The organism is Pseudoalteromonas issachenkonii (genome assembly GCF_002310795.1).
GTDB lineage: Bacteria > Pseudomonadota > Gammaproteobacteria > Enterobacterales > Alteromonadaceae > Pseudoalteromonas > Pseudoalteromonas tetraodonis.
Map to the genome: position 1 here is coordinate 2998910 of NZ_CP011030.1, position 57671 is coordinate 3056580.

Annotated in this window: 51 protein-coding genes and 1 tRNA gene (2 of these 52 running past the window's edge); 14 read left to right on the forward strand and 38 right to left on the reverse strand. The window is 39.9% G+C overall.

The window, feature by feature from the left end; all coding sequences use genetic code 11:
• Window positions 1-812, reverse strand: the 5' portion of a protein-coding gene (locus PISS_RS13885) for an EAL domain-containing protein (protein WP_167380513.1). It extends 1717 nt beyond the left edge of the window; the window shows 812 of its 2529 coding nt (coding positions 1-812); it begins with the start codon at window positions 810-812; its stop codon lies off the left edge, out of view.
• A gap of 77 nt (window positions 813-889) precedes the next feature.
• Here PISS_RS13885 and PISS_RS13890 point away from each other — a divergent pair, with 77 nt between their 5' ends.
• The gene (locus PISS_RS13890) at window positions 890-1189 is read left to right on the forward strand and encodes a DUF4144 family protein (RefSeq protein WP_024601707.1); all 300 of its coding nucleotides are present in this window, start codon (window positions 890-892) and stop codon (window positions 1187-1189) included.
• Here PISS_RS13890 and PISS_RS13895 read toward each other — a convergent pair.
• The 7 genes from PISS_RS13895 to PISS_RS13925 form a co-directional block, all read right to left on the reverse strand.
• Entirely contained in the window at window positions 1169-2092 is a 924-nt protein-coding gene (locus tag PISS_RS13895; protein ID WP_024601706.1) for a histone deacetylase family protein, read from the reverse strand. The genes PISS_RS13890 and PISS_RS13895 overlap by 21 nt on opposite strands.
• Window positions 2093-2195: 103 nt before the next feature.
• On the reverse strand, window positions 2196-3737 hold the full coding sequence (locus tag PISS_RS13900) for a serine hydrolase (protein WP_058155293.1): 1542 nt from the start codon (window positions 3735-3737) through the stop codon (window positions 2196-2198).
• 27 nt (window positions 3738-3764) lie between these two features.
• Window positions 3765-4259 (reverse strand): gamma-glutamylcyclotransferase family protein, encoded by a 495-nt coding sequence (locus PISS_RS13905; protein WP_013465973.1) that lies wholly within the window; start codon window positions 4257-4259, stop codon window positions 3765-3767.
• A 12-nt stretch (window positions 4260-4271) separates the two neighbouring features.
• Window positions 4272-4898, reverse strand: coding sequence for a LysE family translocator (locus PISS_RS13910; RefSeq protein WP_028835584.1), 627 nt, complete (start codon window positions 4896-4898; stop codon window positions 4272-4274).
• Between the two features lie 2 nt (window positions 4899-4900).
• A complete protein-coding gene (locus tag PISS_RS13915) occupies window positions 4901-5683 on the reverse strand; it encodes a hypothetical protein (protein WP_013465975.1) in 783 nt (260 codons plus the stop codon).
• Between the two features lie 3 nt (window positions 5684-5686).
• Window positions 5687-6157, reverse strand: a complete 471-nt coding sequence (locus PISS_RS13920) for a CreA family protein (protein ID WP_013465976.1) — start codon at window positions 6155-6157, stop codon at window positions 5687-5689.
• A 185-nt stretch (window positions 6158-6342) separates the two neighbouring features.
• The gene (locus tag PISS_RS13925; protein WP_058155294.1) at window positions 6343-9363 is read right to left on the reverse strand and encodes a TonB-dependent receptor domain-containing protein; all 3021 of its coding nucleotides are present in this window, start codon (window positions 9361-9363) and stop codon (window positions 6343-6345) included.
• Window positions 9364-9678: 315 nt separating this feature from the next.
• On the opposite strand from PISS_RS13925, the gene PISS_RS13930 reads away from it, so the two are divergent.
• On the forward strand, window positions 9679-11799 hold the full coding sequence (locus PISS_RS13930; RefSeq protein WP_058155295.1) for a winged helix-turn-helix domain-containing protein: 2121 nt from the start codon (window positions 9679-9681) through the stop codon (window positions 11797-11799).
• Between the two features lie 161 nt (window positions 11800-11960).
• The gene (locus PISS_RS13935; protein ID WP_013465979.1) at window positions 11961-12290 is read left to right on the forward strand and encodes a 5-carboxymethyl-2-hydroxymuconate Delta-isomerase; all 330 of its coding nucleotides are present in this window, start codon (window positions 11961-11963) and stop codon (window positions 12288-12290) included.
• 86 nt (window positions 12291-12376) lie between these two features.
• Here PISS_RS13935 and PISS_RS13940 read toward each other — a convergent pair whose 3' ends face one another.
• The 8 genes from PISS_RS13940 to PISS_RS13970 all read right to left on the reverse strand — a co-directional run bounded on the left by PISS_RS13940 (window position 12377) and on the right by PISS_RS13970 (window position 19766).
• Window positions 12377-14254, reverse strand: a complete 1878-nt coding sequence (locus tag PISS_RS13940; protein WP_058155296.1) for a methyl-accepting chemotaxis protein — start codon at window positions 14252-14254, stop codon at window positions 12377-12379.
• A 409-nt stretch (window positions 14255-14663) separates the two neighbouring features.
• Window positions 14664-14831 carry a hypothetical protein gene (locus PISS_RS18930; protein ID WP_167380514.1) on the reverse strand — a complete coding sequence of 56 codons (168 nt, stop codon included), beginning with the start codon at window positions 14829-14831 and terminating at the stop codon, window positions 14664-14666.
• Between the two features lie 284 nt (window positions 14832-15115).
• Window positions 15116-15517 (reverse strand): hypothetical protein, encoded by a 402-nt coding sequence (locus PISS_RS13945; RefSeq protein WP_058155297.1) that lies wholly within the window; start codon window positions 15515-15517, stop codon window positions 15116-15118.
• The gene (locus PISS_RS13950; RefSeq protein WP_058155298.1) at window positions 15514-16038 is read right to left on the reverse strand and encodes a hypothetical protein; all 525 of its coding nucleotides are present in this window, start codon (window positions 16036-16038) and stop codon (window positions 15514-15516) included. Before PISS_RS13950 ends, PISS_RS13945 begins: the two co-directional genes overlap by 4 nt.
• A 405-nt stretch (window positions 16039-16443) precedes the next feature.
• Window positions 16444-18372, reverse strand: a complete 1929-nt coding sequence (locus tag PISS_RS13955; RefSeq protein ID WP_058155299.1) for an NACHT domain-containing protein — start codon at window positions 18370-18372, stop codon at window positions 16444-16446.
• A gap of 247 nt (window positions 18373-18619) precedes the next feature.
• A tRNA-Ile gene (locus PISS_RS13960) sits at window positions 18620-18696 on the reverse strand.
• Window positions 18697-18973: 277 nt separating this feature from the next.
• Window positions 18974-19132 (reverse strand): YqaE/Pmp3 family membrane protein, encoded by a 159-nt coding sequence (locus PISS_RS13965; RefSeq protein ID WP_008466367.1) that lies wholly within the window; start codon window positions 19130-19132, stop codon window positions 18974-18976.
• A 64-nt stretch (window positions 19133-19196) separates the two neighbouring features.
• Complete coding sequence (locus PISS_RS13970) at window positions 19197-19766, reverse strand: BON domain-containing protein (RefSeq protein ID WP_013465983.1); 570 nt, start codon at window positions 19764-19766, stop codon at window positions 19197-19199.
• 313 nt (window positions 19767-20079) lie between these two features.
• On the opposite strand from PISS_RS13970, the gene PISS_RS13975 reads away from it, so the two are divergent.
• Entirely contained in the window at window positions 20080-20745 is a 666-nt protein-coding gene (locus PISS_RS13975; RefSeq protein ID WP_013465984.1) for a LiaF domain-containing protein, read from the forward strand.
• 46 nt (window positions 20746-20791) lie between these two features.
• Here PISS_RS13975 and PISS_RS13980 read toward each other — a convergent pair whose 3' ends face one another.
• Window positions 20792-21208: a VOC family protein gene (locus PISS_RS13980; protein WP_058155300.1), complete on the reverse strand. Its 417-nt coding sequence runs from the start codon at window positions 21206-21208 to the stop codon at window positions 20792-20794.
• Between the two features lie 236 nt (window positions 21209-21444).
• On the opposite strand from PISS_RS13980, the gene suhB reads away from it, so the two are divergent.
• Window positions 21445-22248 (forward strand): inositol-1-monophosphatase, encoded by an 804-nt coding sequence (gene suhB, locus PISS_RS13985; protein ID WP_010391751.1) that lies wholly within the window; start codon window positions 21445-21447, stop codon window positions 22246-22248.
• A 50-nt stretch (window positions 22249-22298) separates the two neighbouring features.
• Here the strand turns inward: suhB and PISS_RS13990 are convergent, their stop codons facing one another.
• The 6 genes from PISS_RS13990 to queA all read right to left on the reverse strand — a co-directional run bounded on the left by PISS_RS13990 (window position 22299) and on the right by queA (window position 29715).
• Window positions 22299-24086 carry a GGDEF domain-containing protein gene (locus PISS_RS13990; protein ID WP_058155301.1) on the reverse strand — a complete coding sequence of 596 codons (1788 nt, stop codon included), beginning with the start codon at window positions 24084-24086 and terminating at the stop codon, window positions 22299-22301.
• A gap of 132 nt (window positions 24087-24218) precedes the next feature.
• Window positions 24219-25166: a protein translocase subunit SecF gene (secF, locus tag PISS_RS13995; protein WP_013465987.1), complete on the reverse strand. Its 948-nt coding sequence runs from the start codon at window positions 25164-25166 to the stop codon at window positions 24219-24221.
• 9 nt (window positions 25167-25175) lie between these two features.
• Window positions 25176-27035, reverse strand: a complete 1860-nt coding sequence (gene secD, locus PISS_RS14000; protein ID WP_058155302.1) for a protein translocase subunit SecD — start codon at window positions 27033-27035, stop codon at window positions 25176-25178.
• 19 nt (window positions 27036-27054) lie between these two features.
• Window positions 27055-27390 carry a preprotein translocase subunit YajC gene (gene yajC, locus PISS_RS14005; protein ID WP_010391747.1) on the reverse strand — a complete coding sequence of 112 codons (336 nt, stop codon included), beginning with the start codon at window positions 27388-27390 and terminating at the stop codon, window positions 27055-27057.
• Window positions 27391-27416: 26 nt separating this feature from the next.
• On the reverse strand, window positions 27417-28544 hold the full coding sequence (gene tgt / locus PISS_RS14010) for a tRNA guanosine(34) transglycosylase Tgt (protein ID WP_028835575.1): 1128 nt from the start codon (window positions 28542-28544) through the stop codon (window positions 27417-27419).
• Between the two features lie 139 nt (window positions 28545-28683).
• Window positions 28684-29715, reverse strand: a complete 1032-nt coding sequence (queA, locus tag PISS_RS14015) for a tRNA preQ1(34) S-adenosylmethionine ribosyltransferase-isomerase QueA (RefSeq protein WP_058155303.1) — start codon at window positions 29713-29715, stop codon at window positions 28684-28686.
• Between the two features lie 717 nt (window positions 29716-30432).
• Between queA and PISS_RS14030 the strand changes: the two genes are divergently transcribed.
• Together PISS_RS14030 and PISS_RS14035 are read left to right on the forward strand one after the other, a co-directional pair.
• Window positions 30433-32964, forward strand: a complete 2532-nt coding sequence (locus PISS_RS14030) for an EAL domain-containing protein (protein ID WP_008114824.1) — start codon at window positions 30433-30435, stop codon at window positions 32962-32964.
• A gap of 187 nt (window positions 32965-33151) precedes the next feature.
• Window positions 33152-33355, forward strand: coding sequence for a hypothetical protein (locus tag PISS_RS14035; RefSeq protein WP_058155304.1), 204 nt, complete (start codon window positions 33152-33154; stop codon window positions 33353-33355).
• A gap of 46 nt (window positions 33356-33401) precedes the next feature.
• Here the strand turns inward: PISS_RS14035 and PISS_RS14040 are convergent, their stop codons facing one another.
• The 7 genes from PISS_RS14040 to PISS_RS14070 form a co-directional block, all read right to left on the reverse strand.
• Window positions 33402-34319 carry a hydrogen peroxide-inducible genes activator gene (locus PISS_RS14040; RefSeq protein ID WP_013465992.1) on the reverse strand — a complete coding sequence of 306 codons (918 nt, stop codon included), beginning with the start codon at window positions 34317-34319 and terminating at the stop codon, window positions 33402-33404.
• 81 nt (window positions 34320-34400) lie between these two features.
• Complete coding sequence (locus PISS_RS14045) at window positions 34401-35669, reverse strand: inorganic phosphate transporter (RefSeq protein WP_008114819.1); 1269 nt, start codon at window positions 35667-35669, stop codon at window positions 34401-34403.
• A gap of 39 nt (window positions 35670-35708) precedes the next feature.
• Window positions 35709-36383: a TIGR00153 family protein gene (locus PISS_RS14050; RefSeq protein WP_008114817.1), complete on the reverse strand. Its 675-nt coding sequence runs from the start codon at window positions 36381-36383 to the stop codon at window positions 35709-35711.
• A 150-nt stretch (window positions 36384-36533) separates the two neighbouring features.
• Window positions 36534-37235, reverse strand: coding sequence for a phosphate signaling complex protein PhoU (phoU, locus tag PISS_RS14055; protein WP_008114815.1), 702 nt, complete (start codon window positions 37233-37235; stop codon window positions 36534-36536).
• Window positions 37236-37279: 44 nt separating this feature from the next.
• The gene (pstB, locus tag PISS_RS14060; RefSeq protein WP_008114812.1) at window positions 37280-38107 is read right to left on the reverse strand and encodes a phosphate ABC transporter ATP-binding protein PstB; all 828 of its coding nucleotides are present in this window, start codon (window positions 38105-38107) and stop codon (window positions 37280-37282) included.
• 19 nt (window positions 38108-38126) lie between these two features.
• On the reverse strand, window positions 38127-39776 hold the full coding sequence (gene pstA, locus PISS_RS14065) for a phosphate ABC transporter permease PstA (RefSeq protein ID WP_013465994.1): 1650 nt from the start codon (window positions 39774-39776) through the stop codon (window positions 38127-38129).
• Between the two features lie 15 nt (window positions 39777-39791).
• Complete coding sequence (locus PISS_RS14070; protein ID WP_058155305.1) at window positions 39792-42026, reverse strand: ABC transporter permease subunit; 2235 nt, start codon at window positions 42024-42026, stop codon at window positions 39792-39794.
• Window positions 42027-42382: 356 nt separating this feature from the next.
• On the opposite strand from PISS_RS14070, the gene PISS_RS14075 reads away from it, so the two are divergent.
• Window positions 42383-42889 carry a glycine cleavage system transcriptional repressor gene (locus PISS_RS14075; RefSeq protein ID WP_013465996.1) on the forward strand — a complete coding sequence of 169 codons (507 nt, stop codon included), beginning with the start codon at window positions 42383-42385 and terminating at the stop codon, window positions 42887-42889.
• Window positions 42890-42959: 70 nt separating this feature from the next.
• Here the strand turns inward: PISS_RS14075 and PISS_RS14080 are convergent, their stop codons facing one another.
• The 7 genes from PISS_RS14080 to PISS_RS14110 all read right to left on the reverse strand — a co-directional run bounded on the left by PISS_RS14080 (window position 42960) and on the right by PISS_RS14110 (window position 51977).
• A complete protein-coding gene (locus PISS_RS14080) occupies window positions 42960-43415 on the reverse strand; it encodes a hypothetical protein (RefSeq protein WP_058155306.1) in 456 nt (151 codons plus the stop codon).
• A gap of 144 nt (window positions 43416-43559) precedes the next feature.
• The gene (locus PISS_RS14085) at window positions 43560-46676 is read right to left on the reverse strand and encodes an efflux RND transporter permease subunit (RefSeq protein ID WP_096040841.1); all 3117 of its coding nucleotides are present in this window, start codon (window positions 46674-46676) and stop codon (window positions 43560-43562) included.
• Between the two features lie 8 nt (window positions 46677-46684).
• A complete protein-coding gene (locus PISS_RS14090; RefSeq protein ID WP_058155307.1) occupies window positions 46685-48184 on the reverse strand; it encodes an efflux RND transporter periplasmic adaptor subunit in 1500 nt (499 codons plus the stop codon).
• Complete coding sequence (locus PISS_RS14095) at window positions 48174-49499, reverse strand: TolC family protein (RefSeq protein WP_058155308.1); 1326 nt, start codon at window positions 49497-49499, stop codon at window positions 48174-48176. The genes PISS_RS14090 and PISS_RS14095 overlap by 11 nt, the downstream gene beginning before the upstream one ends.
• 103 nt (window positions 49500-49602) lie before the next feature.
• On the reverse strand, window positions 49603-49977 hold the full coding sequence (locus tag PISS_RS14100; RefSeq protein ID WP_013466001.1) for a hypothetical protein: 375 nt from the start codon (window positions 49975-49977) through the stop codon (window positions 49603-49605).
• A gap of 63 nt (window positions 49978-50040) precedes the next feature.
• Window positions 50041-50649, reverse strand: a complete 609-nt coding sequence (locus tag PISS_RS14105; protein WP_058155309.1) for a paraquat-inducible protein A — start codon at window positions 50647-50649, stop codon at window positions 50041-50043.
• Between the two features lie 53 nt (window positions 50650-50702).
• Entirely contained in the window at window positions 50703-51977 is a 1275-nt protein-coding gene (locus PISS_RS14110; RefSeq protein ID WP_058155310.1) for an EAL and HDOD domain-containing protein, read from the reverse strand.
• A 267-nt stretch (window positions 51978-52244) separates the two neighbouring features.
• Between PISS_RS14110 and PISS_RS14115 the strand changes: the two genes are divergently transcribed.
• Both PISS_RS14115 and PISS_RS14120 read left to right on the forward strand, forming a co-directional pair.
• A complete protein-coding gene (locus PISS_RS14115; RefSeq protein WP_024601949.1) occupies window positions 52245-52811 on the forward strand; it encodes a PhnA domain-containing protein in 567 nt (188 codons plus the stop codon).
• Between the two features lie 135 nt (window positions 52812-52946).
• A complete protein-coding gene (locus PISS_RS14120) occupies window positions 52947-53753 on the forward strand; it encodes an META domain-containing protein (RefSeq protein ID WP_058155311.1) in 807 nt (268 codons plus the stop codon).
• Window positions 53754-54134: 381 nt separating this feature from the next.
• On the opposite strand, the gene PISS_RS14125 is transcribed toward PISS_RS14120, so the two are convergent.
• A complete protein-coding gene (locus PISS_RS14125) occupies window positions 54135-54974 on the reverse strand; it encodes a 23S rRNA (adenine(2030)-N(6))-methyltransferase RlmJ (protein WP_013466006.1) in 840 nt (279 codons plus the stop codon).
• Between the two features lie 238 nt (window positions 54975-55212).
• Here PISS_RS14125 and PISS_RS14130 point away from each other — a divergent pair, with 238 nt between their 5' ends.
• The 4 genes in view from PISS_RS14130 to PISS_RS14145 are tightly spaced (at most 56 nt apart) and all read left to right on the forward strand, a layout consistent with a single transcriptional unit that may run on beyond the window.
• On the forward strand, window positions 55213-55443 hold the full coding sequence (locus tag PISS_RS14130; RefSeq protein ID WP_008466311.1) for a hypothetical protein: 231 nt from the start codon (window positions 55213-55215) through the stop codon (window positions 55441-55443).
• Window positions 55443-55748 (forward strand): cell division protein ZapA, encoded by a 306-nt coding sequence (locus PISS_RS14135; protein WP_058155312.1) that lies wholly within the window; start codon window positions 55443-55445, stop codon window positions 55746-55748. The genes PISS_RS14130 and PISS_RS14135 overlap by 1 nt, the downstream gene beginning before the upstream one ends.
• 56 nt (window positions 55749-55804) lie before the next feature.
• Window positions 55805-56824 carry an MBL fold metallo-hydrolase gene (locus PISS_RS14140; RefSeq protein WP_028835560.1) on the forward strand — a complete coding sequence of 340 codons (1020 nt, stop codon included), beginning with the start codon at window positions 55805-55807 and terminating at the stop codon, window positions 56822-56824.
• Window positions 56825-56880: 56 nt separating this feature from the next.
• Window positions 56881-57671, forward strand: partial view of a transglycosylase SLT domain-containing protein gene (locus PISS_RS14145; RefSeq protein WP_024601946.1) — the 5' portion only. The gene runs 658 nt beyond the window's last position; the window shows 791 of its 1449 coding nt (coding positions 1-791); the start codon lies at window positions 56881-56883; its stop codon lies beyond the right edge, outside the window.

The following is a 57671-nucleotide window of genomic DNA, read 5'->3' on the forward strand; positions in this document are numbered from 1 at the left end:
TCACGCTGCTGAAGTACTTTTTCAAGCTCACAACAATAAGCCGTTTCAATTTCATTAATTAAGTTTTCAAGCGATAATACACCGTTAATTTGATTATTTTCGCTAACCACCAAATGTCGAATGTTACTTTCAGACATCAACCTGTAAGCATCAAAAAGGCTGTCTTGGGGGCTTATCTGATAAAGGGGGCGACTGGCTAAATCCCAACAAACAAGATGATTGTGCTGCTCGGTGATGAGCTTTAGTAAATCGCGCTGGGTAATAATGCCATGGGCATTTTCATCCTCATTAAACACCAAAATCACTTTCTCTGCATATTCACGCATCATGCTCACCGCGTCATTGATTGCCAATGAACTCGGTACTATCCGTATGTTTTTATTATATTGATCATTAATAGGTCTAAATTGTAAGTAATGCTCTAGCCCTTGATTGTTTACAATATCTGTAATGCTGATCACGCCGCTGGGAACGTCATTTGTATCAGTGACTAACAAATGCCTTACACCCTGCTTATTAAACACCATGGCCGTCTCGGTTAATAATTGTTGGCTGGGCACACTTAGTACAGGGCTCGACATAACGCTTTCAATCGCTAACTGCCTAAGTGAGCGATTAGAAAAGTTAAGTGTTAAACAATCGGTTTCAGTCCATACGCCTATTATTTGTTGCTGTTGTTTTACAAAAATAGCGCTAACATTGTGCGCTCGCATTAGTTTCACCGCTTCAATTAAAGGGGTATCCTTAGCGCAGGCGATCACCTTATTGGTAAAAACATCGCATACTTTTTGATAGCGGCTAGTGTGAGGCATTGCTTCTACTTCCAAAATTAAACCAATTAATGATTATAAATTATTCAGTAAAAAAACAATTTGATTTAGGACAATAGATGAGCATCAGTTACCCACAAATTATTATTTATAATAATGAAATTGAGCTAATAGAGCACGCCAATGATTTACACGACTTTATTTACACTATGGAAGCAAGTGAACAGCAAAAAGTCATTATTTTAGATAAGGTTAGTGGCTATCAAAGCTTAAGCGGCCATTCGCTCACGGCGCTCAGTGCAAGCCAATTAGCAGAGCTAGTAAAAGAATATTTAGCAAAAGAAGGGCAATGCTGCTTAAGTAAAATAGAACAGCTCACACCAAGCCAAGCGTTTGCGTTACTCGCCGAAATCAACTAACGCTTTAACGTGTGCAATCGCGCTGCGCCCGAGGGCCGACAGTGAGTACCCTCCCTCTAAATAAGAAATAATACCTAAACAATGATGCTGTTGGCTAAATTGCGCTAACTGCTCAGTAAGCCATATATAATCACTTTCAACAAACTTAAGACTGGCCATGTCATCTTCTAAATGTGCGTCAAATCCCGCGCTTATAAAAAGTAGCTCAGGCTTAAATTCTGTTAATTTTGGTAGCCATTGTTGCTCATAAAGTGCTTTTAAATCAGCACCATCACTAGCTATCGGTAAAGGTGAATTTACCAGTGTGGCATTATTTTTAATGGCGGTATTAGGATAAAATGGATATTGAAATAACGAGCACAGCAACACATTTTCATCATCCATAAAAATATCTTGAGTACCATTGCCATGGTGTACGTCAAAATCAACAATGGCAATGCGTTTTACCCCTTTGCTTTGTGCATATTTAACTGCAATCGCAAGGTTATTAAACACACAAAAACCAGAAGAGCTATCTCGATTAGCGTGATGCCCTGGCGGGCGTACTGAACAAAACGCAGCGTCTAACTTACCTTCTAAAATCTCATCAACAGCGAGTAAGCCTGCTCCGACTGCACGCTCAATGGCCTTTAAAGAGTCGGGGCATAACCACGTATCTCCATCTAGATCGCTGAGCCCCTCAGTGGGGATCATGTCTTCTACATGCTTAATATGCTGCTCACTGTGCGCCAATAAATAATGTTCGCGCAGTGCTTTAGGGGCTTGTTTTTGCTCTATAGCCACATCCAGTCCACTAGCAAGTAAACGGTCATTAATCGCATCTAAACGCTCAGGGCATTCTGGATGATCTTCAATCATTTTATGTTTACGACAGTGAGGATGAGAAATAATCGCAGTGCGCATAGCTAACTCCAAAAATAAGTTGCTCATCAAGTATAACAAAGCCACCTTGTGGTGGCTTTGCGACTTTGGTTGATACTAAACGACTCTTTAACCAAAGTTATGGTTATTTAGCTTTTAAGTCGAGGTTTCTAAAATCAAAGCTAAAGTCGGTTACCTGCGTTGAAACTGCATTCATTTTCGCCGATTCCACGCGGTTATCGGCGCTCATAGAAAAGCGAATAAAGGCATCTGCCTCTAATAACTTTTCATCCCACTTCACAATAAAAGTATTACCTGTGTAATGCTCCAGTTCACCTTTAAGGCGTTTTGTATGGGTAAAATCAATGCGTAATTTACCATCCAGTTCTTCAACTATTACATCGCCATACCAATCATCATGTAATGTACCGGTGTAGTTTATATTAGGCAATTGCGGTTGAATATCTGTTGGCGCTTTTGGAGCGGCGTTAGCATAGGCTTTTTCTTTCCCTGCAAAATGCTTTTTAGCTAACTCTTCAACCCAATCTTTATCTTCAAGCTCTAGTACATCTTCAAGTACTTCATGAGTCACTGCCGATAATGCAGAAAATGCTTGTTGGTTGCTTAATATCACAATCCCCACGTTTTTTTCTGGTAGTAAAGTCACCTGCGATACCATACCTAAAATGCCGCCACCATGTGCCAGCTTTTTAACGCCGTGGTAATCTTCTATACTCCAACCTAAACCGTAGCCTCTAAATTGTTGATGATACGCTTCATAGGCACTTTTAGATGCCAGTGACATAATATGTGGATGCCACATTTGTGCTTGTTGTTTTTCACTAAATAGCTGCTCGCCATTAGGCATTTTGCCACCCGCAAGTTGAGTACGGAGCCATTGGCTCATATCATTTACGCTTGATGCAATGGCGCCTGCCCCTCTAAAGTCTTCAAGGTAATTAACAAAAAAAGGATGCAATTTGCCATCCATTGGGATGTGTCCAATCGCCCAGTTTTTGTTATTTTTTGCGATACGCGAAAAGCCAGCGCGCGAGTTGGTCATATTTAGTGGCTGTAGAATATTTTTTTCAATGTAGTCGTTCCAGCTCATCCCCGATATACGCGCAACAACTTCACCAGCGGTAACAAACATTAGGTTGTTGTAAGCATATTGACTACGAAAACTGCTCGCAGGTTTTAAATATTTCAGCCCAGATAAAATATCGGCTACCGATTTATCTGTACTTGGCCAAATCATTAAATCGCCTTGACCAAGCCCTAAACCGCTACGATGACTAAGTAAATCGCGTATGCGCATTTCACGAGTAACGTAAGGGTCGTACAATCTAAACTCAGGAAGATGGTCAATTACGCGGTCATCCCAGCTTAACTTGCCTTCATCCACCAGCTTAGCCAATGCTGCACTGGTAAATGCCTTGGTATTTGAAGCAATGCCAAATAAAGTGTCTTTATTCACCTTGCTATTCGTATCAAGGTTGGCAACACCAAAGCCTTTAGCGAATACAACTTTGTCATTTTCAACAATGGCAACGGCCATTCCGGGTACATCAAAACGTGTCATTGAGGCGTTGATCACCTCTGAAATTTTATCGGTATCAACTGCTGCAGAGCTCGTAAACGCCCAGCCAGCCAATAATGCGGCTGTGGCTAATTTTTTTAGTTTCATAGTGTTACCTTAGGTTATTATTTTTGTTTAATCTTGATGAACCGCAAATTCTATTTCGGCGCGCGCTTTATTAGTATCTTGCTTACTCGGGTAAGCTAAAATGCGTTGACTGTAGTGTTCGGGTACGCCCGCCTCAAGTGCGCCGCGATATACATGCTGCACGTACCAATCATAAGGTAGCAGTGTGTCGTCATGTGTGTTTGCTATGTAGCAGTGTACATTAATGTCATCGTCATCTAGAAGGCTCACGGTTAAATCAACACAGTCGTAATTAGGGCCTTCAATTTTATCTAAGATCTCTTTTTCGGCTTCATTAAGCTGATACACTACCCCATATACCACAGCATCGGGTTCATTGGTGGGCACAATAGTGCATTTACCTGAACCATCTGAAAAGGCCATATTAAAGGTTAACTTATAGCCCTTTAAAAGTGCCGTACCCACACGTTTTGCATTAGGTAAACGTGCCAATAAACGATTAGATGACATATTAGAGCCAAACGAAAAATTATATAACGCCATACTATTCCTTCTTTAAATAACAACTCGCACAGCCAGTGCGATTAAAATAATGCCAATGCCGCGGTCGAACCAATAACCACTTTGCTGAAAAAAATCACGTACACGCGCTTTTGATAACAATAGCGATAAAATAGAAAACCAAGCCCAGGTAGCAAGCGCCATATAAACGCCATATCCCATTTGTACTATTACCGGCGTAGTTGGGCTAATCACTAAGGTAAACAACGACATAAAAAACAGTGTTGCCTTAGGGTTAAGTGCATTGGTAAAAAAGCCACGTCGAAACGCACGCCATGATGACTCAGCTGCAAGGCTGGGTTTTGCAGTCGGTTCTGATGAGGTATTTGTAGGTTTAGCAGCGCGCAGTGCCTGCACGCCTAAATACGCTAAATACGCGCCCGCTATATATTTAAGCGCCATAAACAACGCAGGTGATTGAGTTAACACCAGCGCAACTCCCAATACACAATAGGCTATGTGTAATAAAATAGCCGCACCAACACCTGCACTTGTCCATAAGGCATTGCGCCTGCCGTGTTGTACACTTTGTTTAAGGACTACCGCAAAGTCGGGCCCAGGGCTTGCTACCGCAAAAAAATGAGCCACCGCAATTAATAAAAATTCATCGATATAGTTCATACTTAACTGGCTTGCTCTGGCGAAAAAGCCAATAATAATGGGTTAGCCGATTGATTAACCAAGGCTTTTATTTCTTTTTGCGCTTTTTTAAATTGGCCTCGTAAATGCGGTTTTAAATGTTTTTTAGAGTGTTTATCTTGCTTAAAGTAGCTCACTAACGCATGCATAAATACGGTATGCGTTTCACTGAGCGCCGCTTCGCGATTTGCATACGGGTTATAACATGAGCCACAGCCACCTTTAAACTGGTACACGGTATTGCTCATCATTACCCCAAAGCCTAAAAAACACGCTAAAGCATCAGTAGCTTGCGGTAAGTACTCTTTACCACCTGGGGGCAGCACCCCTACGTGATGAATTAATATGGTGGCAAGCGTACCGGCAAAACTCGCCACTAAATCTTGCGGTTGATTAATTTGATTAGGGTTAAACGACACATTAATAGTATGACTGGCTGGCACTATTAAATGACACTCTTCGCCACGTAAATGCTGACTAAATTCAAAGTGTGGAAACACCTGTGGTTGTAATTGTTGCGGTGCAACCAAGGTTACTGGCCATTCATTCATACCAGCGTATTGCTTAACACGTGCAAACACTTTGCTGGCCATTTCCTCAATACTTGAAACCGAGTCAGGAAAAAACTCAACCGTTGGCAAAATAACTTGGCTGTGTTTGGTAAAAAAATCCAAATCAAAGTTTTCTGCTGCCCAAATAAAGGTATCAACCAGCCATTGTTGTTCTTGTTCTGCCAATAAGGGCTTTGATTTAAATAGAGTTAACATAAACTACTCTTGCCCCTTCGCCCATTGCCATGCTTGTGTATTGTATAAAGGCACCGTAGAGAGCGCATGATGATGACTGCCCGTAGACTCTTTCGTTGAGTATGATAAATATAATAATGTATGGGTTTTAGCATCATAAATACGGCGCACTTTTAATGACTTAAACAAAATACTCTTAGATGATTTAAACACGACTTCACCGGATTTACTGCGGTCGATAGACTGTAATTGGTCTGGCGTTATTGGCCCTGTTTGACGACAGGCAATCGACATATCTGATGGGTCTGAAAAATCTAAATTCGCCTCAATATGGCTAATATGACAGGTTACACCGGTCACTAGCGGGTCTTGCTGTGAATTAACCACCACATCTTTAGTGGTAAATAGCCCAAGACTTACTGAAGCAACATCATCAGAGCACCCTGCAAGCCCTGCTAAGCATACAATTAAACCACCCATTTTGAGATACTTCATAGCAAGTCCTTCGTTCATATTAAAAATTAAGTTACGCCTTATACTAAACGCTTTCACCGCGATAAAACAAATTTTATCCACCAACTCAATACTGTAATGGTTTAAAGGGTATTTCGCAGCAAGATACACAATAAAAAAGGCACGCCCGAGGGAGTGCCTTTGCAAACAAATACAGCTAAAGATTATTAAAAGCTATATTGTGCACCTAGATAAACATAACGACCGGCACCGCCGCCGTAGCCACTATAAAAGTTACCACGACCACTTGGGTAAAATGCCCCTTTGTCGTCAAATACATTGTTAATACCGCCAAATACACGTAAGTCACTTTTATCAGTCAGTGCCAGAGTGTAAGACGCTGATAAACTATGCTTTAAAAATGAGCCATAATCTTGATACGCAAGTGGCTCTGGGTTTGCAATACAACCGGCATCGCCCGCAGCACAGCGCTCATCGTTTGCAGCAACATACTCAAGGTAGTCTTTCTCATCTTCTTGGCTTGCTTTAAACGCGCCTACGTAATTTGTACGCCAGCGGATACGTAAATCATCCATTTTCCATACAATCGACATAGCGGCTTTATCTTTTGAGCGCCCATAACCTGCATACTGTGAAGTAACACTGTTACCATCTAACCCTTCATAGGTTTGCGAGTTTTCAATAATGTGATTGTAATCAAGCTTAAATGACAAGTTGCCATAGCTGCCTATGTCATATTTGTAAGTTGCAACGACATCGTAACCGCGCGCAGTTAACTCATCCAAGTTATATTCACGCTGTAGAATTTTTACAATGTTACCTTCGTCGTTACGGGTAATATCGTTACAGTATTCGTTATCACTGCCCCACGCAGCCTCTGAGTCATAACATTCGCGCATGATGTTTTCGTTACTTATTTCATCAATGGCATCAACAATAGCAATATCGTAGTAATCCACCGCTAAGTTAAAGCCATCTAAAAACTCAGGAGATACAGTAATACCAAAGGTATAGGTATCGGCTGTTTCTTCTTTTAAGTTTGGATTACCTGTATTTGGCGAGTAGTTATTGTCTTCACTTTCAAATTCAAAGTTAGGATCATCAGCTAGCTTTTGTGCCAAGGTTGGCTCTAAACGACAGTTATCGTGTCCTGGGTTTGTTGATGTTGCTGTTAGACCATCACAAATATCATCAAATGAATCAAAATCGCCGCGAGGGGGTGATAATAATTCCGTGATAGTCGGCGCACGCTGTGCTCGTGCATAGTTGGCACGTAGCATGTATCCATCAATTGGTTGCCATAAAAGGCCTAGCTTATAGCTGGCAACAGTGCTGATATTATCAATGCTGTAATTTGCTAAACGCAGCGACGTTTCTGCCGACAAACTTTTAGCAAATGGCGCATCTTTAAGTAGTGGCACCGCAAGTTCAGCAAATACCTCATACACTTCTACTTCACCGTAAAAAGAAGGCACAACGTTAAACGTAATACCGCCCGCTTTCATATCATCACTGGTATCTAGGCTTTGTGAATCTTTACGGTACTCTGCACCAAATACTGCAGACACATTACCTGCTGGTAATTCGTATAGGTCACCAGTGATATAACCCATTACCGTATATTGCTGAATCTCAGTATCAATAATCGGGTTTGTACGGATCCAGTCAGCCATTTCAGGGGTAATAGACCCTTCACCAAATAGATTAAGCGGGACACATCCTTGCGCTCGCGCTTCGGCGTCTTTACATTGAATAGTGCCATCGGCTAGCTTTTCAGCTTGCAGTGCTTGATTGACACGTACCGTATTTAACTCGTTACTACGGATTTGATGTTGTTTGAATTGCCCGTATCCAGCAGAGATATCCCAATCCCATGTATCATCAAACATCATGCCCTGTAGGCCTGCCCAAGTTCGGATGGTCGTACGGTCGTTATCAGTGCTGATATTACCTACTTCACCAAAGCGACGATCCCAATAAATACGGTCTTTGTATGGGTTGCTGTCAATAATTTCTTGTGGCACGTATGGGTTATCAATAGGAATGTAACCGGGCGCAATATCATCGATAGGGTCACCAGTCACTGGGTCGTAGCGAGGTACGTAAGCCCCTTCGTATTCATCTTCTGGTGACTTATCGTTGAACGAGCCACTCTTACTATATTGAATTTGGAAGTAACTCATAATGTCGTCTGTTACATCATAATCTACTTTTATCGCGGTCGAAAAGTTATCGCTAGGTACATCAAGCATGACGTATTGTGACGAATTTATACCATAAATTTCTTCATTACCTTTCCAGTCATCACGCAGCGTTTGCCCGTCATACCAAAACTGGGTATCGTTTCGGCTGCTTTCTAAAAATACACCGCCTAAGGTACCATCGCTTTTGCTTGCCCAATCAGCTTGTGTAATACCACTCATACACTGATAACCATCAGCAGTGTACATTTGATTACACATTAACTCATCATCATAACTATGCGCCGCTTCTATTTTTGCGCGGTCACGGTCGTAAAAGGTCATGCCAAAATCACGATCCCAGTTTGAGCTGACAAATACATAACCGCGATCATCGGCAAATGACGTTCCGTAGTTTAAATCAAGCGTAAACTCACGACCGCCACCATCTGTTGTTTCACCGCCACGGGCTTGAAATTCAAAGCCTTCTTTTTTTGACTGGGTAATAATATTCACTACACCGGCTACCGCATCAGCTCCATAAGTGGCCGACGCACCACCACTTATAATTTCAACGCGCTCCACCATGCCACTTGGAATAGTATTTAAACTCACATAGTTACCACCATAGCTATTTGATACCACACGGCGGCCATCAATAAGCGTTAGCGTTCTATTAGCGCCTAAGTCGCGAAGCTGCACCGTTGATAAACCGGTCCCCGAAATACTTGATTGGCTGGTTGTATTACCAATACTTTCGCTCAGTGCAGGCATGTTATCGATTAATACATCTGAAAGGTTGCCTAGGCCTGTATCCTGAATCGACGCTCTATCCATAGTTACCAGCGGGGTTGTTACCGAAAAACTATCACGCTTTAAACGCGAACCCGTTACGGTTATTTTTTCTGGTGCTTCTTGTACCACTTCTTCGCTTGCTTTAGCCGTTGATTGACGAGCAATAGCCTCGTCATTTGCTATTGCATGCCCAGATAAACTGGCTGTTATAGCCAATGCTAAAGCGCATTTTTTTGTTGATATATTACTCACAAACTTCCCTTATTATTTATTATTCCATTAGTACAAATCGTTTTTGATTAACTTTTTAGTTATTAAATTTGTTTTGTACCAATTGGTTTATTTTACTAATAACATGTTGTAAGTAATCGTGAATAAAAGCACAATGAGAGGTGTCTCGTTTATATCCCTATTTTATATCTATTTAATATCTATTTATTTATAATCATACACTTAAGGTTTTCGTGTTAGAATGATGTAAAATCGAATGTTAACCAACTATCGCTTTATTTTGCATTAAACACTGCCTAGTAACGTAATTAATCAAGAGGTTTAAATACACAAACTATGAATACTCAACAGACATTTTCAATTGGAAAATGCCAAATATCGGTGTTTGAAAATAAGCTGTTTTGTGCCGATAAAACCTGTGTATTACAACCTAAATTTATAGAACTACTTGTTTACTTGGTAGAGTGTTATCCAAACGCAGTAACGCGTGAGCAACTAATAGAGAATGTGTGGGGTGGTAATCAATATGTGGGCGAAAAAGCACTGACAAATGCCATATGGCATCTTCGTAAAAGCTTTAAAGAACTCGACCCCGACAATACCTATATAGAAACACTGCGTAAAACGGGTTACCGGTTAGTACAAAAACCAACAACGCCAGAGCCTGTTAATAGCATTAACAATATGCCGCTTCGCTCTGGGTATATTTACGCTAGCGTACTTGCTATCGTTATACTATTAGGTAGCTATTGGGGTTATAGCGCCCTTTTTGAAAACGCAAAGCAGCCACTTGCTCAATCGCAACAAGCAGCGCGTTTGTACGATTACATTGAAACAATTACCACCAGCCCAGGAAGAGAGTTGTTTCCGGCTATTTCTAATGACAGTCATTTTTTAGCGTATTCGTGGCGCCGCCCTGGTCATAAAGCCAATTTATACTTACGTGATTTACATTTATCCGAACAAGCTGCAATAGCTCTTACCGACACCCCATTCATTGAGGGCAGAGCGGTATTTAGACATGATTTAACGTTTATTTATTATTACCGCCGTAAAGCTGCTCAAGGCTGTGAAGTCATTCAGCAAAATATCGCCTCGGGCAATATCACTGTTATAGGGCTGTGCGGAAGTAAAACCAGTACCGATATAGACATTAATGCAACAGGCACTAAGCTGGTTTATATTAGTGAAGATGAAAAAAATAATGATTTTACCCAGCTTAACCTTGTCGATTTAACCTCATCGCCATACACAGTTACTCAAGTCCCTTGTACGTCAGCATGCCAATATACCGATGAGTCGGTTGTGTTTTCACCAGATGCGACACAGCTGGTGGTATCGCGTAATTTACCAACGGGTTTTGAAGAATTATTTTTAATCGACATAAAAACAGCTCATGCTAAGCAATTAACTTCAGGTTTTGTTGATATGAGAGGCGTTGATTGGCATCCCAATAAGCCACAACTTGTCTTTTCGGGTGTTAAAAAAGGCAAGCGCCAAGGTTATTTTTATAACCTCAAAACACAACAAATGATCAATGCGCACATCGATGGGTTAAGTTACCCAGAATATGCACATGATGGCAGTTTGTATTTTCATCAATGGAATATCGACTCTGCATTAATGCGTGTAGAAACCAGTAATGCGGTTGCAAGTTCGCCTTTTCCGGTATTATCAAGCGACTTTAATACGCGCTTTCCTGATTACAGTAAAGCCAGAAAAAAGTTAGTTTTTGTATCTAACGAATCGGGCTCAATGGAATTATGGACTGCAAATCAAGACGGTACCTCACGAAAACAGCTTACTAATCTCAGTGCAAATATTTACAACCCGGTGTGGTCACCTGATGGTAATTACATTGCCTTTGTTGCTTCTCATCTTGGTGAGCATGCGCTATACCTTTATGACTTTAACACCGAATCAAGTCAGTCATTACCCACAGGCTTTAGTTACCATGGAAAACCGAGTTGGGCTGCAGATAGTAAAAGCCTATTAGTAGCGAATGATCAACACGTTTATCGCTTCGACTTAAAGGGTAATAAACTCGCAAAGGCCATAGATTCACCAACACTATACGCTTATGAAAACAAGCAAGGCGCTTTAATTTTTGCCAACCAAGCAACTAATCAACTATGGATAAAAGACCCAAATAGCCAAACTGAACAACCACTGGTTAGCGAAATTAATTTATCGAATCATAATTCGTGGTATTTTTTTGAAGGCGACACCTTAGCGCAATCGCGTATTTACTATTTTAATGTAAAACAAGGTGATTACCGTTTGAGTTATTACGACTTATCAACCAACAGCCATCATGACGTAATACGCCTTCCCGAACGCGCATTTAGTCGCACCTCTGGCTTAACCTTTATTACAAATACCAACTGGCTTGTGTACTCTTCGTATAAGTCACCACAAATTGACATAAAACGTATCAACCAAAAATATTTGCCATAATAAATCTAAAATTAAACACGCTACAGGTCTTGTAATTGCTTAAATAGTTTATTGCTAAAAATATGTTCAAGCCACATTTTTAAAAATTAAGCGTTATGGGGTTAGCGTGTACAAACCCGTTTGGTATAATTAAATAAACCAATCTAAAGAGGATACGTTAAATGCCACACATTATTATTGAACACTCAGAAGATCTGCCTTTACTACCTCAAGTTCTTGTGGAAAAAATCCATACAACAACGTTTGAAAGTGGCTTATTTGATTTAGAAACAATAAAGACTCGCGCTATTGCTTATCAGCATTATCAGTTAGGTGTGGGTAAAGAAGGGTTTATTCATATTGCGGTGCATATTATGGCTGGGCGTTCCATTGAGCAAAAGCAACTACTAAGTGAGCAATTACTAGCCTGCTTGCAAACGTATTGCAGAGCCTCTGACAGTTTAAGCGTAAATATTTACGAAATGGATCACGAGATTTACCGTAAAAACTAACCGCCATTACAACATCATAGTTATAGGCGAGAGCTCTATAACTATGATGGTTTCCTCGCTCAACTGATTTTTTAATTAAATCGTGTTTAAAGCGTAAACTTGCCCAGTAAATCCCTTAAAATATTCGATTCTTTATTTAAACCGTTACAAAGCTGCTCTGACTTTTTCATATTTTCTTTGGTTTGCTCTGCCGAATCGGAAATCATCACAATATTTTGGCTAATTTCTGAGGTTGCTAATGTTTGCTCTCGCGTTGCAGTAGCCACTGAGTTGTTTAACTCGCTTAGTAGTACAATTTCCTGTGAAATACCATTTAATGTATGGCCGGTTTCTTTTAAGCGCTCGGCATTTTCTAGGGTGTTTTTGCTGCCTAATTCAATCGCTGTTACCGTGCTTGAAGCTTTAGCATTTAACGAATCAATCATCTCATTAATTTGCTCCGTAGACTCCGCGGTACGTTGCGCAAGCGTTCTTACTTCGTCAGCAACTACCGCAAAGCCACGGCCCTGCTCACCCGCTCTAGCAGCCTCAATAGCCGCATTTAACGCCAATAAGTTAGTTTGCTCGGAAATCCCTTTAATTACATCCAATACATGAGAAATTGATTTAATCTCTGTCGAAAGCTCTAACACCGAGGCCACAGAATTGGCCATTGACGCTTCCAGTTGTTCCATTTGTTTAATCGTGCTTTGCACAAACTCAACCCCTTTGTGCGTCGTTTCTTCGGTTTTAGTAGCAATATCTGCCGCATTACTGGCACTACCAGAAATATCCTGAACCGTAACCTCCATCTCATTAACGGCTGCCGCCACCGTTTGCGTACTCGATGATTGCACTTCAGCTAAATTTGCCGCACCTTGCACTTGCTCAAGCACATCTTGGGAAATACCTTTAACATGAATTGCCGACTCAGAAACCTGTTTGAACATATAATGTAACTGCTCTAAAAACAGATTAAACTTAACCGCTAAGTCTGAAATTTCATTATTATCATCAGTAGGGAGTCGTGCCGTTAAATCACCATCTTTTTCCGTCAACGCATTCACCGCTGCAGTAATGTTTTCGATTGGCCTAAATATTTGCCCTACTAACACGCGTGCTAACGCTAAACCTACAAGCGCAATAATTACACCAAAAATGATATTAGTATTAATAGCAGTATTAATTGCGCCATATAATTGCTCTTGGGGAATTTCAGCGACTAGATGCCAACCTAATGAATTTACTGGCGTACTTGAGACAACATAGTCATCACCATCAATTACTTTACTTTGAATTGCCCCATTTTTAATCGGCGCCAAGTCAACAGATTGCCCAATTTTAGTTTTATTACCATGCAGCATAATCTCGCCACTACCAGAGACCAAATAAACAATGCCGCCCTCTCCTATTCTATATTCACTTATGAGATCCACCATAGAATCGAGCGAACGGCCTATTCCGGCAATTCCTTGTCGTTGCCCATCAAGCTCAATGGCATAATTAATAAATACCATCACCTCAGAGCTACCTTTATCTATGTCGAGTGCTACTTCAAATGGTCTATCCGATGCTAAAAAAGCATCAAACCAAGTATCACTACTGTCTATTTGCCTAGAAATACCTTCATCGGTGTAATAATTGCGGGAGTTTTTAGAAATAATGTATGCGTTACTGGCTTGGTTTTTATTTTTTATATGTTTGAGGTAATCAATGAATTTACCTCGGCTTTGCGCATCTTCATTATTATTCATCCATTGTTGCACAAATAAGTTTTGCGCTATTTCTTTGCCAACAATAATAGGAGTCGATAACTCTAATTCGATTTGGCTTTTCACTTCACTGAGCGCTGTTGGTAAATCTACTTTGGCTAGTTTGTCTTCTGTATTTGAGCGAATACTATTTGAAAATATTAGAGTAGATATTGCTAAAGGAGCAACAACAGCCAAAATAAGGCTGAGGTATACTTTTCGTTTTAATAACATAGAGCACCTAAGGGGTAACAAAGCGGTATTTTATATACTGCACACAATTAACAGTAGCGACATTAAAGGTCACAAAATAAAGATTTTTATAATAAAATCCCATAACACTTTAATAGTAGATTCAACTGTGTTTATTGCAATGTATTCAATAAAAAATCAGGTCTCTGGTAAGAAAATACAGTTAACCAACTTTAGCGGCTGTTTTCAAAGTTAATTATCCTCAGATAGAAATACTTAAGCCGTTTGCTAAGTAATGTTTGTAGGAAAAAACCAAACTCACGTCTAATTATTGCTAGTTATTACCAATATAAATAAATGTATTCGAATGAAAGTAGTTGATGGGTATTTTATTAAACGGCCATATAATCAGTTAGATACAAAAAAAGCCCCTTTTAGGAACTTTTATTTATTATCTTTGCGTTGCAGATGCTTTGTTTACAACTTGAACTTGAGAGGAGATAGCTCGCTCAATAACTTGGCTGTAAATTCGCTTTTTCTCGCTTGAGCTAGAATTTAGCACAAAGTCTGAAAGTTTCGAATTTTGCGTTGGCTTCTGCTTGATTAAATTTGAAAACATAGACACTCCTAAAGCTCATTTTTTTAGCTAATCGTTATTTTCTTTAATGTATTTTTCAGCCAAATGATGTTCAATTGCCTTAACGTTGTCATGATAAAACCATGTTTTATCTTTGTTAAAAGGAATGGGTAAACTAAAAAAGTTAGGCTTATTTGATCTTAGTTGAGGGATAGCTCTCGGAGCTGTGTCGCAAGAGCTAGGCCGCTTCAAGGCAGAAATAAATGAAATTTATTAAAAGTAATTACCAATACTCGGTATTAAATTACTTTTAATAGGAATCATATTTATCTACTAGGCTTTTCTGATACTAGCTTTTGTAACCAATAACCATCGTGCTTTTCAAAGATATTAAGTCCGTCTTTGGTCATAACTAAAATGTTATTACCGACGGTAGTATAATAAAGTGGGTTTGGATCAATAGATATAATTGCATGTACTATTCCTATCAAATCATCAGAAAGGTACTTTTCTAATACACTTACATCTTTAAGCCCAATTGTAATGTAATCATAAAGTTGTTTGGTTGTTATATCAGACTTGAGCTTATGCACAGAGGCATCCGCTATGCCTACACAATGTGTATAAAAATCCATTTCTAGCATGGTTTGTTTATTTTCACATAATGATAAGTCAGAAAATTGCGCAAAACATGTGCTTGGTAATAATAATATTAATAGTCTTTTCATTGGGCCACCTGGTAACGCTCTTCAATATTCCAGCTTCTCCAATCGGCAAATAATTTTTCAAACTGCCTTGGGCTTTGCGCAAAGCCATCTTCGATCGCTTGTATGTCCCACATAGTTTTTATTTGAACACCAGTACTCAATGCATTTAAAACAGCTGCTGTTTTGAATGCAGGTATATCTGTTTTTACTTCTATAGCCTCACCAATAGAGTCTGCGGTAGCTTCGGCCATAAAAGCAGCTTTAGATAAATCTGAGGTTGGATCTGCAGCAGATAATATTTTAGGTATGGCCTTCTCTGTTATTAACTTAGTTAAATCTTTATACAGAGCTATTTTTATTAAGTTACATCGCTGACGACTATTAACAATGAAACTATATTGCGATTTAGATAGTTTTGCTCCAGATAACATATCAGCGCTAGTGGCAATAGCGACACAACCCATAACTGTTGTTGTATCTGCGTTTCTAATTTTCTCTCGCAAAACGCCTATATTTCGTTCGATCATAATTTTATTTGACATAACATTCCCTCGTTTAATTAAATAAAGGGTACAACAATTTTTTATTTCTTTCCATGCTTGAATTATTACTTTGATCAAAAACTGGTAATCTTCATTTATCTTTTTTTATTTAAAAGTAGCGCGGCAATTTCTGTTAGTAAATATCCACTTGAAAATGTAGGCAAAATCAGCATGAAAGAAACTTAAAATCAAAGCTTAGTTACTTCAAAGTTTTTTAAACTCAATGTTTAATGGCTTTGAACCGCGCTATTTCACCTGCTAAGTTTGAAGAAGCGTACTATTCTGAAATAAAAACTGTCTAGTGAAAGCAGGGAAGTCCAATCAGCTTCATTTCAACTTTTTGAATAACAGGTCAGCTAAAACATTGATAGATAACTTGTCAAAAGCCAATCGAGAGTAATAATTCTAATACTTGCTCAAAAGATCGTTTATATCATTTTCTTTATCTCTTTCTAGCTTTAAATCATTTAACTTTGAATACATTGTATCTATTATTGATTTAATACTTTTATTCATTGATAACGCTTCAACCTTACCAATACACTCATAACACTCATCTATAAGTAAATCATATGCTGATTGATAATTCATATCTTCTATGTAGCTATTAGATTGCGCTTCAATAAAATAATTTTCCGAATGTAAACACTTTCCTTTTTTAACTAATTTATTTAAAAATGAAACATTGCTGGAAACAGCACAATCTTGGATACTTTGAATAATTGAAGGAGTACGTACTAACTCAAATAAATCCAAAACCTGAAAAACACTAGCTAACCTAAATGAAGCATTAATTGTATTAGAGTAGTTGTAATCCTTAATCCGTACGTGTGTATATTCATTACTCTTTTCATATAAGATACTTAGAGGAAAGTTCATGAACATGGCAACATTTTTATGAATTTTTTCAAGCTCAAAAAGATCAAGTAGACCACTCAGCTCAACCTGATAAATCACAAAACATTCGTAAAAATAGCAAGGATCCAATTCTTTAAGAAACCTAAGAACATTTTCAAATTTATAGCTGTAATTGTCAGAAATATATTTGTATATTTCTTTCTTGGCATCATTAGACCTAGTAGCAATAAATTTCGCTGAATAAAATTCCATTATAGACTTATGTAAATAGGAATATTGATCACCATCATTTATTATCAAAGAAGTTCTATCAACTACATCTTGTAACACATGTCTCGGGTCGTCTTGGTATTCAAGTTTATCTAAAGATTCCTTGAAAATTTCAACACCTTTAGGGTATGAAAATGAATGAGAATCTAAAGATATTGAAGTATGAAAACTCACACGAGTTAACACTTTCAGTAAATTCAAATTATTCAACTTAGATTTTTTATCTCTTTCCAACTGTTTAAAGCGATAATGCTTATCAGTTAAGCCGTAATAAAGCTCTTCATAGAATTCAACAATATTTTTGGGGGTTATTTGAACCCTTCCGTAAACAACTGTAAAAATATCTACAAGAATAGGAGTCACTATTACTCCCTTGATTTCGTTATTTTCCTTATAAGAACGGATTAATAACTCTTTATATGACTTATCAAGGTTTTTGTTCTTTGTAATGATCTTCACAACATCATCTGGCTCTATATTCTTCAATTTTACTATTTCGGTGTTACCCATTTCAGTAGTAATTTCAGTATTCGGTCGTGATGTCACGATAAGTGGGTTTCTAGTATATGTATAGCCTTTAAGCAACATTCTTAAAGCGCTTTGCCTTTGGTTTAAAGGAACTTCATCAAAACCATCAAAACACAATAAAAAGGACTTTTTTACCATGCAGGTTTCAATAGCAGCATGGTTAATAACTATCCCAATCTCTCTTAACCCTCTGCTAATAACTTTAAAAATATCAAGATCTGTTTCATTCCAGTCAACCTCTCTCATAGAAATCATTACTGGAATTCTTCCTTTTTCTCCCTTATAGAGCTCTTTATGTATAAGTTTACGAATAGTTGTAGTTTTTCCTTGTCCTGCGACTCCAACCACGACGACCAATTTATCTAGAAAAAAAAGCTGCTTATCATCCACTTCATGTGTAATACCTCGATCAGGAAAATAAACTTTTAGGGGGTGATAAATATCTTTTATTGAGACGAGCCTTTCAGGAAAAGCTAGTGTTCTAATTGTAAGGTACTTTTCTTCTATTTTTTTTAAAATAGTATCTGGTTTAAAAGGAGATTTTACGTGTTTGTAATAGTCATCTAATTCTTTTTTTGTACTGAAATCCTCTTTCAACCCCTTCAATCGATTAACTATTCCTTTTACACCATAGGGTACAATAGCCTTTATGGTAGCACCAGCACCTGCATCAATCATTTCTCACTCCTTTTGAAGTTATACTTAATATCCATATACTGACCACATGCATTTAATTCAGCAAGATAAAGCAAAAAGTTAAATTATATGAACTAGCTATTCATAGCATATTAAGTCAAACAATAAAAACCTAACGCGAAGCCAAAAATATTACATAGCTATATTAGATTGCTATACTCTAAAGTAGCACAGAGGTAGCACAAGGTAATTTCTGTAAGTAGGTATTTACTTGGAAAGCTTTGAAAAGTGGTGGCCCCTCCCAGACTCGAACTGGGGACCTAACGATTATGAGTCGTGTGCTCTAACCAACTGAGCTAAGGGGCCATCTTTGTATAACTGTAAGCAGTTAATTTTTGAAGCGTTTAGCCACAGAGCGACTAAAGCGGGTTGCAGTATAAAAAGTTTTTAGGGGCTTGTCACTAGCAAAAAGCTTTATTTTAACAATCAAGGAGCTAACTGCTCAAATAGTAGGCTTTGAGGTTTTGTTAGTGATGAGTTTTGTAAAACAAATCCATTTATTAATAGCAGCCTGAGTAACTAATAAACATACCTTTGGGAGCACTTAGCAACTCAGTATTAAATGTCCTGCTATGCTGCTACATTATTTTTTGGCAATAATGTAAATCGCATGAATTAATCCAGGGAAATAGCCAAGCAAAGTTAGCAAAATATTTAACCAAAAATGCATCCCTAGTCCTACCTGTAAAAACACACCCAGTGGTGGTAATAAAATAGAAAAAATAATTCTAATGATATCCATAATTTAATCCTTATAATGTTAGCAAAGCAAAAAGCCCAGCAGGGCTGGGCTTTAGTATAGTGTATTATTCTGCAATAACAGTTAATTCATCAACTACCTTGCGAACATCTTCAGCGTTTTTAGCAATTTCCATCGCTAATTGCTTTTCAGCATCAGACTCAACTGTACCTTTAAGAGTTACCACACCATTATCGGTATCAACATCAATGTCTGTACCACCTACTTCAGAATCAAATAAGTAACGTGTTGTGATCACTGTAGTGATTTTAGCATCTGTTAAATCACTTTCAGTGTCGTTACCCATCATTTCAGAATCATGCTTCTTCATGTCGGTGTTTTTTACCACAGTTAGACTGTTTTCGACGTCAGTTACACCATCTAGGCTTAGCACGAGTTCTTCAGCAAGCTCTTTATCTACTTCGCTGTTTACTTTACCTGTTAGCATTACCTTGCCGTTTTTTACGTCCGTGTTGATATCAAAGTTATTTAGATTGGTGTTCATAAGCAATACTGTTTCTGCTTTCCCATCAATCCAAGCATCTTTGCTTTCGTTTTCCCAACTGCTTGCCTGAGCGCCCATTGCGGTTGTTCCTAATACTAGGGCTGCAATCATAGACTTATTAAATGTTTTCATAATCGTTCTCCTTTTGATTAAAGACACTTAAGCTAATGCGAGCATCGGGCCAACATTTTTTAACCTTTAATTTCAATAGCTTAATTTAAAATAGTAGATATTGGCTTAAACCTACTAAGTAAACATTTACAGACTATTGCGTAAAAGTTTCTCGAATAGCGAAACTTACTAAATAATTGTATATTTGGTTAATCTGTCGTTAATATAATAAAGAATCAAAAACCCAAAATCATAAACCACTGAATTTAAACAATTTAATATTTGGTATAAGGCTTGCTTTGAAATAACTAGCAACCATAAAAGGATAATTTAAATGTCTGTTAAAATTGAAGACCGCCCTATTGAGCAAGTTCGTGAGCAAGTGATTGATCAGCTCATTTATAATTACAGCCATGGTGTTATTTCTGTTGAAGCATTTGAAAGGCGCTTAGACGACGCGATGGCAGCGAGTGACAATAAAGCACTTATGGATCTCGTTGAAGATTTAACCTTAAATACTGACCAGCAATATAAGGCGCAAAAGCACTCTCAATTTGCACCTAATTATAGCGCGCAGCATGAGACTGATGAAGAGCCACTTACATTAAGAAGCATTCTTGGTTCGAGTGAACGAAGCGGCCAATGGGTAGTTCCTCAAAACATTTATATAGAAAACTACATGGGGTCAATCAATCTTGATTTTACGGATGCTATTTTTACCCACCAACATGTCACTATTCACGTTAATTGTTATTTTGGCAGCGAAGAAATATATGTACCAGAGCACGTTAATGTAGTTTCTAAAATGTTTTGTATTTTAGGCAGTTTTGAAAATAAAACAGTGTCACTCAATAAACGCCAAGGGCCAACGATTCACATTGAAGGAAAAACTGTTTTAGGCTCTGTGGAAGTTAAAGTTAAACGCACTATTAAAGAAAAATTTATTAGCTTTGCAAATGATCTAAAAACTCAACTTGGCATGAATGGTAAACATTATTAAATATGCTAAACATTGAATGAAGCCATAATAGTTGGCTTCATTCTTATTATAAGTCGTTATTTCGCTCACTAGGTACATCACTCATGTACTCTACAAACTCAACTTCAAACCCTGCAGGGTCAATATAATAAATGTTTTTTCTAAATGGATTTACAGCACCTTCTTTACTTATTGCAAAGCCCGCATGTTTTAGGCGCGCTATTACTGCATTTAAGTTATTGGTTACATAGGCAAAGTGTGCCAAACCAATTTGATGTCCTGATAGGTCGCGGTTTTCCCTTTCCCCATGATCGCTTATAGCAATATATTGCTCGTTATCACCAAAATGTACCCAGCGCCTTGCTTTACCATACCAGGTTCCTTCTCCCTCACTTCTAATTGACCAATAGGGAAACGCTGCTTGGTAAAACTTAAGCATGGCGTTTATGTCACTAACAACTAAATTTACGTGTTCTAATTTCATAACTTTCTTCCTGTTAATTGAATATAGAACATCATAAAACCTCAAGTTAACTTTAGGTAAAGCGCTAATTTACAAATTTATTGTCTGTTTTTATTCCGATAAATATATTGAAAGATCATGCCTGTACAAAAAACACTCACAAGTATTTAGGCTTTATGGTTTACTTTATGGCAAAAACCGCTAAAATACGCCGGCTTAAATATATAAACGTTCTTTTACAACCCAAAGGTAATACCATGCATCCAATGTTAAACATTGCGGTTCGCGCTGCGCGTAACGCAGGCAAGCTTATTCTTCGTGCAAGTGAAGACTTATCAAAAGTTGAAGTGCAACAAAAAGGCACTAATGATTTAGTTACGAACATTGATAAAGAAGCCGAAGCCGTAATTCGTGACACTATTTTACGTTCTTACCCTGATCACTGCATCGTTGGTGAAGAGTTAGGCGAACACAAAGGTAAGGATGCTGATTACCAATGGATTGTTGACCCACTTGATGGCACAACTAACTTCATCAAGGGTATCCCTCATTTCGCAGTATCTATTGCACTTAAAGTTAAAGGTCGTTTAGACCAAGCCGTAATTTACGATCCAATTCGTGGCGAACTTTTCACCGCTTCTCGTGGTCAAGGCGCACAGTTAAACAGCAAACGTTTACGTGTATCTAAAACGGTTGAACTTGCCGGTTCTGTTCTTGCAACAGGTTTCCCTTTCAAACAAAAACACCACTTAGATGCCTATTCTGAAGCGTTTAAAGCATTATTCGTACATACCGCTGATATTCGTCGTGCAGGCTCTGCAGCACTTGATATGGCATATGTTGCAGCGGGTCGTGTTGATGGTTTCTTTGAAATTGGTTTAAAACCGTGGGATACAGCAGCAGGCGAGCTATTAGTTAAAGAAGCTGGCGGCATGGTTGTTGATTTTGCTGGCGGTAATAACTACAACGTGAGCGGTAACGTTATTTGTGGTGCACCTAAGCTAACACAAGCGATTGTTCGTGAAATGCGCCCAGTATTATCTGAGTCGTTATTACGTTAATCGTAATACCGTACTAAAAAAGGAGCCTAGGCTCCTTTTTTTGTTTTTCGTTAGCCACTTTTTTTACTATTGGATAAACGCACAACAGCGGGTGCAGGCCTTCTTCGATTACAAATAAATAAGTAGCTGTGACGATAACGTTTTGCTTCTTTTTTAGCATCTGTGGCTAATGCCGCTACTTGATGGCTATTTTTACACTGCTGCAGATCCGGCTCAACTAAACCTATCGATAATGTAAGTAAAGGTACAAACTGCTTTTCGCCCTCTCGATTAGTTGCCCAATACCCTTTTCCAGCAATATGCTCTGGCGTAAAAAATACGCGTGACTGCAATTCAAATTGCGTGATAATGGTATTACAAACCTTCACCGCATCTTTTTTTTCAAACACCACCATAAAATCATCGCCACCAATATGCCCGACAAAGTTAGCGCTGTGCGCACACGCTTTTACAGTCACATCGGCCAGAAGTTTTATCACGCTGTCCCCACTGGCATAACCATACAGATCGTTAAATTGTTTAAAATGATTTAAATCGATATAGGCTAGTGAAAATGGCTGTTTATGTTGCAGACGCTGCTCTATTACTTCACTAATTGCCACATTACCCGGTAACATGGTTAGAGGGTTAGCATGTTGGGCGTGGCGGATTTTTTCAGCGGTAATGTGCTTTAATATATCCCTGAGCGGTGCCAAACCTAAATATTTATTATTACTTGTGATAACAATATGGCGACGAATATCAAAGTCTTGCTCTGTTATTTGCTGAGAGACAATATCAAGCATTTGATTTTCATCAACCACCAAAGGCTGTTTATCCATTAACTCAGTGACTTCACATTTATCATAAAGCGCATGCCCGTATGGCGCGGCAAACACTTCTGTTAGCTGATCTTTGTGTAACAGCCCTATTGGCTGCTGATTGCTATTTAAAACGGGTAAGCTAATTATGCGCTTGTCTTGCTCAAAAAGCGCATGAGCTTCTTTACAACGCGTGTGACTGCTAATGGCAGGCTGAGCAACAGCAAGCACCCCGATAGCCATTGATTGTTCAAACTTTGATCCTGCTTGAGTCGATGTAAATGCTTGTAACTGATTACAGTTATAGTCATAGCTTGGTTGTTGGCTGGGTCTTTCTAACAAAAATCCCTGAACATGACTTATGCCTATACTTTTAACTAAATCGAGTTCTTCAGTACGCTCAATTCCCTCAGCAATCACCGCTGTATTTGTTGCCCGTGCTAACACCACAATTGATTTTAGAAATTCTTTTTTAACTTCGCTTTGATCGCAATGATCAATAAAGTAACGATCAATTTTTACAATATCTGGGCATAACTGCGACCATTGCTTTAGACCGGAATAACCTGCACCAAGATCGTCAATAGCAATAGTGAAGCCTAGCTCTCGATAATGAGCAATGGTTTTTAGCAGTAAAAAGCCATCATCTACTTTTTCTTGTTCGGTGACTTCAATCACCACACGATTAGCCGCAAGACCAAACTGTTCAATTAAATGTAAGGTTTCGCCTTTAGGGTGGCTCGGATCGAGTAGAATTTTTGGGCTGACATTTAAAAATAACTTCCCTTGTAGATTTAGTTTTACAAAGTTTTCTATGGCGCGAGAACGGCATAAAAGCTCAAGCTCTGAGATCAATTGATATTTATGAGCCGTTTCGAATAGCTTATTTGGCATCGCTAATGGGCTATTTTTAGGGCCTCGACTCAGCGCTTCATACCCAATAATAGATTGCTTAGTTATATCAAAAATAGGTTGAAACAAGGTTGTTATTGCCCCTTGTTGTAAAATTGACTCTAAGGCTTTACGTTGCTCAGTCACTACTAGCTCTGATCAAAATTAAATAAGAGTGATAAAATATCAAGCTCGTATGACAATTATATGTCTTACACGCTAAGCAATAAAAAACCGCTCACAAGGAGCGGTTTTTTAAAAAGGATAATTTAATCTCAATTAAGGCATTGAGTCTAAATCGGCACCTTCTTTTTCAATCACCTCTGGTATTAAATCTTCTTTACTTACGCCCATGGCAATAGCCACCGAGCTGGCAACGTAAACTGAAGAATAAGTACCAATAAATACACCAAATAATAGTGCGGTAGCAAAGCCATGAATAGTTTGGCCGCCCCATACAAAGAGTGCAATCAATACTAAAATAGTGGTAATTGATGTAACTAAAGTACGATTAAGTGTTTGCGTAAGTGACAGGTCAATAATTTCAATGGTGTCGTCAATACGTACTTTACGGAAGTTTTCACGGATACGGTCTGATACAACAATGGTATCGTTTAGTGAGTAACCTATCACGGCGAGTATTGCAGCCAAAATAGTTAGGTCAAACTCTAAACCAAGCACCGAGAATAAACCAATCGTAATGATTACATCGTGTAATAGTGCCCCCACCGCACCCACAGCAAAGCGCCATTCAAAGCGAAATGCTACGTAAATTAAGATACATATAAGCGCAGTTAACATGGCAAGGCCACCCTGCTCTTTTAAGTCTTCACCTACGCTTGGGCCTACAAACTCAATACGGCGCATTACTACGCTATCATCAGCTTGTTTAAGGGCAGCAATTACTTGGTTACCAATCACTTCTGCTTTTACATCATCACCGCGAGGGGCTAAACGGACCAGTATTTCTTGGCTTGAGCCAAAAAGCTGTACCGATGCATCAGCAAAGTCGTTTTCAGCCAGTACATTACGTACTTTTTTCAGATCGGCAGGTTGTGAAAAACCTACCTCAACTGCTGTACCGCCGGTAAAATCTAAACCGAAATTTAAGCCTTTAACAAAAAGTGACGCCAGCGACGCTATGATTAATAACGTAGAAAAGCCCATTGCCACTTTTCGAAGAGACATGAAACGAAGGGTTTTTCCGCCCAATCTTAAAATTTGCATGTCTGCTCCTTAAATTGAAAGTTTATCAACACGTTTGCCACCAATAAATAGGTTGATAACCGCACGGGTACCTATAATTGCTGTAAACATAGAGGTTAAAATACCAATTGCTAAGGTTACCGCAAAGCCTGCAACAGGACCGGTACCAACAGCAAACAAGATAATCGCCGCAATTAATGTGGTGATATTGGCATCAAAAATAGTACTAAAGGCGCTATCGTAACCAAAGTGAACCGCTTGTTGAGGGCTACGGCCATCGGCCAGCTCTTCACGAATACGTTCAAAAATAAGTACATTCGCATCAACAGCCATACCAACGGTTAATACAATACCGGCTATACCCGGTAGGGTAAGCGTTGCACCTGGAATTAACGACATAACGCCGATAATAAGTACTAAGTTGGCAGCCAGTGCAATATTAGCAACAAGGCCGAAACCTTTGTAGTAAATAAGCATAAAGGCCAGTACAAACGCAAAACCTAAGGCTACAGCGGTCATACCTGCTTCAATGTTTTCTTGACCTAGGCTTGGCCCAACCGTACGTTCTTCTACAATTTGAATAGGCGCAACCAATGCACCCGCGCGTAGAAGTAAGCTTAAGTTATGCGCTTCAGCTGGGTTATCAATACCGGTAATACGGAATGAACGGTCAAGACGCGCTTGAATGGTTGCTACGTTAATCACTTCTTCCACTTTAATTGGCGGAAGTGCTTTACCGTCACTATCTTTTTTACCCGATGGCTTGTATTCAATAAACACGGTAGCCATACGTTTACCGATAGCACGCTTGGTGAAGGCATTCATTTTTGCCCCACCTTTACTATCGAGTTTAATGCTTACTTGTGGACGCTGGTACTCATCTGTACCTGACTGCGCGCCAGTAATATGGCTACCTTCAAGAATAATGCGTTTTTTTAGTACCACAGGATAACCATCACGGCTCATGATCATTTCAGTACCCGGTGGGATACGACCTTGAGCAGCGGCGCTTATGTCAGCATTTTCGTCAACTTCACGAAACTCAAGTGTTGCCGTAGCACCTAAAATTTCTTTAGCGCGAGCGGTATCTTGAATCCCTGGCAATTGCACAATAATACGTTCAGCACCTTGGCGCTGTACGTTTGGCTCTGCAACCCCAATTTGGTTGATACGATTACGAATAATTGTTTCGTTTTGCTTGATAGCATAATCACGAATTTCTTTTAGCTTTAGCTCACTCATAGTGGCAAAGAATGCGTTATCGTTACTGCTATCATCAATGTAAACGTTTAGAGGGTAACGACTTTCTAAAAAGCGCTCTGCAGCGTCTTTATCTTCTTCGTTACGCATTTCTACACGCATACGCTCTGAACCTGCTACGCGGCGCACACTACGATAACGTAGTTTTTCTTCGCGCAGGTCGCTACGAAAATCTTGCTCCATTTGCTCTAACTGATTATCCACCGCAGTGACCATATCGATTTCCATGGTGAAATGTACACCACCACTTAAATCTAGCCCTAACTTCATAGGATTACCGCCCAGCGACTTTAACCAAGCCGGTTGTGCAGGAGCCATATTGATTGCTGAGATATAATCGTTACTAAGCGAGTTACGCAGTAAGTCTTGCGCTTTAAGTTGGTCTTCAACGTTTTTAAAGCGAACAAGAATTTGCCCGTCTTCGAGTTTCGTCGATTTAGCGCTGACGTTATCTTTTTTGAGGATTGCGTTTACTTTGTCTACAACACTGAGGTCGACATCGGTGCCTTTAGCGCCAGAAACTTGTATGGCCGGATCGCGGCCATACAAGTTTGGTGAAGCATATAAAAGGCCAATGGCTAACACAGCTAAAACAAGTAAATACTTCCAAATTGGAAACTTGTTTAACACGGGGCCGTCCTTATTATTTTTATAGCGACTTCATTGTGCCTTTAGGCAGTACAGCAGATACTGCTGATTTTTGTACAGTTACTTCTGCTTGCTCATTTAATGAGATCACGATGAAGTCTTTATCTTCAGCAATTTTTACGATTTTACCCACTAAACCACCTTGGGTTAGCACTTCATCGCCTTTTGCCATCGCGCTCATTAAGCTTTTATGCTCTTTTACGCGCTTTGCTTGCGGGCGGTAAATTAAAAAGTAAAAAACCAAACCAAAAATCGCTAACATAATTAGCATTTCCATACCGCCGCCTGCTGCAGGTGCGCCAGCGCTTGCATGTGCGTTTGAAATAAATAAACTCATAATACTTCCTCTTTAATTTTTAAATTTTAATTTGTTGTATCAGCTAGCTCTGGCACTTCTTGGCCTCGGCGAGCGTAAAAATCGTGTACAAATGTCTCTAGTTGACCTTCGCTAATAGCATTACGCAAACCTTCCATAACACGTTGATAGTATCGTAAGTTATGGATAGTGTTTAGTCGTGCGCCAAGAATTTCGTTACATTTGTCTAAATGATGCAAATAAGCACGCGAATAATTCTTACAGGTATGGCAATCACACTCTGGATCAAGTGGGCCAGTATCTGTTTTATGCACTGCGTTACGGATTTTTATGATGCCAGTAGTAATAAATAAGTGACCGTTACGTGCATTACGCGTTGGCATTACACAGTCAAACATATCTATACCACGGCGAACCGACTCAACTAAGTCTTCTGGCTTGCCTACACCCATTAAATAACGTGGTTTGTTTTCTGGCATTTTATAAGCACAATGATCAAGAATATTAATCATTTCATGTTTAGGCTCACCCACCGATAAACCACCGAGTGCATAACCATCAAAACCAATCTCTTCAAGGCCAGCTTGTGATTGTGCACGAAGCTCAGGATACATACCGCCTTGAATAATACCAAACAATGCTGAAGGGTTGTCGCCATGCCCTTCTTTTGAACGCTTAGCCCAACGAAGAGAAAGCTCCATAGAGTCTTTGGCTTCTTTTTCTGTGGCAGGGTACGGCGTACATTCGTCAAATATCATCACGATATCTGAGCCAAGATCACGCTGTACTTCCATTGATTTTTCTGGCGACATCATAATTTGGTCACCATTTACAGGCGATTGGAACATCACGCCTTCTTCAGTGATTTTACGCATTGCACCAAGGCTAAATACTTGGAAGCCGCCTGAGTCAGTTAAAATTGGGAAATCCCAATTCATAAAGTCGTGTAAATCACCATGCTGCTTAATGATTTCAGTACCAGGGCGCAACATTAAGTGAAATGTATTGCCTAAACAGATTTGTGCACCCGTTGCTTTAACTTCATCAGGTGTCATGCCTTTAACCGTGCCATAAGTGCCTACAGGCATAAACGCTGGTGTTTCTATTACACCTCGGTCAAAAATCAAGCGACCGCGGCGTGCTTTGCCATCGGTGCAGTCTAATTCAAATTTCATAATATCCTCTGTGTCGGAAAAACAGTCCAACAAGCTATAATTTAACCGCTCGATTCTACCCTTTTTACCACCCTATTACTATTAGCAGTGAGAAATTCACTATGCTTAGGAGTAAAATAAAAACCGATAACGCTGTAAATTATTTACGGGTCAAAAACATCGCATCGCCATAGCTAAAAAAGCGATACTGTTGTTCAATCGCCGTATTGTAAGCGCCCATAATGTTGTCTTGCCCTGCAAAGGCACTAACTAACATGATCAGAGTTGATTCGGGTAAATGGAAGTTAGTTACCATGGCATCAACAACGTTAAATTGATAACCCGGAAAAATAAAGATATCGGTATCGCCAAAGTAAGTATCTAGCTTGCCGCCATGTATTTTTGCTGCAGACTCAAGTGAGCGTACTGAAGTTGTACCTATAGCAATCACTCGCCCGCCTTTGGCTTTGGTGCTTGCAACCGCATCCACCACATCTTGTGGCACTTCAATATATTCAGAGTGCATGATGTGCTCATCAACACTCTCAACTCTTACAGGCTGAAAGGTGCCAGCACCAACGTGCAAGGTTACAAACGCCATTTGCACGCCTTTATCTTTGAGCGCAGCCATGAGTTTATCGTCAAAATGAAGGCCTGCCGTAGGTGCAGCAACAGCGCCTGGCTTTTCGCCATATACCGTTTGGTAACGCTCACGGTCGGCTTCGTTATCTGGGCGGTCAATATAAGGAGGAAGCGGCATATGGCCCACATCATTTAAAATGTCGAGCACATTTTCATTGCGGTCAAACTCAAGCTCAAATAAGGTATCATGGCGTGCCACCATAATAGCTTTTGCTTTGCCCTCTAAAATGAGTACATTGCCCGGTTTTGGCGATTTACTAGCACGAATGTGCGCAAGTACGCGGTGTTCGTCTAATACGCGTTCAACGAGTACCTCAACTTTACCGCCAGATTCTTTTTGACCAAACATACGCGCAGGTATTACTTTGGTGTTGTTAAAAACCAATAAGTCGTTTTCGTTAACCAGTTCGAGAATGTCACTAAATATTTTATGCTCAATCTCACCAGTTGGCCCGTTTAGGCTCAATAAACGGCTACTCGTTCTATCTGCTTTAGGAAAACGAGCAATTAATTCATCAGGTAAGTCAAAGCTAAAATCAGCTACGCGCATTGTTAGAATTCCACATCATTTAAAATCGCGCCAAGTGTATACCCAAACCACCTCAAAATGCGAGTTTCAGTTGGAATTAAAAGCGATTTAGGCAAGGCATTGATTGCAAATAATAGTGGTTCTATTATTAATATCAATAACGCAGTATAAATCGCTTTTAAGCCAACCCGTGGGCGTTTCACAGGGGCATACTCTCATCGTTGCTACTTCTTGAAAGGGACTACCATTACTGCAAAGTATCGCCTTGATATTAAGCCCCTGTGAAGCGCTGAATTCTGCATTTTGAGGTGGTTTGGGTATATTTAAACCACCTCAAAATGCGAGTGTCGTCGGAATTAAAAGCGATTTAGGCAAGGCATTGATTGCAAATAATAGTGGTTCTATTATTAATATCAATAACGCAGTATAAATCGCTTTTAAGCCAACCCGTGGGCGTTTCACAGGGGCATACTCTCATCGTTGCTACTTCTTGAAAGGGACTACCATTACTGCAAAGTATCGCCTTGATATTAAGCCCCTGTGAAGCGCTGAATTCTGCATTTTGAGGTGGTTTGGGTATTTAACTATTAGTAATGAAGCTCAAGATATCCCACATATTCTCCCTAATTAGCCATCAATGAACTACATTTAAAATAGCGGTTAAATACGCTTGTTCTTATCGCTAAATATCATTACTCTTACTGTTTTATGATCTGCATCTCTCGGAGTGGTACCTACGTGGCAAAACAGCTTAAATTGCTAATATTGAATGCAAGTAATGATGAGCGCCAGACTATTCGTGCCACGTTAGAGAGGCTTAATGTGTTTGAGTTCATTGAAGCATCAGACAGCCAAGACGCCCTAAAAATATTAAAAAATCAAAGCGTAAATATAATCATAACTGGCTTAGATGTAGGTAAAATTGATGGTTGGCGGTTTTCCCGTATGATCCGCTCTGGATTACTAAACACGCCTAAAAATACGCCTATTTTACTTATTCCGCCGATTTATTGTGAGCGAATCGCCGAGACTACTGCACGAAGTTATGGCATAGATGCGGTACTGCCTTTTGAGCGCCAAGATATTCTGCCGCAAATACTCGCAAATGTTCTGTCGAGTCATTTAGAAAAAAGTAGTCGCTTAAACCTGTTGTTATTAGAACCCTTTGCCAGCAGAGCAAACGACATGAGTGAGCAATTAAAACTTAACTTTGCTATCACCCATGTTACAACTGAGAAAGCGGCGCTAAGTGCTTATAATCAGCAGCCTTTTGCTATCGTGCTACTGGATGCCACAGCGGCACAAGCAGAAAGCTCAAATCAATTAGTCGAAAAAATTCTGCAGCATAACCCTCAGCAAGCCATTGTTACTATTATTGACAAAAACGATGCCGATTACGCCGAGCAGTTATTACTTTCAGGCGTTACCGACTTTATTCGCGCCCCTTACGATCCCTCATTTTTAAATAAAGTCTGTGACCACGCAGCTCGTCGTGAAGACTTTATGGTCAGCTATGCTGAGTTTGCCAATAAAGTGCAGCAATTAAGTATTAGTGAAGTAAAGTATCGCGACCTGTTTTCAGCACATCAACGTATTTTATTGCACCTAAATACCGTGGTGCTTGAGCTAGACCAGCAAGGCAATATTCGCTTTATAAACCCTGCATGGGAGTCTTTGAGTGGTTTTGGGGTTAAATCGACCTTGAAACAACCATTAACTGCATTTTGTACCAAAGAGTATAAACAGTCGTTACAATCCACTATTGATGACATTTTACAAGGTGGCGCAAATAAACAAAAAATAGAAGTTAAACTGCAACAAAAAAATGGCAATTCGGTGTGGGTTGAATGCCGCCTCCAGCTAATAAAAAATAGCAGTAATAACGCGACCATTACCGCCACACTCGATAATATTCATGAACGTAAGCAAGCTGAGCTTCAATTACGCCATTTAGCATTGCATGACACGTTAACCGGCCTACATAATCGTTATTACTTTGACCAACAACTTAACTATATTTGCCAAAGCGAAAATACCTATGCAAATATTGAGCATGCGCTTATTTATATCGATCTTGATCACTTTAAAATAATCAACGACAGTAAAGGCCACCAACAAGGCGATATTGTTTTAAAAGAAGTGGCACAACTGTTTATTGCCAATATTAGTAATGAGCACCTGATCTGCCGTGTGGGTGGCGATGAGTTTGCGGTGATCCTTAAAAACACCAATTTATTAGATGCACATTTAATTGCAGAGGGGATTTGTAGTGCCATTGAGGGCAACCAATTTAAGTCAGAAGATCAAGTGTATTCAATTAGCTGCTCTATTGGCTTAACCCAAATTACTGCTGATAACTGCGATCCAAATGAATGTTTAAAGCAATCAGATATTGCGTTATATATTGCTAAAAATTTAGGCCGTAACTTAGTACATTGCTATTCAAAACAAGATGGTGAAAACAATGCGCTGCAAACGGGCTTAGAATGGGGTCATGGTGTACGCCAAGCTCTACAACAAGACAGTATAGAACTTCATTATCAACCCATTTGGGACTTTAAAACTAATCAGGTTGCTTACTTTGAAGTACTACTGAGATTAAAGCTCGACGACGAACTTATTTACCCAAATCAATTTATTCCCTCATTGGAAATGCTTAACGACACCTTTTTAATGGATCAATGTGTTATTCGTAACAGTATTGCGAGTGTTGCTGCGCACCCAGAGCTTCTTCAGGTTGCAATAAATTTATCGGCACAATCATTTTTAGATGAGCGTTTACTGCCGTTAATAGAGTCGAGCCTCGAAAAATATCAAGTGCCTCCGTCAAAAATTATTTTTGAAATAACCGAATCGGCTAGCATTAATAATTTGGCTGCCACCCGTAAAATGATTGAACGGTTAAATAATTTAGGCTGCCACTTTTCGATTGATGACTTTGGTACCGGATTTAGTACCTTTAATTATCTTAAACAATTACCAGCCCAACATGTAAAAATTGACGGCTCATTTGTCCGCGATATGCTTAACGATTCCATTGATTTAGCGCTAGTAAAAGCCATAAATGACATCAGTCGGTCACTAGATAAGCGCTCTGTGGCTGAATATGTGGAAACCGCTGAAGTATTTTTTGCACTCAAAGAAATAGGCGTAGACTACGGGCAAGGCTATTTTATTGCTCGCCCTGTCCCTATCGACAAGGTACTGATTGAATTAGAAAAAATAAAGAACAACCCTATTTTTTATCAAGATACCCTCACATCACTATAAACATTAATAAACAAATTTAAGCAATTTATTTCTACCAAAATTGCCCATCTAACCTATACTTTGCTTATCGGCAGCACAATGTCATGAAAATTAAGTGATTACCTTAATTTTACATGACATCTTTATTTCTTATCGTCTAGATGTCTATACTCTTAAAGATGGACATTTGGTCATAAGGAGGATGTTTATGACGCAACTAATCACGTTATTATTGTTTATACACTTTGCTATTGCGCTTCAATGTTACAAGTATGCCCAGATTAAAGGCTACCCTGTAAAAACCTTTACAGTGCTTGGACTGGTGCCTTACTTCAATGTTGTTGTATGGGTTTACTTATTGTTTTTACCGCCTCTAGAGAGCTACCATGACCAGCACAAGCAGCCACTTTAATTCCCTGTGTTATTGAGCGTATTATCTCTAATACGCTTTTTTTACGTTACTTAAAATCAACACTGCACTGCTTTTTCAAAAAGACCTCTAACTGTTGGCTAAACAATTTAAAGTCACGAATCCGCCCCGTTGTTTTGCGCCACAGTACACCAATATCACGATAGGCATCACCTTGTGATGGCGTAGCAAGCATGTTTTTGTTTTCTAAAATACCCGCGTTAATCGCCATTTGCGGTAAAAAAGTCACGCCAAGTTTATACTCAACCATACTCAATAAAGTATGTAAGCTAGCTGCCTCAAAGGGATTTATACAGCTAGAGCGGTTTAAATGGCACGCGCTGAGCGCATGCCCAGTCATACAGTGCTCTCGCTCAAGTAAAAATACACTCGCTTCTGGTAGTAAATTAAAGTCTTCAATGCCTTTAGCTGGTGTGTAGTCTTTATGGTGCACTAAGCTAAAATGATCTTGTGCAAGTACTTGAGTATGAAATTTATCGGTTTCGTAGGGCAGCGCTAATAGTGCCAAGTCAATTTGCCCGTGCTCTAACTTATCAAGTAGCTTGTCGCTGGTATCCTCCACTAAAACTAACTCTAAGTCAGCAAACGTTTGCTGACAAAAGTGATAAAGAGGCGCTGCAATAAAGCTCGCAATCGTGGGAATAACACCTACCGTTAATGTGCCGCTAAGCGGCGTTAAAAAGCTTTTAGTAAGCTCTTTTAAGCTAATAGTATCGTTAATGATTTTTCTTGAACGCTCAACAACCTCTTCACCAATGGTGGTAAACATAAGACTGCGATTTTCTCGTTCTATAAGCTGACACCCTAAGGTCTCTTCTAAATTTTGAATTGCGGTGCTCAGCGTTGACTGGCCAATAAAGCAGGCACTTGCTGCGCGGCCAAAATGTTGATGCTGATGCACAGCTAATAAATACTGTAGCTGCTTTATACTAGGGAGATTGGTCATTTTTCTTTCCACAAATAAAAAGACCCCAACACCAAGGGCGTTGAGATCTTTTCAAGCTAAAAGTCTTTTAAGTACTTTTTATTAAACCCCAAAAGCGGTTCTTAGTACGTAGAAAATAACAATAGCAAGGGCAGCACCAACTGGCAATGTAATTACCCAAGAAACTACAATATTTCTTATTACACCCATATTAAGTGCGGCAATACCACGTGCCATACCTACACCCAACACGGCACCCACTAGGGTTTGTGTGGTTGAGATAGGTAAGCCTGTGCCCGATGCAATAACAACGGTAGATGCAGCGGCTAATTCAGCAGCAAAACCACGGCTTGGTGTTAAATGTGTAATTCCTTCACCAATGGTTTTAATTACTTTTTTGCCTAAAATAGCAAGACCGGCAACAATACCTAAACCACCCAGTGGTAATATCCACCAAGCAATAGCCGCTTTCTTCGCGATTTCACCATTATTTTCAACAATGTTTACAACAGCAGCTAGTGGTCCAATTGCATTAGCAACATCATTAGAACCATGAGCAAATGCCATACAACAGGCTGTTAGCACCATAAGTACTGCAAACACTTTTTCTACATTGTTAAACTGCATTTCTCTATCCGCTTTAGGATCGATATTTAAACGAGAAATCGCAATTTTACCAATAACAGCAACTAGTACCGCTATACCTATAGAAATAGCAAAACCTTCAAAGGTACCTAAATTAATACCAATGTGCTTTAAGCCTTTTTTAATGGTCACAAGTGCCATAATAAAGCCAGCTAAACCCATGTATATTGGTACAAAGCGCTTGGCATTTTTAAGTGGAGCGTCTGTATCAAATATCAGCTTTTGCGCACTCATAAATATTAAGTACGCTATAAAACCTGATATCGCCGGCGTTACAATCCAGCTACCTACGATACCGGCAACCTTACCCCATTGAATAGCCTCTGTGCCTACTGCAACCAGAGCAAAGCCAATAATAGCGCCAATGATTGAATGAGTCGTCGATACCGGCCAGCCTAAAAACGAGGCCATTAATAACCAACTGCCCGCGGCAAATAAAGAGGCGATCATACCTAAAATCATCAATTCAGGAATGTCGGCAAATGGGGCCGCATCAATAATCCCTTTACGAATTGTTGATGTTACTTCACCACCGGCTAAATAAGCACCTGCAAACTCAAAAATCATCGCGATAAAAATCGCTTGTTTAATGGTAAGTGCTTTTGAACCTACTGATGTACCCATCGCGTTGGCAACGTCATTTGCGCCAATACCATAAGCCATAAAAAAGCCGACTGCTGCGGCAATTAAAATTAATACCGTGCCGTAAGATGCAATGATATCCATTGTGTAACCTTAATCTTTCGTGTTTGAACTGATTTTAAATTAACGAGCTAACATCAGCTCAAGACGTGATCCTACGCGCTCTGCAATATCTGCAAGCTCGCCAACCCATTCAATGATTTTGTATAAAAACATTACATCTACTGGATTTAGCTCACTTTCTACTTTACGTAGTTGGCGGCGTATTCTAATTTGCATTTCATCCGTGTCTTGTTCTATGGCATCCAATTCTACGAGCATTTTTTCAACCAGAGTAACTTCTCTGCCTTTAAAGCCCGTTTCTAACAATTCTTCTAATTCATTAATCGCTTTAGATGCTTGTTTTGTTGCATCAACACAACGAGTTACATACGCCAAAAAGTCTTCTTGAATCTCTTTTGGTATGATCATCTCACGACCAATTACACGCCCAGCAATGTCTTTTGCCTTATTAGCAATTTTGTCTTGTTGGGTTACTAATTCGAGAAGGTCTGTACGCTCTACCGGCATGAATAATCCGCCAGGTAGTTGTAAGCGTATAGTTCTTTTCATTTCATCGGCTTCACGTTCTAAATTACGAATAGTTAAACGTAGCTCTTCAGCTTGTTGCCATTCTTCTTTAAAAACATGATTAAAAAAAGGTATCAAACTTTCGCTTGCTTGATGCGCTTTTCTGATGTGTTCTTCTATTGGTTTTATAGGTGATTTTGCAAAAACACCTAAAAAATTTGTTGGCATAACTGACCCTTTAATCAATTCAATATGCTGTTCAGCGTGAATTTTACAGCATTAAGCTAGATTGTGAACGCTTTTTCTCATTCAATTATTTACAAAAAATAAAAAAGGCAGTGTATTACTGCCTTTCTTATTTTCTAGTTATTCGTATCACTACAGTGATTTTTCAATATCTTCTTGAGATGTATGACGAATATCTTTACCGTTTACAAAATAAATGACATATTCAGCGATGTTTTGACAACGATCACCGATACGCTCTAATGAGCGAACAGACCATACTAAATCCATAATTTTTGGAATTGAGCGCGGATCTTCCATCATGTACGTCATTATTTGACGGGTGATAGCTTCATACTCTCTATCTACTTTAGCATCCTCTTTATGCACTTCAAATGCACGTTGCACATCCATACGTGCAAATGCATCTAAAACGTCATGCAGCATTTTAGATACTTGGCGACCCATATTTTCAATATTTACTAATAAATCTTGTTGATCCTTAGTAAATGAGTCTAGTGCAACTTTAGCAATTCGCTTAGCTTCATCACCAATTCTTTCTAAATCAGCAATGGTTTTTGCTATTGCAATTACTAAACGTAAATCACTGGCTGCCGGTTGGCGCTTAGCAATAATACGGGTGCAATCCTCATCAATACTGACTTCCATTGCATTAACTTTGTAGTCGTTTTCACGTACTTTTTGTGCCAATACCGCATCGTTTTTGCTAACTGCATCAAGCGCGCTATTAAGTTGTTGCTCAACCAACCCACCCATACTCAGTACATGGTTTCGCACATCTTCTAACTCTTGGTTAAAACGACCAGAAATATGTTTATTAATGTTGTGTTCCATAATGACCTTCTTTAATAATTCATTGTTTTAGCGTTTTAACCCGACTAGCCGTAGCGTCCGGTAATATAATCTTCAGTTTTTTTCTTCGTTGGTGTGGTAAATAAGGTATTGGTATCTGAATACTCAATGAGCTCACCCATATACATAAACGCGGTTTGATCAGATACCCGCGCTGCTTGTTGCATGTTATGAGTAACAATAACCACAGTAAACTTATTCTTTAAATCATTAATTAGTTCTTCAATCACTAAAGTTGAAATCGGGTCGAGTGCTGATGTTGGTTCATCAAGTAATAATACCTCTGGCTCTATCGCAATTGAGCGAGCAATAACTAAACGCTGCTGCTGACCACCCGATAAACCAAATGCGCTATCGTGAAGTCTGTCTTTTACTTCATCCCATAATGCCGCACCACGTAGCGATTGCTCTACCACTTCATCAAGTTTACGCTTTTCTTTGATCCCTTGCAGGCGAAGACCGTAAACCACATTCTCGTAGATTGATTTAGGAAACGGGTTTGGACGCTGAAACACCATGCCAACATTACGACGAAGCGCAGCAACATCTACGCTTTTGTCGTAAATATTTTGCCCGTGCAGCATTATTTCGCCTTCTATGCGACAAATATCAACCAAGTCATTCATACGGTTAATACAACGCAGCAAAGTTGACTTACCACAACCCGACGGACCGATAAATGCCGTTACTTGGCCTTTCGGAATGTTCATATTTACTTTACTCAGTGCTTGTTTATCACCGTAGTAAAGGTCGAGATCTTTAATTTCTAGCGCTTTTTGTTCGTCTGTTAAATTATTTAAATCTAACTTCAAGCTTGGCTTTGCTTGGTTTACTTTTGGAGCGACTGTAATCATGTTTGTTACCTATACTAAATTAATGCTCAAGCGATCTGAATTTTTCACGTAAATGGTTGCGTATACCAATGGCGGTGATGTTAAGGGTAATAATAACCGACACTAACAAAAAGGCCGTTGCATATACCAGCGGACGCGCCGCTTCAACGTTAGGGCTTTGAAAGCCAACATCGTAAATATGAAAACCTAAGTGCATGAACTTTCTATCTAAGTGTATGTAAGGGAAGTTACCATCAAGCGGCAACGTTGGTGCCATTTTTACCACACCCACCAGCATAAGCGGTGCAACTTCACCCGCAGCACGAGCAACCGCTAAAATTAACCCCGTCATAATAGCAGGACTGGCCATAGGAATAATGATTCGCCATAACGTTTCTACCTTAGTCGCGCCCAGTGCTAATGAACCATCACGTACTGTGCTTGGAATACGAGATAAACCTTCCTCGGTTGACACAATTACCACAGGCAGAGTTAATATAGCTAAGGTGAGTGCCGACCACATCACACCGGGTGTACCAAATACAGGCGTAGGCGATGACTCTGGGTAAAATAGTTGGTCAACACTGCCACCTACCATATACACAAAGAAACCTAGACCGAATACACCATATACAATTGACGGAACACCCGCTAAGTTAATAACCGCAATACGGATCATTTTAGTAATTGCGTTTTTAGCTGCATATTCATGCAAATAAATGGCGGCAACCACACCAAATGGTGTCACAATCACAGCCATTAACATCACCATGAATACCGTACCAAAGATAGCAGGAAATACACCGCCTTCGGTATTGGCTTCACGTGGGTCATCTGAAACAAACTTGCCTAACTGCACAAAGTAATGGCCTAGTTTAGCAAAAAAGCCCATATCGTTTGGAAACCATACATCCAACACTTGATAAAGCGGGATAGTAACAATCTCACCACGCATATCTTTCACAGTTACTTGGTCACGCTTAGCTTGGTTACGCAGTGCAAATAACTCTTTTTCAAGCTCACCATATTGCGCACGTAAATCAGCACGGGCTTGAGCAAGTTCAGCTACGCGCTCATCAGTTAGCTCGTTATCAAGCAAATAGGCTTTTTCCTGCAAACGTAAACGCTCTAACTCGTAGTTTATATGACCAATATCACCATTTTGTAAATCCAGTGCTTCGTCATTTAAGTCAACCGCACGCTCTACAAGATCATGTAATGTTTCAACTTTATCTGTAGTTATTGTTTCACCATCTTTGATTACTGATTCTACATAACCGTAAAAGTTACCGTTTTTGCTACGCTCAAATACCGCGAGTGCTTTTGGTGCTGAGCTTTGTGTAATATCAGTTTCAAGTATCCAGCGAAAGTCTAAATCTACATACTCACGGTTACCGGTTTTAATTAGTAAACGCTCAACCTCGTCTTTTTCAAATTTAGAAACATCAATACCGGTTGCCGCTAAACGCGACTTAGGTACTAATTCACGGTCGTAAATTTCACCAATAACGGTTTGTTTAGTAATCGAGCCCTCAAGCTCATATTGCATAACTTGAGATGGCCAAAAAAAGCTTAATCCCTTCCATGCAATCATGGCGAGTAAACCAATTACTGAAATTAAACTGATGCTGACGGCACCACCGGTCATCCAAATCCAAGGAGAACCAGACCTAAACCACTGCTTTACCATGTCGTGTTTCTCCACTTACATTGAGCTATATTTTTCACGCAGCTGCTGACGAACAAATTCAGCAACGGTGTTGAAAATAAAGGTAAATATGAATAATACAAAGGCGGCTAAGAATAGAATTCGATAATGCGAACTCCCCACTTCCGACTCTGGCATTTCGACGGCAATATTAGCGGCTAAGGTACGCATACCTTGGAAAATACTCCAATCCATAATCGGCGTATTACCGGTTGCCATCAGTACAATCATGGTTTCGCCTACGGCGCGACCTAACCCCATCATGACCGCAGAGAAAATACCTGGGCTAGCCGTTAGTAACACCACGCGAATTAGCGTTTGCCACTGCGTTGCACCTAATGCTAACGAGCCATTGGATAAATGCTTAGGAACGCTGAAAACCGCATCTTCCGCAATTGAGAAGATAGTGGGAATAACCGCAAAGCCCATCGCAATACCAACCACAAGCGAGTTACGCTGATCGAAAGTCATACCAAGCTCATTGGTTAAGTATTGACGCACATTGCCATCAAACATCCACAGTTCAATACTTTCGCTCATCGCAAATGACAACCAACCAATAAATAACACCACAGGAATTAATAAAATTGAATGTGAGCCTTCAGGAATTTTATGGCGAATAGCTGCAGGTAATTTAGTCCAACCTAAAGCGGTTGCTAAAATACCTAATGGCAGTAATACGAGTAAGCCAACAATAGCCGGCAGGTGCTCTTCAATTAAAGGCGCTAACCACAAGCCAGCTAAAAAGCCGAGTATTACCGTTGGCAGAGCTTCCATTATTTCAACGGTCGGCTTAACCACGCGACGTAATTCGCTCGACATAAAGTAAGCGGTGTAAATAGCGGCTGAAATAGCAATAGGCACAGCAAATAACATTGCATACATAGCAGCCTTTAAAGTACCAAATGAAATTGGTACCAATGAAAATTTAGATTCAAAGTCATCACTTGCAGACGTTGATTGCCAAATATAACCCGGCTCAGGGTAACCTTCGTACCATACTTCTTGCCAAAGCGCTGACCACGTTACTTCTGGGTGTTCGTTATGAATTTCTAATACCGTTAGCTTGTTATCAGCCAAAATTAACGCCGCATTTGAGCGAGGAGCAATGGCAAAGTGTTCAATTGCACCGTCACTGACTTTACCTTGCCACAACTTTGCTTCGCTGGTTGTGTAATAAATGCCTAGTTCACCATTTTGACCAGTTGTAAAAAAGGTACGGCGGTAGAATTCAGTAAAAACATTGAGCTTACTTTGCTTAGTGGTTTCAAACGAACGAATTTTTTGAAACTCGCGACCTGAGTCAGTGTTTACTTCAAACCACTGCGATATTTCACCATTATCATTGGCCAGCATCAGGGAGTTTGCGCCAGCTAATAATTGTGATGACACGATATTAGCATTTTCTTCGTTGGCAGATAATAATTGGATTTGCTCTACTTCACTTGGGTAGCGAGTATCGAATACGTAAATTTGATTAGCAGAGCGAACAAATGTGCGGGTGGTATCCGGCGACATTAATAACTCATCTACGCGACCATCAACGTTCAATTCGGTACGTTCAACTTGCCATTCGACTTCACCTGTAAACATATTTTCTTCGGCTACAAAGCTGCTAAATACCACACGTTTATCGGCGGTAAGTGCCACAACGGCTGTTTTTTCCTCATAATGGCTAAAGGCAAAACGCTTAATAGCAGCACCTTGTTCATCAACTTCTAACGCCATCTCACCCAATGGATAACCTAAACGCGGGCTTAATTTACGTTCATTATTAGGGAAGGTGACTAAAAACTTAGGCGCAACAATAGTTACGGTGCCATCTTCTAAGCCATACGCATAATGACCTTGAAAAGGGGCACTATTTGCAAAGCTGGTTACCTTCGCAGGTAAAGTGGCATTAAGTGTTTTTAGTTTTTTACCAAAGTTTGCTTTATCAACACTATAGAAGTTAACTTGACCTTGATTATCAAGTAAGTAAGCAACCTCAGTTTGTTCTTCAACACCAAGCCCAACTATTTGCTCAGCATTAGCAACATTAAAGCTAGCGCGCTTTTCAACTTTAGCTGACTCGAAAATAGGCTGCACTACATAAAGAAGGTAAAAAAAGATCAATAGCAGTGCTATTAATACCATTATACCGCCTGCGGTTATGCCAAACTTAGCAAACCGGTCTTTAAATAGACGGCTTCGATCCGTATTAAAAGTCGGTTTATTCGGATTTGAAGTCATCAAAACACCCTTATATCTTAACGTTGGGCGCATTATATTTCATCAAAGTGACAGTAATGTTACAGTCGTAATAATTCTTTACTGGAACCACGAAATAATATTAAAGTATTGTTTTATTGAATGATTGTATTTATTTATGTGTTATTAATAAACTAAATCAATTATTAATTGGACAAACTATTTATCCAAGACAATACTCAATGGGCATCTAATATAACAATAATAAAGTAACCTATTAAGATATAACAATCCTTTTGTGGTTAGCTTTTACATACATTAAGAATCACATACATTAGATCGCATCACTTAATGCCTATGCATTTATTTTTTCATTTGGGCTTAAAAAGAGAACTATTATGAAGCAGTTGGTAATAACCATTTTAGGGGAAGATCGCCCCGGTTTAGTAGAAAGTATTTCATCGGTTATATTGGAAAACCACGGTAATTGGTTAAGCAGTAATTTAAGTCATTTGCTTGGCCACTTTGCTGGCATTATACAAGTTGAGGTGGCTGAAGAGCATTTACAGGCATTTCAAGATGCGCTTAATGGGCTTCCTAAATTAGATGTCCGTATTGAAAAAGGCAACACCGAAATTGAGCCTGTTGAACTCGAGCAGCTTAATTTTGTGATCACCGGGAACGATCGTCCCGGTATTGTCCAAGAGTTGGCAAGTGTTATTCGTCATAAAGGCGCTAATATTACGAACTTAAACTCAAGGCAGCAAAGTGCGCCAAACTGGGGGGTGCCAATTTTTAGTGCCGTTGCCACCGTTAGCCTGCCTAATGGGCTTAACAAAGACGAAGTAATTAACGCTCTTGAGTCAATTACGAGTGACTTAGTGGTTGATGTAGAGCAAAGTTAAATCAGTACTACTAGTATGAACACGAAAAAGGCGCTAATTACAGCGCCTTTTTTATGCATAACACCCAGTGCTACATATCTACATGACGGTTAATACTTTGCATCATCTGCTTCAGACCTTGCTCTTCGAGCTGTAAGATCTCCCCTAGCTTTTCTTGAGCCTCTGGTGACTGCGCTTTATCTGCCAAATAACTATATGCATTTAATACTTTTTGATGCTGCTGAGATAAATACTCTTGAATTACTTGCTCATCTAACTGGTTACTGCGATCTAAATCAGTAAAGTTAATAATTTCTGAGTGCTCTGAAAAATATTCATAACAATACGTATCTAATGTGTTTATTTGCGTGATGGCTTTAAAGCCAATTAAATCCTCAGCGAGCTTTTTTTCATACTCAACACAATAATCAATTAGCTGTTTGTTATGCTCCCCGAGTAGGTCCTTTACACTAAAAAAATTAGCGGCCATTTGTGTGTGAAATTGAACGGTCCAATCGAACACTTCTTGGATTGTTTTAACTTGCATGTGCGTTCCTTACTATTTAACCCTAATGATTAAATAGATGCGTGAATCATGCCAATAAAAAATACAATAAAATCAGAAGGTAAAGTAAAGTTGGGTAACTTGCACTGATTTTTTACAGTACAAGTTACACAACCAGTGTAAAAATTATAGGTTTCGCTTTCGCCATAATAAATACACAGCAGGCAATACCAGCAATGTTAAAACAATGGCGCTAAACATACCGCCAACCATGGGGGCGGCTATTCGACTCATTACTTCACTCCCCGTGCCTGTGCCATATAAAACAGGTAACAGGCCAATCACTATGGTTGCTACCGTCATCATTACCGGGCGAACGCGCAAACCGGCGCCTTCTAATATGGCATGCTTAAGCTGCTCAATACTCATGCTTTTTCCTAATTGAGAGGCGGCCTGTACCTGCGCTTTATAGGCTTGGTTTAAATACACCAACATAATAACGCCTATTTCTACGGCCACCCCAGCAAGGGCAATAAAGCCGACCCCCACAGCAACAGAGAAATTAAAGCCTTCTAAATACATGAGCCAAATACCCCCTATCATCGCCAGTGGTAATGTCGCCATAATAATAAATACTTCAGTGAAGCTTCTAAAATTCAGGTAAAGCAGCACCACAATAATGGCTAAGGTTAACGGCAACACATAACTCAGTTTCGCCTTAGCGCGCTCCATGTATTCATATTGCCCTGCCCAAGTTATAGAATACCCTGCGGGTAAAATTAGCTGCTCGTTTAGTAACTGCTGAGCACTTTCTACGTAGCTGCCAATGTCAGTATCTTTAATATCAATAAAGCTCCAACCATTTAAACGGGCATTTTCACTTTTTATGCCAGGAGGGCCATCGCTAATGTATACATCAGCCACATCGGCAAGTGCAATGCGTTGCCCAGCAGGGGTTACAATAGGCAGCAGCATTAACTCCTCTGGTGAATCACGATACGCTTGCGGATAACGAATATTAACCGGGTAGCGCTCTTGACCCTCAACCGTTTCAGTCACGTTCATCCCGCCAATAGCGGTTGCGACCACTTGCTGCACATCTGCAATATTTAAACTATAACGCGCTGCTTTTTCGCGGTTAATATCGACCTTAATATAACGCCCACCCGCTACTCGCTCTGAGTAAACCGATGCGGTACCTGGAAGATCTTTAAGCAGCACTTCTATTTGTTGGCCAATTTTTTGAATTTCATTCAAATTAGGCCCCGCGACTTTTATACCCACTGGGGTTTTAATCCCTGTAGCCAGCATATCTATTCGCGTTTTAATTGGCATTACCCAAGCGTTTGTGAGTCCTGGAAATTTTACTAAAGCATCCAGCTCTTGTTTGAGCTTTTCGGTGGTCATGCCTTCTCGCCACTGATCTTTAGGCTTAAACTGTATAAAGGTTTCAATCATGGTCAGTGGTGCCGGATCGGTTGCCGTTTCCGCTCGTCCAATTTTACCAAATACGGTTTTTACCTCGGGCACAGTGGCAATCAGCTTATCGGTTTGCTGTAATAGCTCGCGCGCTTTACCAATAGAAATCCCAGGGTAAGTGGTTGGCATATACATTAAATCCCCCTCATCAAGAGGTGGAATAAACTCACTGCCTATTTTATTAACCGGATAAAAGCCCACTAAAGTAATAATCAGTGCCACCAACAAGGTGCTTTTTGGAAATTTTAATACTATATTTAACAGTGGCTTATAACTATTTACCAATAAACGGTTTACCGGATTTTTATTTTCAGATATCACCTTACCGCGAATAAAGTACCCCATCAGTACGGGTACTAAGGTAATTGCTAAGCCGGCAGATGCCGCCATTGCATAGGTTTTTGTGTAAGCTAATGGCGCAAACATTCGCCCTTCTTGAGCTTCTAAAATAAACACCGGCATAAAGCTAACTGTAATGATTAATAAGCTAAAAAATAATGCAGGCCCTACTTCACTGGCAGAATCAATCACCACTTGCCAACGATTTTCATCGGTCAGCGGTTTTTTCTCCATGTGTTTATGCATGTTTTCAATCATCACAATCGCACCATCGGTCATGGCACCTATCGCTATAGCAATGCCCCCTAACGACATAATGTTGGCATTAATCCCTTGCCAATACATAATAATAAAGGCGGTGAGTATGCCTAAGGGCAAGGTAATAATAGCCACCAGCGATGAGCGTACATGGAATAAAAACACCACACACACTAAAGCCACTACAATAAGCTCTTCCATCAATTTAGAGGTGAGGTTGTCAACTGCGTCTTTTATTAAGTGAGAGCGATCGTACACAGGTACAATTTCAACCCCCTCAGGCAGGCCTTTTTTAAGTGACTCCAATTTAGCTTTGACGAGCTCTATAGTTTTTTGCGCGTTTTCACCAAAGCGCATCACTACTACGCCACCAGCCACCTCGCCTTCGCCGTTAAGCTCGGCAACACCACGGCGCATTTGAGGACCTAAACGCACATTAGCAACATCACGTAACTGCAGTGCAGTACCGTTAGCGTTTATACCTAGAGGAATCGCTTCTAAATCAGCCACACTTTTTACATAGCCAGTGCTGGTAACCATGTATTCGGCTTCTGCCATTTCAACAACTGATGCCCCCATTTCTTGGTTGCCTTGCTTAATGGCAGTTTGAATAAGGCTTAGCGGAATACCATAGGCACGTAACTTATCGGGCTGTACGTTAACTTGGTATTGTTTCACCATGCCACCTACCGATGCTACTTCGGATACACCGGGCACAGTTTGCAGTTCAAACTTTAAAAACCAATCTTGTAAACTGCGTAGTTGGCTTATGTCATGCTTACCTGTGGTATCAGTGAGTGCATATAAATACACCCAACCAACTCCTGTGGCATCCGGGCCTAGCTCTGCAATTGCCGTATTAGGTAAACGCGCAGATACTTGACTTAAATATTCTTGAACACGACTTCGTGCCCAGTATAAATCGGTGTCTTCGTCAAAAATAACGTACACGTAGGAGTCACCAAAAAACGAAAAACCGCGTACTGTTTGCGCCCCTGGTACCGATAACATCGCCGTGGTTATAGGAAATGTGACCTGATCTTGCACTACTTGCGGCGCTTGCCCAGGGTAAGATGTTTTAACAATAACCTGTACATCAGATAAATCGGGTAAGGCATCTACTGGGGTATTTTTTACAGCATACAAGCCGCCACCAATCAATATAGCGGTCAGTAACAGTACAAAAAAACGATTAACAACAGACCAGCGAATAATTGCAGTAATCATAACCACTCCTACTCGTGCTGACTGTGCATAGCATGCACAGAAGTCATTGTATGGATCACAAACTCACCTTGCTCAATACTAAAGGTAAATGTAACTTCATCATTTAGCTTAAACGCCTCAATCGTTACATTTTTTGCTAACACAAAGTCCATAGTTGCAGGTCCGCGCCCCCACTTTTCAATCGCTTCACGGCTAATATTCATAACCCGCGTGCTAGGGTCAATGCTGTTGATAACCCCATTCACAGTAGCCATGCTTGGGTCACTATCACTCATTGCCATGGTGCTGTGCGAAGGGGCTTGCATACGCTTAAAGTCAGAGCTTTTACTCGACTCTGAATCAATTAAAAACTGTGCTGAAGTAACCACTTCATCTTCAGCCATAACACCCGATAAAATCTCAGTATGAGTCGCATCGCTTCGCCCTAAGGTTACTTCAACCGATTTAAAACGCCCCTCACCAAGCGCAATTACAATGCGGTTTTGGCTACCAGTGCGAATAACCGCCTCTTTAGGCACAATTAACTGCTTTTCAGCTTTTTGGCTATGAATACTCACTTGCGCAAACATATTTGGTTTTAACTGATGACCTTCGTTATTAAAGCGCAAACGCACTCGTAAAGTACGATTTTTAGCATCTAAAGTAGGGTAAATATAATCCACTTGCCCTTGCCAACGTTGACCACTTAAATAATCGAGTGTCATGGTTACCGGTAAGCCAACACGGATCAGCTCAGCTTGGCGTTCAAATACCTCAGCCTCAACCCACACTTCGTCAAGCTGAGCAATACTCATCATTGATGTATCTGGTTTAACGTAAAACCCTTCACGAATATTAAGCTCATCAACAACGCCACCTTGGCGAGAATAAAAAGTAATGTTTTGTAGTACTTGCTGACTTTTTTGTAAGCGTGAAATAAAACCCTCAGACACATTAAGCGATTTTAAACGTGCTTTAGCCGCCCGAATTAACACCGGATTATTGCGCTTTAACGCTAAAACAAACTCTTCTTGGGCATTGACTAATTGCGGTGAATACAAGGTATAAAGTGGCTCATCTTGTTTAACCTGATCGCCTGCGGCCTTCACATATAACGTCTCTACCCAGCCCTCTACCCGCGGGTGAATATGAATGAGCTGGTCTTGGTTATACTGTACATAGCCTACCGTGTTGACTTCATTTTCCAGCGCTGCAAACTCCACCGGTGCCGTGCGTACACCTAAGTTATTGATCACGGTAGGTGAAATTTTAACACTGCTGGGGCCTTTATTTGCATCACTGTCTGACTCTTCATAAACAGGCACTAAATCCATACCCATAGGTGATAAACCCGGTTCATCACGACGATAATTACTGTCCATTGGTGCCACCCAATAAAGCGGCTCTTTTTTACTATTGGTTTTGTTATCGCTTGGCATAGTGTGCTCAGCTGGCAAGCTCAATAATACCCCGGCCGTCAGCGCTGCACTGCATATAGCCACCAATGACAATTTAAAATTAGTATTCATAGGTTAGCTCCTGCTGTGATAAGTTTTTTAAGCTGGCGTCATCAGCACTGGCGTAATAATTTAACCGTGCAATAATAATTTTTTGATCAACGTGAATATTAAGTGCGTCTATTTTGGCATTTAATTCGCTGATCCGCGCTTGCATCACATCCGAAAAATTACCATCATCGCGGGTATAAGCATTCAGGGTCGCTTGGGATTGCTCGGCCATTTGCGGCAATAATTTAGTTTTATAGAGCGCTGCTCGCTGACTTAATCGTGTTAGTTGGCTGACTTCCTTAAAGTACATTCCTTGTAGCTTTTTAAGGGCAATTAATTTTTGTGTTTTTGCCTCTTCGCTATCAGCAATCGCGGCATTAACGAGTTGATCTTGGCGATTGTCGGTAAATAGCGGTAAATCTATACTCACTCCTACAGAGAAAAGGTCGGCTCGTGAGCCCCCCATTGGCATATCATCGCGATAACCATATCCCATATTCACACCAATTTGCGGTTTATAGCCTTGCTCAGCCACACTTATTTGAGTTTGCTTTGCCTCTATTGCATTATCAATCGCCATAATAGCGGGGTGCTTTAATAGCAATGCCATTAATTGCTGAAACTCTAATTCCGTGTAGTTTTTTAACGCTACAAGCGCTGAAAAGTCATCACCAACAGGCTGGCTTAGCATGTCGATTGGCAACCATTGTGTTAACCGCTTTTTAGCACCTTGTAGCTGTTGATCAAGTTGCATTAGTTTATCTTCAAGGCGGGTTAGCTCTAATTGCGCACGAATAATATCTTGTTGGCGTGTTTTACCCACCGAGCTTACATAACTTGATTCGGTAATATCGATTAACTGAGTAAACAAGGCTTTGTCCTGCTCAATAAGTGCAATAGTTCGCTGCGCTCTGTAAGCATTGAGCCATGACTCGGTAACTGTGGTTTTTACCTGCGCGAGTCTATCTTTACGAAGCCAAGGCTCTACCGCAGCCGACTGAGACAGTGCTTTTTGCTGCAATGCTAAACTATCGCCTCGGCTTAACGATTGGCTAATTCCTACTTTAAATTGGGTCATATTTTCTTGATCAAAAGCAAAACCATTAGTGGGTAAGTTCATTAACCCTAGCGTGAGTACCGGATCAGGTAAGGTACCTGCGGCAATACTTTTTGCTTCAATTGATGCTTGTTTTTGTTTGCTGGCTTTAAGCCAAGGCTCATGGTTTAAGGCATAGTTAATTGCCTCATTTAAACTCAGTTCAGCACTGTGTACAGAGAGACTAATGCTCAATAAGCTGCTCACAAAAACAGCTTTTAATACTGCAAAGTGATTCATCACTTGCTCCACTTAAAATTAAAAAATAAAAAACGATTAATTTTTTAAGCAGATAGATGACAAAAAGCTAAATGACTAGATTTTAAACACACCTATCCTGCGGTTATGCAGGCATAGGAGGACGATAAAGAGATCGTGCAAAATTAGGTTGGCGCTGCATGACAGCAAGGTGCACTTTTTCAGAGGGTAATTTGGAAGCTATAAATAGCGAGTTTACATGCAAGGCCGAATGCGAATTACAAGCACTCATTGGGCAACTGCAATCTTGGGTTAACGTGCTTTGCTCACTACAGCAATCCATAGACATGGTTGTTGTATCAGCGTCGTCACTCATTGCCATTTCACTATGCTGCATCGATGCATGGGTTGCCATGTTCATATGCGGCACATCACATACCATAGATACAGACGCAACAGCTTGACCCACAAAAGTGAGTAGCAAGGTCAGCGTGAGTAAAATACAGTAAATACGTTGCAATGAAATAACCTAAAAGTAAATAGACGCTAAAAGTTTATGGTAACTGCGTTTAAAACTCAATCATTAACTGGTTTTTACCACTGGCTTTATCAAGCTACTAGCCGCAATAGCGAACAGGCAATAGCCGGTAAAATACCAAAAACCAGTACCAAACTCAGCATGCATATTAAGTAAGTCTTCTGAGTTCGCGTTTGCATTACCAGCCATGTAAGCCACGATTAATGCAATAACAAACACATCCACCATACTCCATTTACTTAAGCCAATTATCACTTTACCAAGCTTGTACTTAAACGAAGTCTCCTTCAGTGCACAATAAAACAATTGAAGCAGCAGCTTAATTGTTGGGATCACTATTGAAAAAAACGCCACTAATATCGCCACTAAGTAGTTTTTGTTATCGGCCAGTTCGTTAACGGTGCCCCAAATACTACGCGTTTTTTGATAAGCGCTGATCTCGCCTTCAAGTTTGTCTAATCCCAACATACTCGAGATCATCATTAGCATATTACGGGTGTTTTGATTTCCTTCATCTGCCAGCATTTCAATACCGGCTTGAGCAAGTTTAGATTTATCAATTTTGCCTTCCATACTCAACACCGGCTGTGTCACCCCGGGGATCAATAAAGCTAAGGCAATTAAAATAGTCGTGATAGGTAAAAGTAAACGCATGGTGTAATACTAAGTAAAATCAATATGTGCCAATCATACCCAAACGTTTTGCGTTAGTCTTGTTCAATAATGGTGGCTAATAACTCATCCGCATATTGGCGCGCATCTAACATGGCTGTATACACCAGCTCTATATCTGATGCAGGGCGAATAGTCTCTAGCAACTTTTCAGCCAATTGCCAGTTATCTTCTTCTACTGCTTTTATTAAATGTAATGAGTTCCCCATCATGCCATCAAAACTTAAAAGTGCACCAGATAACTCAGCCCCTAAACTAAACTCTTTGGCAATAGCTTCCAGTTCCATATCTAAAATAGCATCAAGCACCGACATCAAGCCGACTAAATAGCCTTGCTCTGCAATAATCTTTCCGCCGGGCTCTAAAATCAATTGCATAAACTGCGCTCTACATAAACCTAAACGAGTAAGTTCACTAGGCTTGTCTGAGCCAAGTTCGCTCAGCGCCAGTACTCGTACAAACTTTCTAATAGAATCTTCCCCTAAATACACAACCGCTTGTGGAATTGACGTAATCACTAAATTTTTATTAGCAGAGCGAGCATTAACTAGTTTGAGAACACGTGCGGTTAAACCCACATCTTTAGAAATACGTTGATTAATTTCGTTAAAATCCAAGTCAGGACGAGATGTGCAGCGCAATAAATCAAAAACCGCCATTTTTAACGGCTCAACATTACCGTAACTGAGCATTTCTGGCCGTGCAAAAAAGAATCCTTGAAAGTAATCGCATCCAGCTTCTTTAAGCTGCCTAAATTCGTCATAGGTTTCAATTCGCTCTACCACTATTTTAACCTCAGGGTAATTGCGTTTAAGCTTTTTAAGTAGCATGGTGGTTTTTATTATAGGCTCTTCTACTTCAAGCTTTATATAATCAACCAAACTGAGCAAAGGTTGCCATTTTTCATGCGCGTCATAATCATCTAACGCAAATACATACCCTGCTTTTTTTAGCTCAGTTACTCGTTGAGTAACAAGCTCGATATTTTCAGTACGCTCAACAATTTCAATTACAGTATTTTCAGGCTGCAATAATGTAGGTAAATCCTCTAAAAGTCCTTCACTAGATAGGTTTATAAACACGGTCTGATTAAGCGCCAGCTTTTCCACCCCAACCAGCATTAACGCATTAAAAAAAAGTCGCCCAGTGGCCTGCCCGTCGGTTGTTCCCGCAGGAAAGGCATTATTAACTGAATCGCGATAAAGTAACTCAAAGGCAAAAATGCTTCTATCAGCATGAAAAATGGGTTGCCTAGCAATATATTGAGTGACCAAAATAGATGAATTTTTTACGTCTGGATTATTTGGCATTACCCTTCCTGTTTTGCAGTGATGTGAGCGTTATTTTTATTGTTATACCTAACCAGTATAGTGAAACTTTAAAGACTTGCTGCAATTTTAATTCGAATAAAAAACAAGCGACTAAGCCTAAATTTATATTCTTAAAATAAAAACCTTTATTAACCTTATTTTTTATAAGGTTTTGCTGCTATCAGCCGCTCTGAGCATACCCAAAGGTTATGGTTATAAGGTATAATGCTCTTATATATTTTTTATAAACTCACAAGAGCCCCTAATATGAGCATTGAACAAGCCTTAATAGAGCGTAGCAACAACCAATGTGAACTCTGCGCAGCAACAGATAACTTAACTGTATACGAAGTACCTCCAGTTACCGAAGCTCATTCAGATAAATGCATTTACACCTGTCAAACATGTAAAGATCAAATTGAAGGCACCCGCGATTTAACTCCTACTCATTGGCATTGTTTAAATGACAGCATGTGGAGCCAAACACCGGCGGTACAAGTTGTTGCTTATCGCATGCTGACACGACTAGCAGCCGATAATGGCTGGGCACAAGACGCACTTGATATGATTTACCTTGAAGAAGACACATTAACTTGGGCTCAGCAAGCGCTTGCTGAAGATGATGATATTAAACACATTGATAGTAATGGCGTAGTGCTACAAGCTGGCGATACCGTCACCTTAATAAAAGACTTAGATGTGAAAGGTAGCAGCTTAACGGCAAAGCGCGGTACTGCTGTGCGCAATATTGGCTTAACCAGCAACCCAGAACATATTGAAGGGCGTGTTGATGGACAACGTATTGTAATTTTAACTAAATACGTTAAAAAATAAGTAACGAATCAAGGCGCCTAGCGTCTTTTTTTATATCTCAACTTTCTGTATTGGCTGTATTTACAAGTTAAGCGATGATTAAGTAACTTAGCCGTATGCTACTGTTTATATCCGTAATTATATCTAGGAACTGTTATGTTCTCACCAAAGCCAAACTCAATCTTAAAGTCGGTTGCAGGCCTATGTTTTTTAGCAAGTGGCACACTTATGCTTAGCGCATGTAACGATGACACCGCACAGCAAAATAGCGCTGTGAAACAAACAACAGCCTCTCTACCAGTACAAGTTAGCTACCTAGATCGCAGCCTATTAGCGCCTAATTCACAGCTAACCGTTACCTTGGTTGATGTGTCAAAAATGGATGTGGCAGCAACCGTTATTTCTGAGCAGGTAATTGATTTAGTAGGCGCACCTCCGTATAAAGTAGAGCTTGAATACAACCTTGAAAAAATTGATCCAGCCCATCGCTACAGCGTGCGCGCAACCATTAATAATCAAGGAAACTTACTATACACCAGCACAACAAGTAACTCGCCTTTTGCTAATACGGCCTCATCAGAGCCTTTAGAAATTATTGTTTCAAAAGTAGCGCCAAAGCCAGACGTTGACTTAGTAAATACCTACTTCAAAGCCGTTTCAATCGACGGCAATCCCGTTGAAGTGAATACTAAAGAGCCATTTATTCAATTTAATAGTGACAACACTGTGCACGGTTTTTTAGGGTGCAATAACTTTAATGGCGGTTATGAAGTATCGAAGCAAACGGTTACTTTTACGCAGTTAGCTACCACGCAAAAAATGTGTCATGACAATATGGCACAAGAAAGCGCCATGGCGGGTGTGCTGCAAGCAGCAACGCAATGGCAAATTAACGGTGAAAAATTAGTATTACAAAATGAGGCAGGCAAGCAACTTGCAACCTTTAACGCTGTTTACTTTTAATTAAGCGTAACAATACTCCGCATCTAAGCAGATCAGTATAAAGCCCAGTTAAACTAGGGTATGTTGATCTTTCAAGGTTAAATTTGCAGCAGTCTGTTTGGTATTTAGGCAAGGCAGAGCCTATATGGTGTGGTTATTCCCCATAAATAGGCGATAACGCAGCATCAATGCCAAACAGGCGCTGCCCGAAGGGTTCTGCCTAAGGGCGATTTACTCTTTGTTGCCTACATGGATGTAGGTAAGGGGCGTGAGCAGGACGCGGAAGCTTTGCTCGGTTTTTACTTAGCCCACTAGGTTACAAACCTCGCGCCGCGATTAAACCGCCCCTAGTTTGAACAAATTTTAATCCGCAAAGGTCAACAGACCCTAGGCTTATTTTTTTTATTCGGCAACTAACTGCTCGCTGCGATAAAAGCCACTTGGCTTACTCAACAAGCTTACTAGTTCAGGTAACACGTCATCCATAGTTTGTTTCAGCTTCCAGGGTGGATTTATCACTATCATTCCAGAGGCGGTCATACCATGTACTTCTGTATCTGCTTCAGTACCTAATTCAAATAATTGAATATTTTTAATGCCCGCGTCAATTAAACCCTGCTCCATATTATCAATACGTTCTCTGTCCACAACCGGATACCAGATCATGTAAGTCCCTGTTGCAAAGCGTTGATGTGCTTTAACAATGGTTTGTACTACCGTATTGTAATCGTCTTTTATTTCATAAGGTGGGTCTATTAACACACATGCTCTGCGCGAAGCTGGCGGTAACAAACCAATTAAGCCTGCAAACCCATTTTCGCCGCGTACACGAATAGAGCGCTTACCTTGCATGTTTTCTTCAAGTAAGACTAAATCTCGCGGATGCAGCTCAAAAAACCAGCCCTTATCTTGACGGCGTAAAAAGTGCTCGGCTATTTTTGGTGAGCCTGGGTAAAACGCCAGCGATGCGCTCTCATTAAATGATTTTATTAGCTCAATATAGTCATTTAAGGCACTGTGTTGGCTAGTATGTTGCCACAGTTTTTCAATGCCATCTTGGTACTCTTGGGTTTTTTGCGCGTCAGGTGCAGCAAGCTCAAAAAAACCAGCCCCCGAATGCGTATCAATATAGTCAAGCGGCTTATCTTTAATTGTTTGATAACCCAGTACTTGCGCTAACACTAAATGTTTAAGTACATCGGCAGGGTTGCCCGCATGAAAGGAGTGTCTGTAACTAAGCATTATTTATTTTCACCATACGCTATTTAATAAAATCAGTGAACCATAAGCACACTACTTTGACAATCGATACCAGCAAAAGCGGGGGTTTACGTGAACCGCTTCTGAATGAAAAAGCCAATAGCGTGAATTATCCCTTAACATAGAATAAAAATCACCTAAAACCAGCGTAAATGCTGGCAAATAAACACACTTTGCTTTACATTTGCATGACATTAATTACAGTTATATGAGCGCATTTATGAACAACAACACTCTTCAACAACTCGAACAACTGATCGACCAACTAATTACCCGTAATAATCAGTTACAAACTGATATTTCAGAGCTTAAAGAGCAAAACAGCAAGCTACTTGATGAAAATGAGTTATTGCAGTTAGAAGCCCTTGAAAATGAAGAAAAACAAAAAGATGCAAGTACTACCTTGTCATCATTGTTAGATAAATTACAAAGCGCGCAACAGGCAAGCTAATGTCTGAGCTGCAAAACCAGCGAGTCACTGTTGAATTGCTTGGTAAAGAGCAGCAATTTGCTTGTCCTGCGGGGCAAGAAGAGGCACTAAAAGCGGCCGCCAAAAATCTGAATGATTTAGTTGAACAAATGAAACAACGTTCAACAGTCAGAAACGATCAAAAAGTATTACTTATGGCTGCCTTAAATTTAAGCCACGAATTGCTTGAAGCGAAAACTCAAAAATCAGTTGAGCTTGAATATCAAGATCAACTGATTGATAAATTGAGTCAGTACTTAAGCTCGAACTCTGAGCACACTAAATAAAAGCGCATTTTGCGCTTTTATTGTTTTTACCGTCAAAAATACAGCTAGAGATAAAGATGCAACTATTTTTAAGTAAAGCTCAAAAAATAGGTAAGTGCTTACTGCCTTTAATTTGCTTGTTTATGCAAACAAAAAGCGAGGCAGCAATTGAGTGGCAACCGTTGTCAGCTAATATTCAATTTCTTAAGCAACCTGAAAGGCTTCGTTTTTACGACTCTAACCAAGTATTAATTGAAGGCAGTGAATGTGCATTACTCGTTGATGCCAGTGGTAACTTTGCGGCAGTAGAACAACTGGTAACTGAGCTAAAACAACGTCTAAAGACGCCTTTGTGTTATTTAGTTGCAACCCACTTTCATGACGATCACTTACTGGGGATGGCGGTTATGCAGCATTACTTCCCAGACGCAAAACTTATTACTCACCAACAAGTCGCTAACGACTTTTCGCTTTACCAGCAAGCTTTAACAGACAAGCTAGAGGGATTCGAGAAAAGCATTGAGCTGAGCTATCAACGATTAGCCACCTTACCCGATGCTGAGCAAGTTCAATGGCGAGAAAAGCTTACCCGCGCTAAAAAGCGCTTATTTCGCTGGCAAGACTATCAATTAACACCACCAAAAATGAGTATTAGTGAATCTAAAACGTTAGATTTAGGTGGCTATACACTCACTATAAACCCGCACCAGGCACATACTAATGGCGATTTAACACTACTTGCCGACAAAGGTAAAACCTTAATTGGTGGTGATATCATCGATTGGTTACCCTACCCTGGGCATGGCGAGCTTAAGCAATGGCAACGCTTATTAAAAAAATATATAAATAATAATACGCTGTCACTTTTTATTCCTGGGCATGGCGATTTAGTCGATAAAGTTAAACTAAAACAGTCACTCACGTTTTTAGAAGCGATTACGGAGCATGCTAAAAACAACCCTGAAGCTAGTATTGAGCAATTACAAAAAAACTTCCCTATTGAGGCACTAAAACCTTATCAACAAGAACCACTTGATATAAAATCAAGTCACTTATTTTTGCAATCGGGATTACTTCGCGCTAAAAACAGTCAATAACTGAACACAATGGATTGTGTTAAAATATGGAAATATATTTTTTAAAAAGGAACAAAATGCGTCACTTGATCTTATGCTTTGCCATTGTATTGCTATGCAGCTGTAAAACCACTCAGCCAGAGATCATTGCGCCTGCAGTTCCCACACCTGTAGAGTCAAAACCGGCATTATCAAATACGCCGACCTCTAAAAACACTCACAAAGTCATTAATAAAAAAGCCACAGCCAAAGCCCCTGAAATAGCTCAACCCACAGAGTTATGGGCACATATTGCTGATAACTTACATTTACCGGTTGAGCAAAATCAGGCGTTAAAAAAACGCATTAACTGGTATTTAAAACAGCCTAATTATTTAAAAATAGTGTCTCGACGTGCAGCGCCTTTTTTATACCATATTGTAAAAAAAGTTGAGCAAAAGCGCTTGCCGATGGAGCTCGCCTTGTTACCATTTGTAGAAAGTGGCTTTAGACCTACCGCACGCTCAAGCGAGCACGCTGTGGGAGTGTGGCAACTCGTTGCAGCAACCGCGCATCATTTTGGGGTTAAATCAGATCAATGGTACGACGGACGCCAGGATGTATTAGCCTCAACCGATGCGGCACTTGATTATTTAAGCTATTTACATAAACGTTTTGATGGTAATTGGCTACATGCACTTGCGGCCTATAATACCGGTGAAGGCCGAGTTAAGCGCGCTATAAAACGCAATCAAAAACGAGGTAAATCAACTGACTTTTGGGCACTAACACTGCCAAAAGAAACCGCTGACTATGTACCAAAACTATTAGCACTGAGCTATTTAGTGAAACACCCTAAGGCAAATTTTAAACGGCCAAAGCTTCCTTA

Bases quoted from the DNA above. Each gene is read 5' to 3' on its own strand.
- pstB (WP_008114812.1), bottom strand. From the start codon at position 38,107: ATGATTACAGTCGCTCCAAAAGTAAACCAAGCAAAGCCAAGCTTGAAG.
- PISS_RS13940 (WP_058155296.1), bottom strand. From the start codon at position 14,254: ATGTTATTAAAACGAAAAGTATACCTCAGCCTTATTTTGGCTGTTGTT.
- PISS_RS14075 (WP_013465996.1), top strand. From the start codon at position 42,383: ATGAAGCAGTTGGTAATAACCATTTTAGGGGAAGATCGCCCCGGTTTA.
- PISS_RS14040 (WP_013465992.1), bottom strand. From the start codon at position 34,319: ATGACCAATCTCCCTAGTATAAAGCAGCTACAGTATTTATTAGCTGTG.
- PISS_RS14115 (WP_024601949.1), top strand. From the start codon at position 52,245: ATGAGCATTGAACAAGCCTTAATAGAGCGTAGCAACAACCAATGTGAA.
- PISS_RS18930 (WP_167380514.1), bottom strand. From the start codon at position 14,831: ATGTTTTCAAATTTAATCAAGCAGAAGCCAACGCAAAATTCGAAACTT.
- PISS_RS13890 (WP_024601707.1), top strand. From the start codon at position 890: ATGAGCATCAGTTACCCACAAATTATTATTTATAATAATGAAATTGAG.
- PISS_RS13975 (WP_013465984.1), top strand. From the start codon at position 20,080: ATGTCTGTTAAAATTGAAGACCGCCCTATTGAGCAAGTTCGTGAGCAA.
- PISS_RS13980 (WP_058155300.1), bottom strand. From the start codon at position 21,208: ATGAAATTAGAACACGTAAATTTAGTTGTTAGTGACATAAACGCCATG.
- secF (WP_013465987.1), bottom strand. From the start codon at position 25,166: ATGCAAATTTTAAGATTGGGCGGAAAAACCCTTCGTTTCATGTCTCTT.
- PISS_RS13965 (WP_008466367.1), bottom strand. From the start codon at position 19,132: ATGGATATCATTAGAATTATTTTTTCTATTTTATTACCACCACTGGGT.
- PISS_RS13910 (WP_028835584.1), bottom strand. From the start codon at position 4,898: ATGAACTATATCGATGAATTTTTATTAATTGCGGTGGCTCATTTTTTT.
- PISS_RS14135 (WP_058155312.1), top strand. From the start codon at position 55,443: ATGTCTGAGCTGCAAAACCAGCGAGTCACTGTTGAATTGCTTGGTAAA.
- PISS_RS14125 (WP_013466006.1), bottom strand. From the start codon at position 54,974: ATGCTTAGTTACAGACACTCCTTTCATGCGGGCAACCCTGCCGATGTA.
- PISS_RS14085 (WP_096040841.1), bottom strand. From the start codon at position 46,676: ATGATTACTGCAATTATTCGCTGGTCTGTTGTTAATCGTTTTTTTGTA.
- PISS_RS13895 (WP_024601706.1), bottom strand. From the start codon at position 2,092: ATGCGCACTGCGATTATTTCTCATCCTCACTGTCGTAAACATAAAATG.
- PISS_RS14110 (WP_058155310.1), bottom strand. From the start codon at position 51,977: ATGCCAAATAATCCAGACGTAAAAAATTCATCTATTTTGGTCACTCAA.
- PISS_RS14080 (WP_058155306.1), bottom strand. From the start codon at position 43,415: ATGCAAGTTAAAACAATCCAAGAAGTGTTCGATTGGACCGTTCAATTT.
- PISS_RS13955 (WP_058155299.1), bottom strand. From the start codon at position 18,372: ATGATTGATGCAGGTGCTGGTGCTACCATAAAGGCTATTGTACCCTAT.
- PISS_RS14120 (WP_058155311.1), top strand. From the start codon at position 52,947: ATGTTCTCACCAAAGCCAAACTCAATCTTAAAGTCGGTTGCAGGCCTA.
- yajC (WP_010391747.1), bottom strand. From the start codon at position 27,390: ATGAGTTTATTTATTTCAAACGCACATGCAAGCGCTGGCGCACCTGCA.
- PISS_RS13915 (WP_013465975.1), bottom strand. From the start codon at position 5,683: ATGTTAACTCTATTTAAATCAAAGCCCTTATTGGCAGAACAAGAACAA.
- pstA (WP_013465994.1), bottom strand. From the start codon at position 39,776: ATGGTAAAGCAGTGGTTTAGGTCTGGTTCTCCTTGGATTTGGATGACC.
- PISS_RS13935 (WP_013465979.1), top strand. From the start codon at position 11,961: ATGCCACACATTATTATTGAACACTCAGAAGATCTGCCTTTACTACCT.
- PISS_RS13945 (WP_058155297.1), bottom strand. From the start codon at position 15,517: ATGAAAAGACTATTAATATTATTATTACCAAGCACATGTTTTGCGCAA.
- phoU (WP_008114815.1), bottom strand. From the start codon at position 37,235: ATGGAACACAACATTAATAAACATATTTCTGGTCGTTTTAACCAAGAG.
- PISS_RS13905 (WP_013465973.1), bottom strand. From the start codon at position 4,259: ATGGCGTTATATAATTTTTCGTTTGGCTCTAATATGTCATCTAATCGT.
- PISS_RS14095 (WP_058155308.1), bottom strand. From the start codon at position 49,499: ATGAATCACTTTGCAGTATTAAAAGCTGTTTTTGTGAGCAGCTTATTG.
- PISS_RS13970 (WP_013465983.1), bottom strand. From the start codon at position 19,766: ATGAAAACATTTAATAAGTCTATGATTGCAGCCCTAGTATTAGGAACA.
- PISS_RS14070 (WP_058155305.1), bottom strand. From the start codon at position 42,026: ATGACTTCAAATCCGAATAAACCGACTTTTAATACGGATCGAAGCCGT.
- PISS_RS14105 (WP_058155309.1), bottom strand. From the start codon at position 50,649: ATGCGTTTACTTTTACCTATCACGACTATTTTAATTGCCTTAGCTTTA.
- PISS_RS14090 (WP_058155307.1), bottom strand. From the start codon at position 48,184: ATGAATACTAATTTTAAATTGTCATTGGTGGCTATATGCAGTGCAGCG.
- PISS_RS14140 (WP_028835560.1), top strand. From the start codon at position 55,805: ATGCAACTATTTTTAAGTAAAGCTCAAAAAATAGGTAAGTGCTTACTG.
- PISS_RS14035 (WP_058155304.1), top strand. From the start codon at position 33,152: ATGACGCAACTAATCACGTTATTATTGTTTATACACTTTGCTATTGCG.
- queA (WP_058155303.1), bottom strand. From the start codon at position 29,715: ATGCGCGTAGCTGATTTTAGCTTTGACTTACCTGATGAATTAATTGCT.
- PISS_RS14045 (WP_008114819.1), bottom strand. From the start codon at position 35,669: ATGGATATCATTGCATCTTACGGCACGGTATTAATTTTAATTGCCGCA.
- tgt (WP_028835575.1), bottom strand. From the start codon at position 28,544: ATGAAATTTGAATTAGACTGCACCGATGGCAAAGCACGCCGCGGTCGC.
- PISS_RS13930 (WP_058155295.1), top strand. From the start codon at position 9,679: ATGAATACTCAACAGACATTTTCAATTGGAAAATGCCAAATATCGGTG.
- PISS_RS14050 (WP_008114817.1), bottom strand. From the start codon at position 36,383: ATGCCAACAAATTTTTTAGGTGTTTTTGCAAAATCACCTATAAAACCA.
- PISS_RS13950 (WP_058155298.1), bottom strand. From the start codon at position 16,038: ATGTCAAATAAAATTATGATCGAACGAAATATAGGCGTTTTGCGAGAG.
- suhB (WP_010391751.1), top strand. From the start codon at position 21,445: ATGCATCCAATGTTAAACATTGCGGTTCGCGCTGCGCGTAACGCAGGC.
- PISS_RS14130 (WP_008466311.1), top strand. From the start codon at position 55,213: ATGAACAACAACACTCTTCAACAACTCGAACAACTGATCGACCAACTA.
- PISS_RS13920 (WP_013465976.1), bottom strand. From the start codon at position 6,157: ATGAAGTATCTCAAAATGGGTGGTTTAATTGTATGCTTAGCAGGGCTT.
- PISS_RS13900 (WP_058155293.1), bottom strand. From the start codon at position 3,737: ATGAAACTAAAAAAATTAGCCACAGCCGCATTATTGGCTGGCTGGGCG.